Genomic DNA, 55,052 nt, shown 5'->3' on the forward strand with positions numbered 1-55,052 from the left:
TGCCGCGACCATCGCGAAATGCCGCACTGCTCATGACTCCTGGTGACGTCGGAGCGCCTCGAGGCGCCGACGGGGCGCACACTAGGAACATCTGCCACACTCCGTCCATGGGGCCCCTGTTCGCCTACAGCCTGGTGCCGGTCCTGTCGGTGTCGCTCCTCTTGTGTTTCACGGCCGCGCTGCGAGGCCGCGACGCCGCGGGGCTGACGCTGTACTGCCTGGCCACCGCGTTCTGGAGCGGCTCGCTGCTGCTGCTGTGCGTGCCCCAGGCCGCGTGGCTCGGTGAGCGCTTCGCCGCCAGTGGCGCCTTCACCGCCGCCGCCTTCTTCCACACCGCGCAGGACGTCTCGCGCCAGCGCTCCCCCCGGCTGGTGGTGCTCGCGTACGTCGTGGCCACCGTCGTCACGCTGGTGGGGGCGCTCTTCCCGGACGCGCTGTACGGCCCCCTGGCGATGAGGCGGGGGCCGCTGTTCTGGCCCACCATGGCGCTGTCGGTCTCCGCGGCGGGCGTGCCCCTGGTGCTCCTGGCGCGCTCGTACCGCAAGGAGACGCCCGAGCGTCGACCGCTCCTGCGCAGCCTGGGCATTGTCGGCGCGCTCGCGTACTCGGGCGGGCTGGCCACGGCGCTGCTCCTGTCCGCCGGCTACGCGCTGCCCTTCGGCATGTACCTGGTGCTGGCCTCGCTGCTGGTGCTCGTGCACGTCATCAACGCGCACCAGCCGCCCTCCGAGCGCAGGCTCCTGGAGCGCAGCCTCGTCTACTCGGCGATGGCGGCGGTGCTGTCCGCGGGCTTCCTCTTCGGCGTGCTGACGCTGATGGCGGGCAGCGGCCAGCCCTTCCTCGCCGAGTACCGCGCGGGCGCCTTCTTCCTGCTCGCCCTGGCGGCGCTCGCCTTCGAGCCCCTGCGCCAGGGGCTCCAGGAGTGGCTGGGACGCAGGCTGCTGCGAGGGCGCGCCACGGGCACGGAGCTGGTGGCGGCGCTGGCGGAGCAGGAGACCCGCGCGGACCAGGCCGCGCGCCTGGCGGAGCTGGGGCAGTTCTCCTCGGCCGTGGCCCACGAGGTGCGAAACCCGCTGGGCGTGCTCGCCGCGCAGCTGAAGCTGCTGGAGCGCCAGGGCGCGGACGCGGACACCCTGGCCGGCATGCGCGAGCAGATTTCCCGCGCGGGGCACTTCGTCGACGAGCTGTTGCGTTATGGCCGGCCCCGCCCGCTGGAGCTGCGCCGGGTGGATGTCCATGCCACGGTGGCGCTGGCGTACTCCACCGCGCGACAGGGATTGGGCACCCTGGCGCCGGATGTCTCCTTTGACCTGGAGGAAGGCGAGCCCCTGGCCGTCGAGGCGGACCAATCCCAGCTCTCCCAGGTGTTTGTCATTGTCCTGGAGAATGCCTTGCTCGCGCTGGGGGAGGTCGCGCGGCCCAGGCTCCAGGTCCGCCTGTCTCAATCCGACACGATGCTCCAGGTCCACGTGGAGGACAGCGGTCCGGGCATCCCACCGGAGCTGTTGCCCCGGCTGTTCCAGCCCTTCGTCACGGGGCGGCGGCGCGAGGGTCCTCGTCCGGGGACAGGGCTGGGATTGGCCATCGCTCGAGGCATCCTGGAGCGCCACGGAGGCACCGTGCGGGCCAGCCGCTCCGAGTCGCTGGGGGGCGCATGTTTCACCCTCACGTTGCCGCTGAAGCAGCCCGCACCGCTCTCCGCCGCTGCGTCATGACACCCCGCGGGGCCGTGTCGTGTTGTCATCACAACACCCCACCTTGGACGTTCCCTCCTCATCCCAGGGGTGGCGTGTTTGTAAGAATAAGGGGGTGTCGGCAATAAAGCAGACCTGACGCGTTCTCTGGTCAAGGAGGAGGGGCAATGCGCTCGAGGCCGCGATTGAGGGTGGTGGAGCCTCCGTCAGGGGAGCCAGGCTCGGACTTCGAGGCCTTCGCCCGTCAGTATCAGCCGCTGTTGTTTGCCATTCTTCGCAAGTACTGTGTCGGGATTGAACACGAAGTGGAGGACTTGGTGCACGATGTATTGCTTCGTGCGCTCCTCCGGTGGGAGCACCTACAGCGATGGGACTCCTTCAAGCAGCGCTCTTGGCTGGGGCGGGTGGCGGAGAACTGTTTCCTGGACCGGTGTCGGCGTCGCCGCAGTGAGTCGGACCGGCTGCGGGGGCTGCTCGAGCTGGCGGTGGACGCGGAGGAGCACGACGCGCTGGAGCAGGACGAGCTCTGGGGCTACGTCGGCGTGGAGGACTTGCGGTGGGCGCTGAGCTTCCTGAGCCCCACCTTGCGTCGGACCTTCGAGCTGTATCTCCAAGGGTGGTCCTACTCGCGAATCGCCCGGGAGACGGGCGTGGCGCCGGGCACGGTGGGGGCGCGGCTGCACCACGCGCGGTTGGAGCTGCGCGAGGTCTTGAGGGAGACGGCTGAGCGGCGTCGGCGGGAGCGGAGGCAATGACGGTTGATTGCAAGGACTTGCAACGCTTCCTCGATGGACAGATGCAGGCTCGGGAGCAGGGGAGGTTCCGACATCATCTGGGGGGCTGCGGCGCGTGCGAGGCGCGCTTCCGGGAGTCGATGCAGCTCGAGCTGCTCGCGCACCTCGCGCAGGCGCAGGAGGTGGCCTCGTCGGACGCGCCCGCGCCATCGGCGCCCGCGGAGCGGCGGGCTCGGCGGACGTGGCTCCGGGGGCTGCGCGGGCTCGAGGTGTTGGTGGCGGGCGTCGCGGTGTGGATGATTCTGCCCTTCTCCCTCCCGTGGGGCGGGGCGCAGAGCGCCTGGCTGTCCGCGGAAGGCCCTCGCGTGCTGGAGGGGCGGGTGACGTATCGGGCGGTGGATGCCCACCATCGACCGTATGTGCCGGACCGGGGGGCTGACGCGGCGCAATCGCCGGTGCCCTCGCTGCCGCTGCAGGACTTGTGGCGGATGGAGGCGCGCGGAGATCTCCACGGCGTTGCCACGGCCTATCTGCTCCATGGCGCGCCCCGACAGGCACAGGCCTTCTTGAAGCGCATGCCCGCCTCGGCGGACCGGGATTGCGACCTGGCGCTGCTGGCCCTGGAGCAGGCGCGACAGGAGGGCTCGCTTGACACCCGACCGGCGCGGCTGGAGGAAGCGCTGGAGCTGCTCTCGGGGGTCCTGCGCGAGTGGCCTCGACACCCCCAGGCCCTGTGGAACCGGGCCCTGGCGTTGAGCGAGCTGGGGCTGCCGCTCCTGGCGGCCGACGCGTTCGGTGAGGTCGCCCGGTTGGGGGAGCCCGGGTGGAGCGAGGAGGCGGCGCAGCGCGAGCGCATGCTTCGCGAGTCCACCTCGCTGCGCGCCCGGGCCTGGAAGGACGCCTACGAGTCGGTGCGGGAGCTGGTGACGGATTCGTCCGCGCCCCTGCCGCTCGCCGCGGCGCGTGAGCATCCCGGCATCCTCCGGCTCGGCTTCTACGATGCGGTGAGGGCGGCGCCCTCGCGTGAGGCGGTGCTGCGCCTGGAGCCGCTGGCGCGCGTGCTCGACGACCGCTACGGCGGGAGCGTCCTTCGCACGTGGCTCGCGCGAGTCGCGGAGCGGGACTTCACGCACCGGGGGCCGCTCGCGCGGTTGTATGGGCGGCTCGTGATGGGCTCGCTCGCTCCGGCGGGTGAGGTGCTGGAGACGCTCCGGCGCTCGGGCGAGGAGGACTTGTATCTGGGCGCGCTGGTCCTCGCGGACTCACAGCGGCAGCCCGTCGACTCGCAGGCGGTGATTCGTCTGGCGCGCGCCTCCGGGGACCCGTGGATGCGGGTCCTCGCGGACCAGGAGCAGGCGAAGCTCTGGCAGCGCGAGGGCCAGTGGTGGAAGGCCGAGCAACGCTTGTTGGATGCGCTGGATACCTGCCAGAAGCAGGGGTTGGTGTACCGCTGCCTGGGCCTGCAGCGGAGGCTCGCCGACCTCTACCTGGACCAGCACCGCCCCGCGGAGGCCTTCCAGCACGCGTGGAAGGGGTGGGCGCGCGCGCTGGAGGCCCGGGAGTGGCGCTTCGAGCAGGAGTTCCTCCAGGAGCTGGCGGACGTGGCGCGCTACCAGCACGCGTTCACCACCGCGCGCGCGTATCTGGAGGAGTCCCTGGGCCGCATGCCGGAGGACTGCGCCCAGCGCACGCATGTGCATCGGACCGTGGCGTTGCTGGAGTGGCAGCGCTTCCGACCGGAGGCCGCGCGCGCGGCGCTGGAGCGCGCGATGGAGTGCGAGCGGCCGCTGGGGCTGACGGGCGCCTGGGTGTTGTCGGAGATGGCGCGCTCGGTGCCCCGGCCGCAGGACGGCGCGCTGCTGCGTCGGGCCCTGGCTGACTTGCGACGGGGGCCTGTCTCTCCCGGGCTGGAGTCGCTGCTGCTCGTCATCGAGGGGCAGTTCCTGCTCGCGCAACCGGGCAGCTCCGGCCGTGAGCTGGTGCATCGGGCACTGTCGATGGCGGACCTCGAGCCGGACAGCGTCGATGCGCGCAAGGCCCGCGCCTTCGGCTACTCCGCGCTGCTCTCCGATGCGGGGCGCACGGGGGCGTGGGATGAAGCCCTGACGCTGATGGCACACGAGCTGCGTGTGGAGCCCGTGGCGCAGCGCTGCCTGCTCGCGGTGTCCGTGCAACACGAGCGGACCCTCGTCCTCGTGCGTGGGCCCTTGGGAGAGCTGAAGGGGGCGTACTCCACGGGGCGCCAGTTGCCGCTGCGCGACGAGGCCACGGGCCTGGTGCCCGCCGAGCTGGTGAAGGAGCTGTCGGGCTGCGACCACGTCGACGTGCTCACCCGTCCTCCGGTCCATGGGCTCGCGGGGTTGTTGCCGGACTCGCTCGCGTGGAGCTACCGCGTGGGGCGGGGGGCGCGGGGAGTGCCTGCTCGCACCGGGCCCTCGACCCACCTGGTCGTCACCGAGGTGGCGAGCCCGCCTTCCCTGCGGCTGTCGAGGCTGGCCCCGTTGACGCCGCCTCGCGTGCCGGACCCGTGGCGCGTGGAGCTGCGCGGCGCGGAGGCGACACCCACGCGCGTGCTCTCCGAGATGGCCCAGGCGTCGGAGGTGGAGCTCCACACGCATGGGCTGTTCAGCGCGTCCCAGTCGGATGCGTCCATGGTGGTGCTCGCGCCGGAGGCCGACGGCAGCTACGTGCTGACGGTCGACAAGGTCCGCCAGGCGCGGTTGAGCCACGCGCCGCTGGTGTTGCTGGCCACCTGTGGGGCCGCGAGGACGGCGCCCTTTCCCCACGAGTCCTTCAGCCTCCCCATGGCCTTCATCGAGGCGGGCGCGAGCGCGGTGCTGGCGGCGTCCGTGGAGATTCCCGACTCCGCGGGCGCCTTCTTCGAGCGGGTGCGCGAGCGCATCCGCGCGGGAGAGCGCCCCTCGGTGGCGTTGAGGGACTTGCGCGCCTCATGGTTGCTCGAGCGCCCCGACGACGCCCGCTGGCTGTCGCGCGTGCTGCTGTTCGAGTGAGCCCTCCTCGCGGCACGCGCGCTCCCTGCCCGCTGGGATGTGGGAGGTTCAACGCAACAAGAAGGACCTGGGGCGTCTTGTTCCATGAGGACCGCGCGCTCCCGCATCCGGCGGGAGAGGGACGAGGTCCCAGGAGCCGCGTGCCATGACGGGCAGGATGAACGAGGCGCAGTCTTCGGAGCAGCTCACCGCGACGGTGATGCTCCCGGAGGTCCACCCCCCCACTCCGGGACAGTCCTCTGACGTGGAGCCGGGTGGCGCCGGGGAGGTGGCCGTGCCGCCGCCTTCCTCCAAACCGGACGTGAGGGACCCGCCTCCGGGTGGGCCGCCGGGCTGAGCGCGTGCGCGGCCGACGGCGCGCGTTGCTCGTAGGGCATCCGAGCGGGCGTCCGAGGTGCTCGGTGTCAGTCCCACCACGTCCCGGGGCCACCCGGCCCCAGGGCCCGGAGCGATGTCCTGGAGCCACCGGAACCCTGCGTGACTGCGTCGGTTTCCAGACGACGACCCAAGGATTCCGGGTGGCTGCGTTTCGAGTGGGCGTGGAAGGAGGGCGAGGGGTCGATGAAGGACCATCGCATTGCCTCGGTGAAGCGATTCGCCGTGGCCTACAGTGCCAGCGTGGCACACGAAGGCTTCGAGGAGTTTGCTCAGCGCGTCAGGCCCATGCTCGTGGCCCTGGCGAAGCGTCTGTGCGGTCAGGGGGGCATCGACCCGGAGGACCTGGCGCAGGAGGCGCTGGTGCGCGCGCTCGTGCACCACGCGGCGTTGTCCGCGCAGCCGGAGCCCGTGTATCGCGCGTGGCTGTGCCGGGCGTTGACCAATCATTTCCTGGACCAGTGCCGCAAGCGCCGCACGGAGCTGCTGGAGCAGGAGCGCCGGGACATCCGGCTCGTGCGCGAGGACGTGGGCTCTCCCGACGCGGTGACGGGGGAGATGTGGGAGCGGATCTCCGACGCGGACCTGCTCAAGGCCATCGCCCGGCTGCCCAACGCCCGCGTGCGTGAGGCCTTCGAGCTGCACGCCAAGGGCCTGCGCTACCGGGCCATCGCCCAGCGCATGGGCGTGCCCGAGGGCACCGTGGGCAGCTGGCTGTTCCAGGCGCGCAAGGAGCTGCGCGAGCTGCTGATGCCGCTGACGGATGGCGGAGGGGACGCATGAGCCCCCCGTGTCACAAGCTGTACCTGTTCCTGGATGGTGAGCTGCCCCCGGTCGACGAAGAGAACTTCCGCCACCACCTGGCGCGCTGTCCCATGTGCGCCACGGGCCTGCACGAGGCGATGCAACTGGAGCTGCTCGGCTTCCAGGCGCTCCACGAGGAGGGGCTGCCGTCCGATGACGCGCTGACCGCCGCGCCGGAGGTGGTGTTGCCCGCGTGGCCCACGCCGCCCTGGCCCCGGCCGTCGTGGCGACAGCGGCTGCGCTCGCTGAGCCCCACGCGGCCGCGCGCCGTGCATGTCTGGGCCGTGGGAGGCGTGGCGCTGGCCGCGGTGCTGCTGGCGCTGGTGCTGGCCGTGCCGATGTCGCGCGAGGCGCCGCCCGAGGTGTGGGGCGCCCATGTCGAGCAGCGAGGGCTGGAGGGGCGCGTGGCGTATGCGCGGGCGGATGGGTATCGGCGCTACGTGCCGATGCGCGCCGGGCCCGGGGCGCCGGAGTCGACGACGCCCCTGCCGCTGAGCGAGCTCGCCGAGCTGGAGGAGCAAGGAGACCTGCACGGCATCGCCGCCGCGTACCTGGTGCGGCAGGACTGGCGTCAGGCGTCGGATTTCCTGCGACGCACGCGGCCTTCCGTCGACCGCGACAGCGACCTGGCCCTCATCGCGCTGGAGCAGGGGCGGCGCGAGGAGGCGCTGGAGCTGCTGGAGGCCGTGCTGCGCGCGGCGCCGGACCATCCCCAGGCCCTGTGGAACCGGGCGCTGGTGCTGCGCGAGCTGGGGCTGTCGCTCCAGGCGGCCGAGGCCTTCGACGCGGTGGTGAGGCTGGCAGAGCCGGGCTGGAGCGAGGAGGCGCGCCTTCGCGCCACGGCGCTGCGCAGCGAGACGAACCTGCGCTCGCGCGACTTCCACGATGCCCGCGCGGCGGCGCAGAACCTCGCTTCGTTGGATGGCTCGCGCCTTCCGCTCGAGGAGGCCCGCCGCTTCCCGGGCGTGGTGCGCCTGGTCTTCTATGACGCGGTGAGGGCCGCGCCCACGCGCGAGGCGGTGCTGCGACTGCTGCCGCTCGCGCGGGTGCTGGACGAGGTCCAGGGGGGCTCCACGCTGGCCGACACCGTGAACCGCGTCTCGCTCGCGGACTTCGAGCGCCGAGGGCCCCTGGCGCGCGACTACGCCCGGCTGCTTCGCCAGGAGCACGCCGACCCGGACGCGTTCCTGGAGACGCTGCGACGCTCCGGAGAGGACGACCTGTACCTGGGCGCGCTCGTCACGCTGGACGCGGCGGAGCGACACCTGGACGACTTCGAGCGCATCGCGCGGGCCAGTCAGGACGCGTGGCTGGTGCTGCTGGCCGAGCGCGAGCTGTCCGTGCGCGAGGAGCGCGAGGGGCAGTGGTGGAAGGCGGAGCAGCGGCTGCGCGCGGCCCTGGCGTCCTGCACGGGGCGGGGGCTGGCGTACCGGTGCGCGACGCTGCGGCGCAGGCTCGCGGACCTCTTCGTGCGCCTGCACCGCCCGGCCGACGCGCTGGAGGAGGCTCGCGAGGGCCTGCGTCTGACGCGTGAGTTGGGCGAGTGGAACCTGGAGCAGCAGTTCCTCCAGGAGATGGCGCAGATCGCCCGCTACCGCCACAGCGCCGCCAGCGCGCGCGCGTTCCTTCGCGAGTCGCTGTCGCGCATCCCCGATGACTGCGAGCAGCGCACGTACGTGCACCGCAACCTGGCCTCCGTGGCGTGGGCGGACTTCCGTCCGGACGAGGCGCGCGACGAGCTGGAGCAGGCCACGCGCTGCGGACGTCCCCTGGGCATGCCCGGCGCCTGGGTGTTGTCCCATCTGGCCCGCCATGGCGCGCCGGTGCGCGACGAGGACCTGATGCGGCGCACGCTGGGCGAGCTGCGACGCGGCCCGCGCACGCCGGGGGAGCTGGCGCTGCTGTCCTTCCTGGAGGGCCAGTTCATGCTGGAGCGCGAGCGCGCGTCCGGGCGTGAGCTGCTGCTCGGCGCCATCGACGCGGCCCAGGCGCTCCCGCTCGACGTGGACGCGCGCAAGGCCCGCACCTTCGCCTATGGCGTGCTGGTGAGCGACGCGGGCCGCGCCGGCGCGCAGGAGCAGGTGCTGGAGCTGATGGGTCAGGCCCTGCGCGTGCCCGTGCCGGAGCGCTGCGTGCTCGCCGTGGCGGTGGACCACGAGCGCACGGTGGCCGCCGTGAAGGACTCCCAGGGGGCGCTCGTGGGCACGTACGACGACCACCGCACCGCGCCCCTGCATGCTTCCGCCGACGGGCTCGTCCCGGCGAGGCTGGTGGCGGCCCTGCGCGGCTGCGCGCACGTGGATGTGCTGGCCCTTCCTCCCGTGCATGGCCTGCCGGGCCTCCTGCCGGCGGACCTGGCGTGGAGCTACCGCGTGGGTCGCTCGGGCGTCGCCCCGGAGACGCGCGGACAGGCGGGCCATCACCTGGTGGTGACGGGCGTGGAGGCGCCCCGCTCGCTGGGCCTCGAGAAGCTCCAGCCCCTGGAGGCGCCGCGCGTCCCGGACCCGCTGCGGGTGGAGCTGCGAGGCGCGGCGGCCACCCCCTCGCGCGTGCTGCGCGAGATGGCCCAGGCGCGGGAGATAGAGCTCCACACCCATGGCCTCTTCAGCCCGGAGCTGTCGGACGCCTCGCTGCTGGTGCTGGCGCCCGAGGAGGATGGCCGCTACGCGCTCTCGGCGACGCAGGTGCGCGAGCAGCCGCTGCACGGCGCGCCCCTGGTGCTGCTCGCCGCGTGTGGCGCCGCCCGCGCCGCGCCCTTCCTCCACGAGTCGGTGAGCCTGCCGGTGGCCTTCATCGAGGCGGGCGCGCGCACCGTGCTCGCCTCCACCGGCGACATCCCCGACACCGCGGGGCGCTTCTTCGAGTCCGTGCGCGAGCGCATCCGCGCCGGAGCCCCGGCCTCCCAGGCCCTGCGCGACGAGCGCCTGGCGTGGCTGTCGCGCGAGCCCTCCGCGACCTGGCCCGCCCTCGTCCTGCTGTTCGAGTGAAGTGTCCGCTCCTCAAGGATTCCGACCCGCCACGTTCTGGTGTTGACGCTCCGCCACACGTCGCGGCGCGTCGACCTTGAACCGTCGAACCCAGGGGGAGCCTCACATGAGGAATTCGAACTCGAGGATGCCGGGCCTCATCGCCCACGAGATTCCAGATCCACCGCCGGAGCGGGACCGGGGCCTGCGCGCCCCCACGGAGGAGGCCCCCGAGGCCCTCTCCGCCAGGCCCTCCGTCCCGCAGCCTCCCGCCAGCCCCGCTGTCAATCCGGAGCGGTGAAACACGTCTCAGGGGTGACATGACTCTCCCGATTTTCCGGTGAGTTGCATGTTTTGCGGGCGTTTCTCGTGAGGAGGAGCGCCCGTTTTATTTCACCGCGAAACACTCAAGAAAAAGGGCTCGCCGCGTATTTCAGATGGAAGACGGCGGCGGCGGGGAGTGGAGCTGCATCGACTGCATCGCGACAGGGGGGAGTGATGTTCCGATGTGACGCGAGGGGCCAAGGGGAGTCTCACGGGATGTGGGCGCCGGAGGAGCGGGGCGCGGGCGGCGGGAGCTGGGGGGCGTTGGCGGAGGGTGGGGGACGGGAGCTGGGCGGGGGGCGGTGCCGGGGGGGCGCTTCTTCTGAAGAGGATGAGCCGCAGCGGGAGGCGCGTGACGCGGAGCTCCTGCTGGACGACGACCTGGATTTCCAGATCGCCAGCTACTGAGATTTTGGCGCGAGGGTTTGGGAGCGCTTCACACGGGCAGGCGGCGTCGGGGGACGACCGTCGCCTCTGACGGATGGCGTCGTGAAGGTGGGGGAGACGACGCGAATGACTCCAGGTCGTGGGGGGGCGTCATCCGGGAGGGCCTGCGTGGTGCGTGGTGGAGGAAGGGGCAGTCCGCGCCCCAGGTCCTCCGCCTCCGGAGTCTCCAAGGGCTCCGGAGGTGGGGGACTTCGGTGAGTGCCGTCTGGGCGATAGGGTGTGGCTCCTGCTCGACTCGGAGTCCCCAATGACCCTGCTGAAGTGGGCGGCCCTGCCGCTCCTGTTGTTGTCCGCGTGTTCGACGTCCCGGTGTGTCCAGGCCCGGGACGAGAAGCCCCGGCTGTTGCCCATGTCCCAGCAGATTGCGCTGCGGGAGGGCTGGCTGCGGAAGCGCCACGACATGTTGCTGGAGATGATGCGCCGCCATGGCGTGGGCATGTGGATTGTCGTCAACGAGGAGTTCCATGACGACCCGCTGACGCAGTACGTGGCGCCGCCGCGCCCGTACGCCGGCAACCGTGACGTCTTCGTCTTCGTGGACGCGGGGGCCGAGGGGCTGCGGCGCGTGGCGCTGACGGGCTACGCGGAGGAGGCGGTGCTCCAGTTCTTCGAGACGCCCGAGGAGGGCAAGTCCGGGCCGGAGTTCCTGGCGGAGCTGGACGCGCGCCACCAGCCGAAGGCGATTGCGCTGGGCATCGACGGCAAGCGGGGCGTGACGCGCAGCCTGACGCGGGACGGGTATGCGTGGATTCTGGAGGCGCTCGGGCCGAAGGCGGAGGCGCGCTTCGTGAGCGCGGCGCCGCTCATCGAGGAGTACCTGGACACGCGGCTGCCCGAGGAGTGGGAGCACTACCAGGGGCTGGTGGAGCTGACGGACGAGGTGGTGAAGGAGGCCTTCTCGTCGAAGGTGGTGGTGCCGGGGAAGACGACGGTGGGGGACATCCGCCGGTGGCTCTACGACAGGCTGTGGGCGCTGGGCGTGAGCACGTGGTTCCAGCCGGACATGCGCGTGCAGAGGAAGGGCGGGGTGAACTCCAAGTCGCGCGGCTTCCTCGCGGTGACGAAGGAGGAGGTCGTCATCGAGCGTGGGGACCTCATCCACGTGGACTTCGGCATCAGCTACCTGGGGCTGCACACCGACTGGCAGAAGATGGCCTATGTGCTGCGCGAGGGGGAGACGGACGCGCCCCAGGGCTTGAAGCAGGCGCTGGCGAACACGAACACGCTCCAGGATGTGTTGATGCTGGAGGCGTCCCGGCCGGGGCGCTCGTCGGCGGATGTGTATGACGCGACGATGGCGAGGATGGATGCGCTTGGAATCACGGCGCAGGTCTACAGCCATCCGCTGGGCAACCAGGGCCACGCGCTGGGCGCGTCCATCGACTTCCGCTCGGCGACGCGCAAGGAGGCGCCGAAGCTGCTGCGCGAGGGCTCGTACATCGCCATCGAGCTCAACACGTCCACGCCGGTGCCGGAGTGGGACGGGCAGAAGGTCGCGGTGATGGAGGAGGACCCGGCCTATCTCACGCAGGAGGGCTGGAAGTTCTTCGTGCCCCGGCAGGAGGCCTTCTACCTCATCAAGTAGCGGGCCCTGTCAGAAGCCGACGCCGAGCCCCAGGCCCAGCGCCCACATCCGTGACGCGCTGGGCGCGGGGTGGGCCCGGGGGGCGCCCAGGTCGATGCGCACGCCCGCGCGGGCGAAGGCGGGCCCCAGGCGGACCCGGACGAAGGGCTCCAGCGAGACACGGGCGTCCTCTTTGTCCCAGGTCGCCTCGGTGAGGTGGGGCGTGACGACCTGCACCCGTGCGCCGGGCTCCAGCATGCCGAGCCCGAGCGCGGCCTCCAGGCTGGCCTGCGCGACGAAGTGCGTGTCCCTCGCCGTGCGGGAGACGGGGATGAGCATTCCCAGTGCCACGTCCGCGCGGAGCTGGAAGCCGGGCAGGTCCAGGCCCACGGCCATGGGCAGCACGACGGAGGTGGTGTCGAGCGCCCACAGCCACGGGTCCGCGAGCCCGCGCACCGCGGCGGCGGTGGTGTAGTTGGCGTCTTGTGTCTCCGGCCTGCGCGCGTCGAGCTCGTCGGCGTCCTGATGGCGGGCCAGGGGCGCGGCGACGCCCACGCCCATGCGCACGAAGACGGTGTCATCGACGAAGGCGCGGACGTTGTGCAGGCCGACGAGCAGGTTGGAGGAGCCCAGGTGGCTCCTGCGTCCCTCGATGGCGCCGGCGGGGTCCACCGAGGTGTAGGGCAGTCCCCAGTCGAGCCGGAGCTGCGAGTGCTCGGAGAGCCGGAAGCCGGCGGCGAGCATGGGCGAGGCATGCCGGGTGGAGACCTGCCGCAGCCGAGGCGCGGAGGAGAGGGTGACGGACGTGGCGAGGAAGTGGTCCGGCTCCCGCACCTGCGCTTCCGCGCTCCGCCCCAGCAGGAGGAGGACGATGGCGATGAGCCACGTGCCTGTCCGGCGACAGGAGTCGAGGTGGAGCTGCGGCGTGGACATGGCGGTGCTTTCGCGTCGAAGGTCCGTCCGGCTCACGGCCCCCCATTGCCTTCAACACCGATGAAGACGCGCTCCGTCACCGTCCTTTGCGTGGCCCGTGCTTTTTCCGGCGGGTCGACTCCAACGGTCGTGGAAACCCCCGAGGGCCACCCGCCGCGTCGAGTCAGCTCACATCGGCCCAGGTCAGGCCGAAGCGCGCCAGGTACTTCTTCAGTCGGTCCGCGTCGTTGACGCTCGACTTGCGAGCACGGGACTGAGCGAACAGCACGCGCCCGGCCTCCGAGAGCGAGCGGCTTCCCTGGCACACGCCCAACACGTCCGCGAGCTGCACGCGGTCGAACCGGTCCAGCTCCGCGGCGAGCTCTTCACCGAGCACCTCCGCGACCCGGTCCTCGCCGCTCATGGATGACACAGGGCCCGGGCGGGTACTGCCTGTCCGCCACTGCGCGCGCAGGCGCTCCAGTTCCTCGTCCACGACCTCGCGAGTGATGCGCCCCCCGGGCGCGAGCGTGGCCATGCGCAGCACCGCGGCGTTGAGGTCCCGGAAGTTGCCCGACCAGCGCGCATCAGGAGAGGTGGCGAAGCGCAGGAAGCGCTCCTGGGCCTCCTTGTTCAGCGTGATGCGCGCGCCCATCGCCTCCGATGCCCGGTCCAGCTCGTAGAGCAGGTTCGGCGGGATGTCCTCGGGGCGCTCACGCAGCGCGGGCAGTCGGAAGGTCCACAGGTTGATGCGCGCGAGCAGGTCCTCGCGGAAGCGCCCGCGCTCCACCTCGGTCTGCAAGTCCCGGTTGGTGCCGGCGATGAGCTGGAAGTCGCTCTCCACCTCCTTGTCCGAGCCCACCGGCAGGAACCGCTTGTCCTCCAGCGCGCGCAGCAGCATGGCCTGCTCGTCCGCGCCCAGCTCTCCAATCTCATCGAGGAACAGCACGCCGCCGTTCGCCTGCCGCAAGAGTCCAGGCCGGTCCTGCAGCGCGCCGGTGAACGAGCCCTTCACATGTCCGAAGAGCGCGGACATCGCGCCGTCACCGCGCAGCGTGGCGCAGTTGAGGTCCACGAACGGTCCGCTCACCGTGCCGCGAGACTTCTTCAGCGTGTAGACGCGGCGCGCGAGCTGCGACTTGCCCGCGCCCGTGGGACCGGTGATGAGCAGCGGCGCGCGCGAGTGGCTCGCCACCTGTTCGATGCGCTCGATGATGTGGTTGAACGCCGCGTTGCGCGTGTCGATACCCGCCTTGAGGTACGACAAACCCTCGCGCTGCTCACGCTGGAAGCGCGCCGCCAGCGTGTCGTAGCGCGACAGGTCCAGGTCGATGAGCGTGTTCGTCCCCGCGCCCGCCTTGTCCCGAGGGTCCGGCGACAGCTGCACCAGCCGCCCCGGAATCAGCCGGCTCTCCACCAACAGGAACATCGAGATTTGCGCGATGTGCGTGCCCGTGGTGATGTGGACGAGGTAGTCCTCCTCCTCGGGGTTGAAGCTGTACCCGCGCACGTAGTCGAGCAGCGCGCCGTACGTCTCCTCCAGGTCCCACGGGTTGCGGATGTCCAGCAGCGTGGTGCGCACCGTGGTCTCCGGCGACACCTGTCGGATGTCCGCCACCACCGTCGCCGCAATCTGTGTGGCCGCCGGCGGGTGCAACAGCTCCAGCCGGTGCACCACCAGGTCCTCCTGTTGGCACAGCGCCACCGTGGGCCGCCACTTCATCCACCGGTTCGGGCCCTGCCCCGTGTCGAGCGTCGTCCCGAGCATGCCCAGGACCACCGTCTGTCGTGCGCGCTTCTTCGCCATCAGGATAGGACTTTATCCGAACAGATACGCCACGCCAGCGTCCACCGGGCGCTCCCCTCTGGAGCGGGCCTGGCACGCCGGCTGCTCTAGGTCCCTGCGTGCCCGGGAAACAGAGCCCAGGGCGAACGACCGAAAGGTGAAGGCCATGGAGCGCAACAAGGTGAACTACGAGGTGCTGTCGGACGAGGCGGGTCGCCCCATCAAGTCGTGGACCGTGGGCGTGCCGTTCGAGGACGAGGCCAAGAAGCAGCTCCGTAACCTCCGTGGCCTGCCCTTCATCCACAAGTGGATCGCCGCGATGCCGGACGTGCACCGCGGTTACGGCGCGACGGTCGGCAGCGTGGTCCCGACGGTGGGCGCGGTGGTGCCGGCTGCGGTGGGGGTGGACATCGGGTGCGGAATGATCGCGGTGCGCACGACGATGCGCGCGGATCAGCTCCCCGACTCGCTGCGTGGGGTGCGCTCGGCCATCGAGCGGGCGGTGCCGCATGGCCGCTCGGACAACGGCGGCCGTAACGACGTCGGCGCGTGGCGCGTGGCTCCGGCCTCCCACCAGAAGGAGTGGGCGCGTCTGATGGAGGGGTATGACCGCATCGTCGCCAAGCACCCTCGCATCGGCCGTGGGCCGGACCTGGGACACCTGGGTACGCTCGGCACGGGGAACCACTTCATCGAGCTGTGCCTGGACGAGTCGGATGGCGTGTGGCTGATGTTGCACTCCGGTTCGCGCGGCGTGGGTAACCGCATCGGAAGCCACTTCATCGAGCTGGCGAAGGAGGACATGCGCCGCTGGTACATCCACCTGCCCGACGCGGACCTGGCGTACCTGCCCGAGGGCTCCGAGCACTTCGATGACTACGTCTTCGCGGTGAGCTGGGCGCAGGACTACGCGGCGACCAACCGCGAGCTGATGCTGCGTGGCGCAATCGAGGCCCTGCGGCTGTGCGGTGAGCTGCCTCCGTTCGAGCTGTCCGACGCGGCGGTGAACTGCCACCACAACTACGTGGCGCGTGAGCACCACTTCGGGAAGAACTGCTTCGTGACGCGCAAGGGCGCGGTGCGGGCGCGAGAGGGTGACCTCGGCATCATCCCCGGCAGCATGGGGGCGCGCTCGTTCATCGTCCGCGGGAAGGGGAACGCGGACAGCTTCCACTCCTGCAGCCACGGCGCGGGCCGGGTGATGTCGCGTGAGGCAGCGAAGAAGCGCTTCACGCTGGAGGACCACGCGAAGGCGACCGCGGGCGTCGAGTGCCGCAAGGATGCCGAGGTGATTGACGAGACGCCGGCGGCGTACAAGCCCATCGACGCGGTGATGGCGGCGCAGTCGGACCTGGTCGACGTGGTCCACACGCTCAAGCAGGTCGTCTGCGTGAAGGGATAGGCGAAACCACCCCGACTCCTGCACGCGAGGTGACCATGCCGGGATGACGACATCGAGGCGCCCGCTCCCCCCAAGAGGCCGCAAGGCCGCCAGAGTGGGGGAGCGGGCGCCGCTATTTCAGGGCAGGGCGCTTCAGCGCGAGCGGCCCTGACACCAGCCGGAGGAGCTGCACGTGCGCATGCCGTCGCACTGACAGGCGCTCCAGCAGCGGTTGGAGCCGCCCGGGTTCCAGGCCTCGTTCCAGTAGTAGCTGGGGCTGGTGCAGCTCACGGCGGGGCGCGCGGTGCCCTGGCACCAGCCGGAGGCGCTGCAGGTGCGCATGCCGTCACATTGGCAGCTGTTGGTGCACCGGTTGGGGCCGCCGGGGTTGCGGCCCTCGTCCCAGTAGTAGTTGTAGAACTGGCACTGCGACTGCTCCTGGGACGTCACCTCGAGCGCCGAGTCCTCGGGCGGAGCGGACTGCGTCTCCTGGGCGGGAGCCTCCAGGGTGTCCGGGCCGCACGCGGACGTGAGGACCATGAGCAGCGCCGCGAGGGGGACCATCAGATTGCGAGCAATGAGACTGCGAGAGACCACGACTGCCTCCAATGCAAGACACGCTTCCGGAGTGAGCGCCTCGGAAGCGCAGCTCGTGTAAGGCCTGGCGGAGGCGCGCGGCGGCTTTTCTGGAGGAGCGCTGGGTTGTGGATGCTTCGGGTGTTGACTGACACCGCGCGTGGCCGATAGCGGGCCAGGGTGCGGGGCGTGCTCGCGCATGTCAGATTGCGCGGGTGGGGCCGTGAGGCGTGGGAAGACGGGAGAGACGAGACATGCTGCGCATCGATGGTTCCAAGGGAGAGGGCGGCGGCCAGGTGCTGCGCACGTCGCTGGCGTTGTCGCTGGTGACGGGGACGCCGTTCACGATGACGAACATCCGCGCGGGCCGCGCGAAGCCGGGCCTGTTGCGACAGCACCTGACGGCGGTGAAGGCGGCCGAGGCGGTGGGCGCGGCGGAGGTGTCCGGCGCGGAGCTGGGCTCGCGAGAGCTCACGTTCCATCCGCGCGCCCTGGCCGCGGGCAACTACCACTTCGCGGTGGGCACGGCGGGCAGCGCGACGCTGGTGTTGCAGACGGTGTTGCCCGCGCTGCTGGCCGCGAAGGCGCCGTCCACGCTGATGCTCGAGGGCGGGACGCACAACCCGGCGGCGCCGCCGTTCGACTTCCTGGCGCGGGCCTACCTGCCGCTGTTGCGGCGCATGGGCGCCGACGTGACGGCGACGCTGGACCGGCCCGGCTTCTTCCCGGCGGGCGGCGGGAAATTCCGCGTGGACGTGCGGCCCCAGGCCTTGAAGCCGCTCTCGCTGATGTCGCGTGGGCGGGTGCTGCGCCGCGAGGCGAAGGCGGTGGTGTCGATGATTCCCTTCGACGTGGCGAAGCGCGAGCTGGAGACGGTGGGCTCGCTCCTGGAGCTGCGTCCCGACCAGCTCCGTCCGGAGGAGTTGAAGCGCGGACAGGGGCCCGGCAACGCGCTCGTGGTGGAGGTGGAGAGCGAGCACGTGACGGAGGTCTTCACGGGCTTCGGGGAGCGAGGCAAGCGCGCGGAGACGGTGGCGGAGGAGGTGGCCGCCGAGGTGAAGCGCTACCTGAACGCGGAGGTGCCCGTGGGCGAGCACCTGTGTGACCAGCTGCTGCTCTTGTGCGCGCTCGCGCGTGGCGGGGAGTTCCGCACGCTGCCCCTGGATGGACACGCGCTGACGCAGCTCGAGACGATGGCGCACTTCCTGGATGTGAAGGTGGACGTGGGCGAGGTGGACCGCGACGTTCGCGACGTGGTGGTCCGCGGCTGATTCGCGCGCCGGTGGGGCTCCAGGCCTTCGTGGCACCTGGAGCCCTCGGCGTTCACCGCGCCGTCGTCACTGGCCGGTGTGCAGGAACTGGATGGCGCGCAGCAGCTCCGGGTCGGTCCCGTGGGCGATGTCCTGGAGGGTGGGCGCGACCTCGATGTGAGGGACGATGCCCACGCCGTGGAAGCGGGACTGGTCGGGGAAGAGAATCCCCATGCCGGTGAAGCTGACGGCCATCTGCCCGGGCAGCAGCAGTCGGGTGACGTTGCCGTTCGTCCCCGCGCTGCGCCGGCCAATCACCGTCACGCGCCGGGCGCCGGTCATCATGAACGACATGTCTTGGAAGACCTCCGAGACCCGGCCGGAATGGCTCATCAGGTCGCGCGAGTAACGCAGCCCCACGCGTCGCGATATCTCCCGCCAGGGGCGGCGCTTCACGCGACAACTATTTCCGAATCATCTCGTCGGCCGACGACCTGAACCCGGGAGGTGTTCCGTACTGGATTCCGAAGGCCTCGGGCCCGCGGTTCGATAGCGCGTTCCCGGCGCGTTCGTTCATCCGAAGGTCACCGGCAGGGTGCGCTCGAAAACGGGAGCGACTTCCTCGAGGAGCCTTCGATTCCGTGTCGTGGGCGGCGGGCGGCGAGCACTCGCGCCGACCCTGCTTCGTCTGGCGGGGACCCGGGCGAGCGGGCTCCGCCCATCGTCATGTGACTGGCGCAGCGCCTTCCTCGCACGACAGTAAGGAGGACGGAGGTCGTGAGACGGGATGGCCGAGGTCCCCGAAGTCGAAATCATCACACGAGACCTGCGGCAAGCGGTTCTCGGCCGGCGGATCGCCGACGTCGAGGTGCTCGCGCCCGCGGCGGTCCGCTTCCCCTCTCCGGAGGACTTCGTCACGGCGCTCCGGGGCCGGCGAATCGTCGACGCGCGGCGACGGGCCAAGTTCATCCTGTTGGGGCTCGATGACGGACAGACGCTCGCCCTCCACTTCATGCTCTGGGGCGAGCTGTCATTGCGGCCAGGCGGCGCCGAGCGCCCCTCCGAGACGCTCGTCGTCCTGACGTTGGAGGACGGCGAGGCGCTCCACCTCACGGACACGCTGGGCTACGCGCGCGTGGCGGTGGGGCCCCCGGCGGAGCTGTCCGCGAGGCTGAAGCTCGAGGAGCTGGGGCCGGAGGTGCTCGACACGGCCTTCACGCCCGAGTTGCTCGCGCGCCGTCTCGGTCGGCGCAGGAGCCCGCTCAAGACGGTGCTGCTCAACCAGCGCATCATCGCCGGGCTGGGCAACCGCGACGCGGACGAGAGCCTGTGGCGCGCGGGACTCGACCCACGGCGTCTGGTGACCTCGCTGTCTCGCGACGAGGTGTCACGGCTGTACCAGTCGATGCGGACCGTGCTCGAGGAGGGGCTCGCGCTGCGAGGCACGCAGCGGGATTTGTTCGGCGTGAAGGGCCAGGCGAAGCATCGGCGCAACGTCTTCGAGCGCACCGGCGCCCCCTGTCCGAGCTGTGCCACCCCCATCACCCACGAGCGCGTCGGCGGGAGGAACACGCACTGGTGTCCCCACTGTCAGCCCGAGGAGGGCACCGCCACGGGGCCGACCCAGGGCGTACTCTGGTAGGGCGCCCATCGCCCGGGCTTCTCGCGCATGGCAGCAAGGCTTGTCCCCGGCACGCCCCCGCTGCGCTTCCCGCCGCCACGCTGTTATGAAGTGGCTGTGTCCGACGTCCCCGCGCCCGCACCGTCCGAGCTCGACTCCGCGCTGGCCCGCGCCAGTGAGGAGCTGGGCTTTCCCAGCTACTACCAATCCTGTGTGCGCCCGCTGCTGCGCAACCCGGAGGGCCGCTGGCCCCGCTGCTGTGGCGGCGGCTGCGAGCCCTGCGCCCAGACGCTCATCCAGGTGGCCCTGAGGACCCTGGAGCTCCTGGGCACCCCGCGCCAGGCGCCGCTGCCGGACTGAGCGCTCATCATGGCCCCCGCCCAGCCGCTGCTGCTCGTCGACGACGACGCCGCCTTCCGCAAGGTCTACGGCCGCCTGCTGCGTGACGCGGGCTACGAAGTGGTGGAGGCCGGCGACCGTCCCTCCGCCCGCGCCGCCTTCGACGCGCGCGACTTCCCCCTGGTCCTGCTGGACTTGATGCTGCCGCCGGATGGCAGCGTCTCCGCGGGCCTGGAGGGACTGGCCGCGCTGCTCGATGCGCGGCCCGGCGCCAAGGTCATCGTCGTCTCCGGCGCGGGCGACACCCGCCACTCGCTCGAGGCCATCCGCCTGGGCGCGCATGACTTCCTCACCAAGCCGGTGGACCCGGACGTGCTGCTCGTCGTCGTGCAGCGCGCGCTCGCCCGCGTGACGCTGGAGCGGCGCGTGGAGACGCTGCGCACGTCCCTGGAGCGCGCCTCGGCGGACGCGGCGATGGTGGGGCAGAGCGCCGCGTTCCTCGCCGCCGTGTCGCTGGCCGAGCGCGTGGCCGCCAGTGATTTGCCCGTCCTCGTCACGGGCGAGAACGGCACGGGCAAGGAGCTGCTCGCGCGCACCGTGCATCTCAAGAGCCGCCGCCACGCGGGGCCCTTCATCCCGGTCAACTGCGGCGCGCTGCCGGAGACGCTGCTGGAGAGCGCGCTCTTCGGCCACGTGAAGGGCAGCTTCACCGGCGCCACGAAAGACCACCGCGGACTCTTCGCGGAGGCGGACGGCGGCACGCTGTTCCTCGATGAGCTCGGGGACATGACGCCCTCGCTCCAGGTCAAGGTGCTGCGCGCGCTGGAGACCGGAGACCTCCTCCCGGTGGGCGCGGACCGCCCCGTCCACGTGGACGTGCGCCTCGTCACGGCCACGCACCGTGACCTGGGCCGCATGCTCCAGGAGGGCACCTTCCGCGAGGACCTCTACTGGCGCGTCAAGGGCGTGGAGGTCCGCCTGCCGCCGCTGCGCGAGCGCGCCTCCGACCTGCCGCTGCTCGCCAAGCACTTCCTCAACCAGTGCGCGCACCTGTGTCCGGATGGCCGGGCGCGGCTGCTCTCGGACGCCGCCGCGGAGGCGCTCGCCGCGCACGCGTGGCCCGGCAACCTGCGCGAGCTGCGCCACGAGATGCAGCGCGCGTCCGTGCTGGCCGGAGAGCGCCGCGAGCTCCAGCCCGAGGACCTGTCCTTCACCGGCAGCGAGCGGCCACGCGCGAGCACGTCGGGCGGCACCACCCTGGCCGCGAAGGTGGAGGCGCTGGAGCGCCGTGAAATCGAGAGCGCGCTGGAGCGCTGTCACAACAACCGCACGCACACCGCGGAGGCGCTCGGCCTGTCGCGGCAGGGGCTGCTCAAGAAGCTGGAGCGCTACGGCCTGACGTGAGTCAGAACAGGCGCGCCCCCAGGCCCGCCTTCACGCCCCAGCCCAGCCGCGTGTCGGAGAGGCCCACGCGCTCGCGGAACGTCTCCAGGCCCAGCTGCCCCGCGAGCAGGATGGACACGTCGTTGCCCAGGTACACCTCCACGCCTCCGCCGCCGAGCACCTGCGCGCGCCGCGACTCGGACTTGGAGAGGCCCACGTCCACGGGCACGTCGACCAGGCCCAGGAGGGTCACCGTCTCCGCCACCCGCCAGCCCACCACCAGCCCGGGCGACAGGCGCAAGAGCACACCCGAGAAGTTCTGGTCGTCCATGTACGTGGAGCCGGAGTTGAGCACCACGCCCAGCCCCAGCGTGGGCGCCATGGACACCGTGCCGTTGTCCATCACCTTCACCCGGCCCACCAGCTCCAGCGCCGCGGACAGCTGGAACCAGTTGAAGCGCGCCCGCGCCTCCAGCTCCAGCAACGACAGGCCCTGGCGGAAGCCCACGCCCAGCTCCGGCGCGCCCGCGTAGCCGTACACCGCCGTCACCCCGGCTGGCAGCGTCACCGGCGCAATCACCGCGCCCAGCCGGTCCTCCGCGGACTCCATCGCCGTCTGCTCCACGCTGACCGAACCCGCCTCCCCCGGTTGCCCGGGGGCGCCCTGCTGGGCAAAGGCGGCGGAGGCCAGGAGCAGTGTGGACACCAGGACGGAGCGAGGGCTCGAGCGCGTCATGTCGCGCACCCTACCGCGCCAGGGAGGTGACGGAAACCCAACGATTCCGAGGACTTGTGTCCAGGTTGCGAAGTTGTCGAACTTCGCTGGAATAATTCGTTATCCATGGCTGCCGCGCTTCCTCATCTCCCCCTGTCGAGCCCTTCCGAGGACGCGGTGCCCTTGGAGGTCGGCTCGCGCCGTCGCGGAGGGCGGAGCCGGGCGCGGGTGCTGCTGGTGGACTCGGACGCGCCCGCGCAGTCGGCGCTGGCGGCGGCCCTGGTGGAGGCGGGCTTCGAGGCGCTGCTGGTGGGCGACGTGCGCGGCGCGCTGGAGGCGCTGGCCTCGGAGGAGCCGTTGCCGCGGCTGGTCATCGCCGAGGTGGAGCTGCCGGACGGTGACGGCTTCAGCCTGTGCGGACAGCTCCGCGCGGACGCGCGCACCTCTCGCGTGCCGGTGTTGCTGCTGGCCCGGCGCGAGGAGGAGTTCCACCGGGACCTGGCCGCTGGCGTGGGCGCGGACGACTACCTGGCGCGGCCGGTGGACGTGGAGGACGTGGTGGCGCTGGCGAGGCTCAAGTCGGAGCGGGCCACGGGCGAGTCCACCTTCGAGTCCCACACCGCGCGGCTGCCGCTGACGAAGGTGACGCGGGCGCTGCTGTCGGGCGTGCGCTCCGGGCGGGTGGTGCTGGCGGAGGGCGAGGGCTGGTTCTCGTTCCGGCACGGGCTGGTGGTGGACGCCATGTTCCACGGCGTGCGCGGCAGCCTCGCGTTCCGGAGGATGCTGGGCTTCGCCCACGGCGACTACGCGGTGGCGCTGGGGCCGGAGCTGCACAAGGGCTCGTTCACCATGGACCGGGCCTATCTGTGCGAGACGGTATTGCCGGCGCTGGAGCGCTTCGAGGCGCTCAGGGCGCGCGGCCTGCCGCTGGCGTCGCGGCTCACGGTGGACTTCGCGCGGCTCGCGCGGGAGCTCTCCACGCTGCCCGAGGACGTGGGCGTGCTGGTGCGGCTGTTCGATGGACGACGCACGGTGCGCGCCGTGCTGCTCGAGTGCGACTTCCCGGAGGTGGTGACGTACGAGGCTGCCACGCGGCTGTTCGCGCTGGGCGTGCTCGTCCCCGCCTGCCTCATGGAGGAGCGCGAGCGCGGGGCGGGCTCGGGCGACGTGCCCGGCTTCTTCGAGCCCCTGCCCTCGGTGGAGCCCGGGGCCAGCGTGACGGAACCGGACGCGGACCGACGAGGGGTTTGACTCCGCGCCCCGGGCTGGGAGACAAGGCCGCCACGAGGCGACACCTTCCATGTCCGGTCACAATCGGTGGTCGAAGATCAAGCGCCAGAAGGCCGCGATGGGCGCGACCAAGGGCAAGCTCTATTCGAAGGTCATCAAGGAGATCACCGTCTCCGCGAGGCTCGGAGGAGGAGACCCCGCTGGCAACGCGCGCCTGCGCGTGGCGCTGGGCCTGGCCCGCGACGCCAACATCCCCAAGGACACCATCGAGCGCGCCATCAAGAAGGGCACCGGTGAGCTGGAAGGGGAGAGCTACGAAGAGGTGATGTACGAGGGCTACGGCCCCGGCGGCGCGGCCGTGCTCGTCGAGTGCGTCACCGACAACCGCAACCGCACCTCCGCGGACGTGCGCTCCGCGTTCGGCCGTCACGGCGGCAACCTGGGCGCCGAGGGCGCGGTGGCCTGGATGTTCCAGAAGAAGGGCGTCGTCACCGTCAAGCCGGGCCCCTCCGAGGACACGGTGCTGGAGAAGGCGCTGGAGGCGGGCGCCGAGGACGTGGTGCCCCAGGGCGCGGAAGGCTTCGAGGTGCGCTGCGCGCCGGCGGACCTGCACACGGTGGCCACGGCCCTGGAATCCGGGGGCCTTCCGCTGGGCGAGCAGAAGTGGGTGTATCTGCCGCAGAATACGCTCCAGCTCGACGGCGACAACGCCAGGAAGATGCTCAAGCTGATGGACGCGCTCGACGAGAACGACGACGTGCAGAACGTGCACGCGAACTTCGAGATCGAGGAGTCCCTGATGGAGTCCTTGTCGCAGTAGCGGCGGGTGGAACGGAGTCAACGGTGCGCGTCCTCGGTGTGGACCCCGGCAGCCGCTTCATGGGCTACGGCGTGGTGGAAGAGAAGCGGGGCCGCCTGGTGCACGTGGGCCACGGCGTCATCAAGGTCGACGAGAGCGCGCCCCTGTCCTTCCGCCTGAAGGAGCTGCACGCGGCGCTCAGCGCCCAGCTGGCGCACTTCCGTCCGGCGGCGGTGGCCGTGGAGGGGGTGTTCACCTTCCGCAACGCGCGCAGCGCGCTGGTGCTGGGACACGCGCGCGGCGTGGCGCTGCTGGCGGCGGCCCAGGTGGCGCTGCCCGTCTTCGAGTACCCGCCCGCGAAGGTGAAGAAGTCGGTGGGCGCCGGCGGCGCGGACGGCAAGGACGCCGTGTCGCGCATGGTGAAGACGTTGCTGGGGCTGCAGGCGGTGGACCTGGGGCGCGCGGACGCGAGCGACGCCCTGGCCGTGGCCCTGTGCCACCTCAATCACGGCCGGTCCGCCATTCCCACGGCGGGCCCGACCACGAAGAAGCGCAAGGGCGCCGCGGCGCTGCTCGCGGACAGGCTGGCGCCGTCCTATCGGCGTCCGGAGGCGGGATGATTGCTCGGTTGCGGGGAGTGGTGCTGGAGAAGGACGCCGAGGACGCCGTCATCGACGTGCAGGGCGTGGGCTACCGGGTGAACCTCTCCACCCTGTCGCTGGGCAAGCTGCCCCCGGAAGGCCAGCCGGTGGAGGTGCGCATCCGCACGGTGGTGCGCGAGGACGCCTTCGAGCTGTTCGGCTTCCTCTCCAAGGCCGAGGAGGACGTCTTCCTGCTGCTCAACGGCGTCTCCCGCGTGGGCCCCCGCATGGCGCTGGGCGTGCTGTCCGGCATGGAGGTGCCGGAGCTGGTGGCGGCCCTGTCCCGCGGCGAGGTGGCCCGGCTGGCGAAGATCCACGGCGTCGGGAAGAAGACCGCCGAGCGGCTGGTGCTGGAGCTCAAGGACAAGATGAAGAACGTCCACCTGGAGGCGGTCTCCCGGGGCACCGCCCCCGCACCCGCCAGCGCCACCCAGTCCGACCTGGTCTCCGCCCTGCTCAACCTGGGCTACAAGCCCCCGCAGGCGGAGAAGGCCGCGGAGCTCGCCACCAGCCGGCTGGGCGCCGACGCTTCCTTCCAGGACCTGTTCCGCGAAGCCCTCAAGTCCCTCCGGGCAGGGGGCTGATGCCTTCCGGACAGCCTCGTCCCCGGGTGTAGCCGGGAGGCCAATTCAAGACCTCCCTGGACAGCCCGCACAACCGTTTCTCCTCTAAGAAATCGAAACGGTCCGAGGTCCGACGGGCCCGGTGTCCTCCGCGTGGCACCTGTTGGCCTACGTCGCAGCATGGCGGACACCCTGAGCCTCCCGGTTCCCTCGGTGAGTAGCGAGTTCCGCCACTGGTGACACTTTCCAGCCACAGCGGTGGGGGCGCGGCCTCACCCAGGACAAGGAGTTGCTCACATGAAGGCATGGCGTGGCATCCCGGTGCTCGTGTCCGTTCTCTGGGGAGGGCTCCTCGCGGTGGGGTGTGGTCCCGCAGTCGACGGCCTCGACGCGGAGGGCGAGGCGGCGGTGGAGTCCGCGCGGGCCGAGGTGGCGACGGCGGGCCGGGCCTGCACGTCGGAGCGGGTGATGCCCTCGGGCACGAAGCCGGAGTGGCTGGTGCGCGGCGTGGACCGGCTGTTCTTCAGCGCGGACTCGCAGGAGCAGGGCCGCGAGCTGTGGAGCAGCCCGGGCCGCGGCGGCTGCGCGGGCCTGGTGAAGGACATCCGGGCGGGAGCGCAGGGCTCGGTGCCGCGCTACCTGACGGCGCTGGGGCGCTGGGTGCTCTTCGCGGCGGATGACGGGCTGCAGGGGCCGGAGCTGTGGCGCACGGACGGCACGGAGGCGGGCACGGTGCGGGTGCTGGACGTGTGGCCGGGCGAGCGGGGCTCGGCGCCGCGCGCGCTCACCCGCGTGGGCACTCACGTCTACTTCCTCGCGGAGGCGCCGGGAAATGGCCAGGAGCTGTGGCGCACGGACGGCACCGCGTCCGGCACTCGGCGGGTGCACGCGTTCATCCCCGGCAGTGACGTGTTGCAGCTGACGGCCTGGGGTGAGCGGCTCGCGCTGGTCTCCTACGACGCCGAGGCCGCGGTGCTCTGGGTGGTCGAGCCGAGCGGCGAGACGCGCGAGGTGTTCCGCTCGGCCGTGGGCGTGTTCGACTCGCTGACGGCGGTGGAGCGTCGGCTCTTCTTCGTGCGCGACACGGGAGAGGGCCTCGTGGAGCTGTGGGTGGTGGCGGGGCGTCAGGCCGTCGCGACGAAGGTGCGCGACTTCAGCGGCGGGGCGCCCTCGGAGCTGACCGCGCTGGGGGACCAGGTGTTCTTCCATGCGGGCTCGGACGGCAACTATGGCGAGCTGGGCGACACGCGGCACGGCGGCGAGCTGTGGCGCAGCGACGGCACGACGCAGGGAACCCGCATGGTGCGGGATATCTGGCCGGGGCCGAAGGGCTCGCTGCCCTCGGACCTGGTCGCCATGGACGGCGTGCTGTACTTCGCGGCGGAGGACGGCTGGCGCGGGCGCGAGCTGTGGCGCAGCGACGGCACGGCCCTGGGCACGTGGATGGTCTGGGACCTCCAGTGGGGACCGGAGGGCAGCGAGCCGCGGCAGCTGGTGGCGCAGGACGGCTGGCTGTTCTTCTCGGCGACCACCGCCGCGCATGGCCGCGAGGCGTGGAAGAGCGATGGCTGGCTGTGGAACACGCGCCGGATGACGGACATCGCCCCCGGTGCGTCGTCGTCGAACCCCCGCTCGTTCGTGCGCTCGGGCCGCGACGTGTTCTTCCTCGCCAACGAGGCCGCCGTGGGCGAGGCGCTCTGGGTGTTGCCGCTCCACGGCGCGTGGCCGTGCGCGGGCCCCCGGGGTGGGAAGGGCTGCTGAAGTCCCCTCAGGCGGCGCGGCGGCTCGCGGGCGTGGGCCGCACGTCGCCGAAGTTGGGCGCGGGCAGGACGATGGTGGGCGACAGCCCCGGCGCCAGCAGGTGGGACGTCAGCAGCGAGGACGGATGGAAGTTCACGAAGGCGCCCTCCACCGCGGAGGGCCCGGCGAAGAGCTTCTCCACCACCATGGAGGAGTATTGCAGCAGGGAGTCCTCGCGGCTGTTGCCGTTGAGCACCACCTCCCAGCCCATGTGCTCGGCGAAGCGGCGCACCCCGGGGATGGCGGAGAGCAGCGGCGTGTAGCTCTCCGTGGCCACGCCGTTCTCGCTGGTGACGAACACCTCGCGCGAGGTGGCCACCGCCAGGGACATGTTGCCGCGCGTGTGGCCCGGCGTGCTCAGGATGGCCGCGCCCGTGCCCAGCCACGTGTGCCCGTCCAGCAGCACCACGCGCTCCTCGGGGATGTCCGCGCCGCCGGGGACGAACCACACCGACTGCATGGGGTGCAGGTCCTTCACCATCTCCCACTCCGCGCGCTGCACCAGCAGCTTCGCGCGCGGGAAGTACGCGGACAGGCCGTCACCGCCCAGCCACCCGCGCAAGTCCTGGATGTGCAGGTGGTCGAAGGCGAGGAAGTCCACGTCCCCGGGCGTCAGCCCCAGCGAGGCCAGGTGGCTCTGCACCGTGCCGTGCTGGGTGGACATGACCTTGTCGGAGACGAACGCGCCGTAGCGCTCCCGCAGCGAGCGGTAGAAGGGCGCCGCCTGTCCCCGCTCGTAGTCGGAGGGGTTGAACAGGAGCGTGCGCCGCTCGCCGTTCGCGTCCACGAACTGCACCACCTGCATGCGGTGGGTCATCATCACGTAGGGCGCCGGCGAACTGGCCGCGCCGCTGAAGGCGAACAGCGACGGGTAGGGGAAGGTGACGAGCTCGCACGTGGCCACCGCCGCCACCGGGCCCTCCTGGACGAAGCGCTCGCGGGCCTGGAGCGCCGCGCGGCGCAGCTTCTGGAGGCGCGGGCCGGGCAGCGTCTCGGCGTGGGCCTCGGCGAGGAAGGGCAGGGGACGGAACGCGGGGCTCTGGCTCATGGGCTCACCGTGACTGCGAGAGGTCGATGACCTTGGCGACCGGAAAGGTGATTCGCGAGGGCATGTTCTCGCGCCCCCGGGCCGTCCCGCCAAGTCGCCTGGGACGTGTTTCTCACGAGCGTCCGCCAGTCCACAGGCGCGCCTGCCGGGCGGCCTCACCGCGAGCAGAGGGCGCCCGTGCGTCGACGGGCGTCCGGGGCGGGCTCCCGCTCGCCGGTCGGCTGGTCTCCGGGGCGTCCCGGGGGGCTTGCTCCGAGGATGTGGGCGACACGCGCGGCCTTCCTGTATAGGGTCACATGGTCATGGCGAGGAAGTCCGACACTCTCTCCGAAGAGGTCCTCCCGGAGGACGTCCGGCTCGAGGCCTCCCTGCGTCCGCGCTCGTTCGACGAGTACGTGGGGCAGGGCTCCGTCGTCGAGAAGCTCAAGGTCTACGTGCAGGCGGCCAGGAGCCGGGGCGACGCGCTGGACCACTGCCTGTTCTCCGGGCCCCCGGGCCTGGGCAAGACGTCGCTGGCGCACATCATCGCCAACGAGCTGGGCGTGGGCATCCACGTCACCAGCGGCCCGGCGCTGGAGCGCAAGGGGGATCTGGCCGGTCTGCTCACCAATCTGAACGCGCGCGACGTCCTCTTCATCGATGAAATCCACCGCCTCAACGCCGCCGTGGAGGAGTACCTCTACCCGGCGATGGAGGACTTCCGGCTGGACATCACCATCGACACGGGGCCGGCCGCCCGGGCGATGAAGATCGACTTGCCGCCCTTCACGCTCATCGGCGCCACCACGCGCACGGGCCTGCTCACGTCGCCGCTTCGCGACAGGTTCCAGATTCAGGAGCGCCTGGAGTACTACGACGCCCAGGCGCTGGAGCTCATCCTCCACCGCTCCGCGCGCATCCTCGGCATCCCCCTGGACAAGGACGCCGCGCGTGAGGTGGCCACGCGCTCGCGCGGCACGCCCCGCATCGTCAACCGGCTCCTGCGCCGGCTGCGCGACTTCGCGGAGGTGGAGGGCAACGGCCGCATCTCCCTCGAACTGGCGAAGAAGTCCCTGGACCGGCTGGGTGTGGACGCCAGTGGTTTGGACTCCATGGACCGGAAGATTCTCCTCACCATCCTGGACAAGTTCGGTGGGGGCCCGGTGGGCGTGGAGACCATCGCCGCCAGCGTGGGCGAACAACGCGATACGATTGAGGACGTGTACGAGCCCTTCCTCATGCAGGAGGGCTTCCTCCAACGCACGCCCCGGGGCCGGATGGCCACGCACCGCACCTACCAGTATTTCAAGAAGCAGCCACCGCCCACGCCCCAGGGCAGCCTCTTCTGACCTCCCGCGAGCCATGAGCCAGGCCACCTCTCCCGCGTCTCCCGCCTCCGGACCCACCACCCTCCGCGTCGCGCGTGACTTCTACGCGGACCTGATGCGGGCCTCGCAGACGTCGCGCGCGGGCTTCCTCGCCGAGCGCGAGCGCTGGCTGCGCGGCGTGCCGGTGGATGGCCGCGAGGAGCTGCTCTTCGAGTTCGAGATGCTGCTGCGCGCGGTGGAGCGCTACCTCAACCTCACCGCCGTGGTGGACGCCAAGGACCGGCCGCTCGTCACCCGCGACTTCCACGAGGAGCTGGTGGACGTGCGCGACGCCATGGACCGCGCCATCCGCGTCGCCCGCCACCTGCAGGACCCCGACAGCGACCAGAAGATGGTCTTCCGCAAGTACGTGGAGACCCAGCTGGCCGACGACCGGGTGCGCCGCGCCCTCATCGAGGAGGAGCTGGACCAGCAGACCGCCCCGGAGAGCCTCTTCGTGCTGCGCGAGGACCTGGACGCGCTCCGCAACCTCCTGGACCACCTGCTCCAGCTGCCCACCGCGCGGCTCAACCTGTTCCAGGACCTGGGCAAGCTCGCGCTGAAGGAGATCGTCCTCAACCGCTACTTCCGGCCCTTCCGCCCGCTGGAGTTCCGCGTCGAGTACGACCGGCTGCGCTCCGTGCGCATCCTGGACACCCTGTCACAGATGTCAGAGGAGCCGCGGACGGCCTTCGCCACCGCCTTCCTGGGCCTGTTCCGGCTGTTGCACTACCTGTCCTACGTGGACGCGGAGGCCACGCCGCCCGTGCCGCGCCGCGTCCGGGTGCTGCTGGCCCTGGTGCGCAGCGAGACGCACGCCCTGGCCACGTGGATGCACGCGGAGCTGTCCCCCAGGGCGGGCTCCAAGGCGCTCCAGGCCGCCGCGCTGAGGGCCGCGCGGGACCTGGCCAAGGAGGCCGAGCGCATCGGCCGGGAGGTGCTCGCCCACGTGGACCGCGAGCCGGACGCGCCCCAGCGCGCCGCCGCCGCCTTCACCACGCTCCTGCGAACGCAGGTCGTCGCGCTGGTGGAGTCGCTCGCGCCCAACGGCGGGCTGACGGACGGCGTCTTCGACCACCTGGTGAGCCCCCAGGACGCCGCGCTGCGGCTGCGCAAGGACCTGTGGGTCTACGCCCAGCTGTGCCGCGCCGCCGAGGGCCACCTGCGCGCCGACGACGTCCCCGCCGCCGAGCGCGCCCTGGACGCGCTCAAGAGCTTCCTGGGCTACTTCCACGACGGCGGCTACCAGCTGCTGCGCTACGCGGACTACGACGCCTTCGACCGCTTCACCGCGCTGCTGGTGGAGCTGCCCTGGCCGCCCGAGGGCCCCGGCATCCGCTCCCGCCTCGCCGAGGACCTGCGCCGCTTCAGCCAGACGCTCGAGTCCACCTTCCACGCTGTCAGCCGCCGCACCCTCCTGCAGGGCAGGGGCTTCGACCGCCAGGAGGCCGAGGCCCTGAGGGACCGCTTCGTGGCCCCCGCGCCCCGCTGAGCCGCTCAGGACGGGGTTGCGAGGACCCACGCCCACGCGCACCGTATGACGCAAGCCCCCACGACGGGTGCTCATACGGGGCGTGTTTGCTTCCAGCCAGTTCCTTGCGCTATGGACGCCCCCGTGTTGCATGGAAGACACGCTTCGTTACGAAGCGCGTCACGGTGATGGGCGGCGGCGGAGGCGGTGATGGAATCCCGGACACCAATGTCACGGTTTCGGGCGATTTCACCGGGCCTCCAACGGGGGGCGGGTGTCTGGCCACGATGGACACCCACCGCGATGTCAGAAAAAGACCAGCCATTCCAACGGGTTCGAACCACTCAAGGACCCCACGGAGGCCCCCGGGATGTCACGCGGTCGTGGCATGCCACTTGCTGAATCTGCGCGTCGCGTCAGACCACTGTTGAACGATTCCGGCGCCATCTGGCCAGATGACCGTTCGGAAGTCCCGCAGCACGAGCAGCCACGAGGCGACACCGACATGCCCCCGTCTTCCTACAACCAGCGCACCCTCTCGAAGACCGCCAGCCTCCAGGGCATCGGGCTCCACTCGGGCGCGAAGGTGACGCTCACGCTGCGTCCGGCCCCCGCGGGGCACGGCATCGTCTTCGTGCGTACGGACCTGCCCCGGCCGGTGAGCATCCCCGCCCTGGCGGAGTACGTGGTGGACACGGTGCTGGCAACGACGCTGGGCCGCGACGGCGCCAAGGTGGCCACGGTGGAGCACCTCATGTCGGCCATGGCGGGCATGGGCATCGACAACGCCCGGGTGGAGCTGGACGGCCCGGAGGTCCCCATCATGGACGGCAGCGCCGCCCCGTTCGCGGCCCTCATCCAGGAGGCCGGCGTGCGCGAGCTGGACGCGCCCAAGGAGCTGCTCGTCATCAAGAAGCCGGTGTCCGTGGTGGACGGCGACAAGCAGGCCTCGCTCACCCCGTCGCGCCACTTCCGCATCAGCTGCACCATCGACTTCGAGCACCCCGTCATCCAGGGCCAGGCGTTCGACCTGGACTTCAGCGACCGGGACTTCTCGCGCGAGATTTCCCGCGCGCGCACGTTCTGCTTCCTGCGCGACGTGGAGAAGCTCAAGAGCCTGGGCCTGGCGCGCGGCGGCTCGCTGGACAACGCCATCGTCGTGGACGAGGTCTCCATCCTCAACCCCGAGGGCCTGCGCTTCACCGACGAGTTCGTGCGTCACAAGATCCTGGACGCCATCGGTGATGTGTCTCTGTTCGGCAGGCCTGTCATTGGCCACCTGACGGCCTACAAGACGGGGCACGCGCTCAATCACAAGCTGGTGCGCAAGGTCCTGTCGGACCCGAGCTGCTATGAGATTGTCCCGGCGCGTCGCCGCGACGTGGAGGGCCTGGAGATGGGCCTGCCCGGGCTTGCTGGCGCGCTGGAGCTGGAGCCGCTCGTCGCCTGAAAGGGCGTCTTGCATTTCCTTGCAGGTCGGGGCTGCCTCGACTAAGTCGCGGGCTTATGCCCATGCGTCCAACCCCCGTCATCCTCGCCGCGCTGCTGGCGGCTTCGTTCACCGCCGGTTGCAACAAGGAGAAGGCGCCGGCCACCGCGCAGGCTCCCGCCGCCGCCGCGGCCACTCCGGGTGAGCCCACCCCGGACACCGTGGTCGCCACGTTCGGCGACGGACAGAAGATCACCTACAAGGAGCTCAACGAGCGCGTCTCGGAGCCCCTGGCCAACCTCGAGAAGCAGAAGTTCCAGCTGCGCAAGCGCGGCCTCGAGGGCATGGTGACCGAGAAGCTGGTCGACGCGGAGGCCAAGAAGCGCGGCATCTCCCAGGACCAGTTCCTCAAGGCGGAGATCGACGACAAGGTCCAGGCGCCCACCGAGGAGAAGATCAAGGAGGTCTTCGACGGCGCCAAGGGCCAGCTGCCCCCCGGCTCGACGTTCGAGCAGATGAAGCCGCAGATCGTCGACTTCCTCACCCAGCAGCCCAAGCAGGAGCGCGCCCAGGCCCTGTTCGCGGAGCTGCGCAAGAACGCCAACGTGCAGATCACCCTGCCCGAGCCGCCGCGCCCGCCGGCCGAGCGCAAGCAGGTGGCCGCCACCGGCCCGTCGAAGGGTCCGGACAACGCGCCCGTCACCATCGTCGAGTTCAGCGACTTCCAGTGCCCGTTCTGCAGCCGCGCCAACGCCGCCGTGGACCAGGTCTTCAAGGAGTACGACGGCAAGGTGAAGCTGGTGTTCCGCCAGTTCCCGCTCGACTTCCACAAGGAGGCGCAGAAGGCCGCCGAGGCGTCGCTGTGCGCGGCGGACCAGAACAAGTTCTGGGAGATGCACGACAAGCTGTTCGCCAGCCAGAGCGCCCTGCAGGTGGAGAACCTCAAGAAGTACGCGGGCGAGCTGCAGCTGGACCAGGCCAAGTTCGACAAGTGCCTGGACTCCGGTGAGAAGGCCACCATCGTGAAGACGGACATGGCGGACGCGCAGAAGGTCGGCGTCAGCGGCACGCCGGCGTTCTTCATCAACGGCGTCATGCTCTCCGGCGCGCAGCCGTTCGAGGAGTTCAAGAGCATCATCGACGCCGAGCTGAAGCCGACGGCGCAGAAGTAATCCCGACGCACGGAGGACACGGGCGGTGGCCCAGAAACCCAAGGCCACGCCCCGGCTCGGCGGCGAGGCGGCTTCCCTCGACCTGGAGAAGTCGCTCTCCCAGGGCCTGTCCTCCTCCCGTCCCCTCTCGGCCTGGTTCCACGGGCCGGAGGGGATGGTGCTCCTCCATGAGCCCTCGGGCTTCGCCGGCTTCCTGGCCGGGACGCTCGGGACGTTGTCCGTGGAGGAGGTCTTCGCCCACGTCCTGACGGGCATCCGCAGCGGCCTGTTGGCCGTGCAGCACGGCGCCGTTCGCAGGACGGTGTCCTTCCGGGACGGGCAGGTGGTGTTCGCCACGTCCACGGAGCGCTGGGAGCGGCTGGGCGCGGTGCTGGTGCGGCTGGGGCTGGTGACGCAGGCGCAGCTCACGCAGGCGCTCTCGCGCGTGACGCCGTCGCGGCGCATCGGCCAGGTGCTCACGTCCGAGGGCATGGTCTCCGAGGCGAACCTCTACAGCGCCATGACGTACGTGGTGCGCGAGGTGGTGCTGAGCCTCTTCGAGCTGACGGAGGGCAGCTTCCTGTTCGTCGAGGGGCCCGCGCCCATGGCGGACGTGGTGAAGCTGCCGGAGCGCACGCGGGATTTGGTGCTCACCGGAATCAAGCGCTCGGAGGAGCTGTCGCGGCTCAGGCGCCGCTATCCGGACGACACGCGCGTGGAGGTGGGCCCTGCCGGCGCGCGCGCGGGTGAGGAGCGCTTCTTCCAGCGGATGGGCTCGGGCACGACGGTGGGCGAGCTGCGGTTGGTGCGCGAGAGCGGCGCGCACACGTTCTTCACGTGGCTGGAGGAGTGCGTGCGTGGGGGCCACCTCCAGGTGAAGCCCGCGGCGCCTGCCGTGCCCCCGGCGCCCGCGGTGGAGGGCATGGCCTGGGAGCTGTTGTCCGCGGAGGAGCGCTACAACCTGCTGTTGTCGCTCATCCACCGCGCGCTGCGCGACGCGGGGCAGGACGTGGACTTGATGCGCGGCTTCCTCGACGCGCCGCCCTCGGGGCTGGAGGACGCGTTCGCCGGCGTGGTGCTGGGGCCGGACGGGCGGGTGGACGTGACGCGGCTGCGGGCGAACCTTGCGTCCGGTGGTGAGGCCGTGGCGCGGGCGCTGACGCTGGAGGCGCTGGACGCCATCGTGTCCTATGCGCTGTTCACCGCGCGCAACGTGTTGCCCCCGGACGTGGCCGAGCGGCTGTCCAACACCTACCGCACCCTCCAGGGAGGGCTGGCCTAGCAGGCGCCACATGGCCACGTTCGCGACCACGGCGTTGGTGGTCGGGGGATGCGTGTCATGGGTGTTCTGCGGAAGCTGGCGTGGGGTTTCCTGGTGTTGGGCACGGCGTGCAGTGGCTCGCGCCAGGCCGTGAAGGCCGACGCGGCGGCGACGGAGCCGGGCACGGGCGGCTCCGGCCCCCCGGTGGCGGCGCAGACGGCGTCGGTGTCCGGGCCCTACGTCGACGAGGAGCTGGGGTTCGAAATCATCCGCCCCAGCGACGAGTGGCACCTGGTGGTGACGAACGAGCGCACGCCGGAGGGACTGGCGATTCCCGTCGTCCTGCGCCACCCGCCCTCCAACGCGCAGGTGGTGCTGCAGGTGGCGCCGGAGGTGGTGTCACCCACCCAGTTCGCCGAGCGGCTCGCGGAGGGCCTGCGTCAGCAGCCGGGCTTCACCACCACGGACCCGGTGCCGCTCGCGCTGTCGGACAAGGCGGTGGGCTTCGACTTCCAGGTGGGGGAGGGCGTGCACGGCCGCGTCGCCGTGCGCGAGGGACAGGAGGGCCGCGTGCTGATGATGCTGGCCACCTGGCCGGCGCTGGCGCCCGCCGGTGACATCCAGAACGTGGATGCCCTCATCCAGGGCATCCGGCCGCTGCCGGAGCGCAAGAAGCCGCTGCCGGGCACGGTGCCTCAGGCCGCGCGTCCCTGAGCTTCCTCCGTCCGCTAGAGGTCGCCTGGCGCGTCCGCGCCGCACGCAGCGCCGCGCGCAAGAAGCCGCTGCCGGGCACGGTGCCTCAGGCCGCGCGTCCCTGAGCTTCCTCCGTCGCTGGAGGTCGCCTGGCGCGCCCGATCCTCACGCAGCGCCACGCGCCTGCGCGGTACGCGCAAGCGCCGCCGCGAGCTCCACACCTGCGTGGGGCTCGCGAGGACCGTGGATAGGAGTGCGTCAGCCGCGCGTGGACTTCTTCGCGCCGCGCGCCTGGCGAGCGGGCTTCGCGGGCGCCTCGGCCACCTCATCGCCCTGCGTCCGCGCGCGCAGCCGCACCCACTCGACCAGGGTGCGCACGCCCACGCCGGTGCCGCCCTTGGAGAGGTAGCCGCGCTCCTTGGGGCTGTTGGAGGGCCCCGCGATGTCCAGGTGCACCCACGGCGTGTCTCCGACGAACTCCTTGAGGAACAGCGCGGCGTTGATGGAGCCGCCCCAGCGCTCGCCGGAGTTCTTCATGTCGGCGACCTCGGAGCGCAGCGCGTCCTTCTGCAGCTCGCTCACCGGCAGGCGCCACATCTCCTCGCCCGCGGTGCGCGCGGACTGGAGCACCTGGTTGACGGTGTCGTCGTCGTCGCCGAAGGCGCCGACGATGTAGTTGCCCAGCGCGACGATGCACGCGCCCGTGAGCGTGGCCAGGTCGATGACGGCGGACGGCTTGTGCTCGCACGCCCACGTCAGCATGTCGCCCAGCACCAGCCGGCCCTCGGCGTCCGTGTTGGTGATCTCCACCGTCTTGCCCAGCCGCGACGTGAGGATGTCACCGGGCTTGTACGCGTTGCCGGCCGGCATGTTCTCGCACGCGCCGATGAAGGCATGCACGGGGAAGGGCGGCTTGAGCTGCGCGATGACCTGCATGGCGCCCAGCACCGCGGCCGAGCCCGCCATGTCCGTCTTCATGTCCACCATGCCCTCGGTGGGCTTGAGCGACAGGCCGCCCGAGTCGAAGGTGATCGCCTTGCCCACCAGCGCCAGCGGAGGCCGCTTCGCGTCGCGCGCGTTCTTCGGCGTGTACTCCACGTGGATGAGCCGAGGCTCCTCGGTGCTCCCGGCCGTGACGCCCAGGAACATGCCCATCCGCAGCTTCTCGATTTCGCGCTGACCGCCGATGGTGATCTTCAGCCCGTGCTCCTTGGCGGACTTGCGCGCGGCCTCCGCCAGCACCGTGGGCGTCACCGCGTTGGGCGGCTCGTTCACCAGGTCGCGCGCCCAGTTGGCCGCCTCGGCCACGCGCTTGCCCAGCGCGAGCGCGTCCTCGAGGTCACGCGACTTCTCCACGCCCTCGGGCAGCACCAGGGACACCTTGACGGGCTTCTTCGCGCCCTTCTCCTCGCGCGCGGAGGACTTGTACTTGTCGAACTTGTACGCGCCCAGCTCCAGCCCCTCCACCACCGCGCGCACCGCGTCCGCCTGCGCGTCCGTGACGGGGAGCGCCACCACGAGCGAGGCCACCTTCAGCCGCTGGGCCGTCTTCGCCGCGCGTCCGGCGGCCAGCCGCAGCACCTCCGGGTGGAAGCGCGCGCGGCTGCCCAGGCCCAACAGCAGCACGCGGCCCGCCGGGGTGCGGCCGAGCGTGTGCATCACCAGGGACTGGTCCGCCTTCGCCTTGAAGCCCTCCTGGGTGGCGGCGCCGCGCAGGCGGCCCTCCAGCGCGCTGTCCGCCGCGACGAGACCCGCCGGGGCACTCTCACCCAGCTCACCCTCGAAGAGCGGGATGACGAGCAGCTCGCCATTCGCAAGGGAGGCGTCGCCGGAGACGAAGGAGAAATTCATGGGCCGATGGACTCCTGAACGGATGAGGGAAGACGAAAGGCCGCGGACTGTAACGCCCGCCCTGTTGCACGCAAAGCGTTGGATTTCATTCGAGCGTTGCATTGCCGCGGGGGGCTGGGTAGCAGTCAGGCAATGCCCACCTTGCTGATGCATCTGACCGCCATCGAACGGTTGGCCGCCAACCCCGGAGAGCTGCCTCCGGAGTGGGTGCGTGCGCTCTCGGAGGACCTGCCCTACGCGCGCTTCGGCGCCGCGCTGCCGGACCTGCCCCTGTGCGAGGGCGTCCGAGGCGGGCTCGCCGCCTTCCTGCCCGAGCGCGAGATGCCGCTGTTCTCGCGGCTGTACCACGAGCGCGCGCCGGTGGGCTTCGGCCTGAAGATGGCGGAGCTCGTCGCCACGGGCGCGCTGGTGGGCACCGAGCCGGGACTGGCCCTGCTGTCCGGCTACTTCACGCACCTGTGCATGGACCGCCGGCTGCACCCCATCGTCGACCAGCTCGTGGTGAAGCACCGCCGACGGGGCGAGCGGGCGCTGGCGGCGCACCGCGACATCGAGTGGGCGCAGACGCTCTTCTACCTGCGCGAGCTGCACGGCGTGGACCTGCTCGGCACGCCCCGGCTGCGCGAGAAGTGTCAGGTGGTGAAGAGCCCGGGCTTCCCGTGGCGCGGCATCGGCCGGGGCATCTACGAACTGGTGCGCCTGTCCTCGCAGGAGCGCGTGGGGCAGGCGCCCTCCAAGGCGGACGTGGATGGCTGGGTGCGCGGGCTGTACGTCTCCGGACTCTTCCTCTCCAGCCCCGTGGGCCGCACGCGCGCGCTGCCCGCCTTCGCCCGCCTGTCCTTCCAGGAGCTGTATCGCAACGACACCTTCGACTTCGCCCAGGAGGTCGAAGGTGCGCTGGAGTCGGCGCGTGGAGTCCTTCGGAGGTTGCACGGCTACATGGCCAGGGGCACCTTCACGCCTCGGACGCGGGCGCGCTTCCTGGAGGCCTTCCCCGAGGGAACGCTGGGGGTTCGAGCGGCTTGACGCACCCGCCCCACGCCCTGCGGTGCCAGGGCGTTTCGCGCGCAGAGCAACCGTCCTGCCGAGCCTGCCTGCCGTCGGGGAATGCCGCTGTGCGAGGCGGCTCACCGCTCCTATCCTCGTGGAGGAATGACGGTACTTCTCCTCATGGTGGTGGGCGGGCTCGCGGGGGCGTTGGGAGCGATGCTCGGCATCGGGGGCGGCATCGTGCTCGTGCCCGCGCTGGTGCTGGGCTTCGGGCTGCCGCTGGAGGAGGCGGTGCCGGCGAGCCTCATGTGCGTGGTGGCCAACTCGTGCGCGGCCGCCGCCGGCTATGTGGACAACCACCTGAGTGACATCCGGCTGGGGCTGACGCTGGAGCTGGCCACGGTGCTGGGCGCCATCGCGGGGGGCCTCGTCGCGGCGCTCATCGCGCCGGCGATGGTGGCGGTGGTGTTCGGCCTGTTCACGCTCTACGTGGCGCTGCAGATGATTCTGCTGCGCTCGCCCCGACGCGAGCCGGCGACGCTGGATGACTACCAGCCGACGAACTATCCGCTGGGCATCTCCGGCTCGTTCGTGGCCGGTGGCCTGTCCGCGCTGCTGGGGGTCGGCGGAGGGCCGCTGAAGGTGCCGCTGATGAGCTACGGCATGCACGTGCCCTTCAAGGTGGCCAGCGCCACGAGCAACCTGATGATTGGCGTGACGGGCGCGGCGAGCGTGGCCGCGTACGCGCTGCGCGGGCACCTCAAGCTGGCGCTGGTGTCGCCGCTGGTGGTGGGCGTGCTGGCCGGCGCCTATGTGGGCAGCCGGCTGATGCCGAAGGTCCCCACGGCGGTGCTCAAGCGGCTGTTCGCGCTGGTGCTGCTGACGGTGGCGGGGCAGATGTTGTGGAAGGGAGGGGCGGGACTGTGGCCGAGCATCTGGGAGTGAGGGGTGAGGACCCGGACGGAGAAGAACCTCCAACGGTCTCCGCGGTGATGGCGGAGCCTGCGAGGCTGACGCACAACGCGGTGGCGGCGACGTCCGCTCCGGCCGCGGCGGAGACGGCGCCGGAGCTGGAGTCGGAGCCCGTCACCGCGAGCACCCTGGAGGCACCCGCGCCGAGCACCCCGCGCGTGCGCGACAGGGCGCTGGCCGGAGACCGGTGGATTGCCCGCGTGCTGCGCGTGGGCGCGGTGCTCAGCGGCGGCATGTTCGTGCTGTCGCTGGGGCTGGAGGCGCTGCCGGGCTCGGAGAGCACGCACGTGGCCATCGACCAGCTTCGCAAGGCGGCGGCGTCGCTGCTGCTGGTGACGCCGGTGGCGCGGCTGGGCGTGGCGGGCACGCTCCTGGGCCTGCGCGGAGAGTGGCGCTACGCCGTCATCGCCGCGGGAGTGCTGGGCCTGTTGGCCCTGGCGGTGGGGGCCGGCATCCAGGCGTGACGCGCGGCACCCCGGAAGGCGGTGGGGCGCTTCAGGCGCCCCGGGCGGCGAAGTGGGCGAGGATGTTGCGCACCTTGGCGACCTCGTCCATGCGCCCCTGCTCCTCGTAGAGCGGCAGCACGGCCTCCAGCTGCTCCCGGGCCGCGGGCAGGTCCTGCGTGTAGTAGCAGGACAGGCCCAGGTCCCACCGGGCGCGCGCCTCGTGCACGTGGTCGTGCAGCTCCTGGTACAGCTCCACCGCGCGCAAGAGGTGCGAGCGCGCGCCCTCGTGGTTGCCCAGCAGGCCCTCGGACTCGCCGAGCAGCAGGTGGCCCAGCGCGAGCGCCTCGGGGTCGTCGCCCTGCTCCAGCAGGGGAATCGCCTCGAGGAAGCGCTTCCGGGCCGGCTCGTACTCGGCCTTCTCCATGCGGATGTCGCCGATGTCGAGCAGCAGCCGCGCGGTGCGCCCGGTGTTGCGCGTCTGGCGGTAGAGGATGAGCGCCTCCTGGTACTTCTCCTCGGCGGCCTCGGGCTGACCCAGCGCTCGCAGGGACTCGCCGACGCAGGCGCGGCACATCGCCTCGCCCTCGCGGTCCTTGGTCTCGTTGAAGAGCATCGCGGCCTTGGCGATGAGCTCCAGCGCGCCGCGGTGGTCCTCGAAGTTCGCCTTGGCCACGCCCATGCCGAAGTACGCCTGGGCCAGGCCCGGCTTGTAGCCGGCCTCCTGGAACATCCCGAGCGCCTCCTCGTAGCACTGGCGGCTGGCGGCGTGGTCCTCGAGCAGGCCGTGCAGCTCCGCCAGGCTCACCAGGCCCTGGCCCACGGTGGTGGGCGTGCCGGTGATGCGCAGGGTGGCCAGCTGGTTCTTCTGCTTCTGGAGCGCCTCCAGCAGATGGGCGCGTTCGGTGTCTTCGGGCGGGTGCATGCTCACGCGTCGCCACCCTTGCGGCGCCGGGCCGCCTTGTCCAACGAATCGTGCTTCTCGCTCCCGTCAGCGCCATTGACGCCTGGCTGCGCGCCGCCGCCATTTCCAGTGGCGCCGTGGGCGCCCCCGACGTGGCGCTCCTTCTCCACCTTGTCGGCCTGCTCGTAGCCCAGCAGCGGGGAGAAGAAGCAGTCCTTCTTCGTGTACTCGTCGAACGCGAAGGCGAAGCGGTAGCTGGCCGCCGCGCGCTGGTTGCAGTCGGTGCGCTCGCAGAAGCGGCAGGAGATGCCGGAGGGGATGGCATCCTTGCGCAGGTCGTTGGTGGGCAGACCGTACGCCAGGTACTTCGCGTTCTCCGCGTGGGTGCCCAGGCCGATGGAGTAGGCGGTGCCCTTGACGATGGAGCCCTCCGTCGGCTGCAGCTGCACCTTGGCGAAGCAGAAGTACGTGGTGCCGTCCGGCATCATCGAATACTGCCGGGTGAGCTGGGACGGGTTGAGGAACGCCAGGTGCACGGCCCACTTGCCGCAGCTGCCGCCGCCGCTGGCGAAGCGGATGCCGGTGCCGCTGTAGCGCTTGGAGATGTTGCCGGCGATGTCCGAGCGCAGGAAGTGGAACGGGATGCCCGGGCGCTTCGGGTCCGACAGGTTGCACAGCCGGTGGGCCACCGTCTCGTAGGTGGAGCCGAAGATGCTCGACAGCAGCTCCACGTCGTAGCGCGTGCGCTGCACCTCCTTGAAGAAGTCCCCGTACGGCAGCATCAGCGCGCCGGCGAAGTAGTTGGCCAGGTTCACCTTGATGAGCCGCGTCGTCTCGCCGTGCCGGGTGCGCCCCGCGCCGAGGATGCGCTCGACCAGCTTCTCCTTGTCCAGCATGAGCAGGCCGATGGACGCGGCGATTTGAAACTTCAGCGGCTGCTCGGTGAGGTCCGGTGACAGCGTGAGCGTCTGCTCCTCCGGGTCCAGCCGCCGCACCACGGACGAGCCGCTGGGCGAAGCGTCGATGAGCACGCGGTAGCCGAAGCGCTTCTCCAACAGCTGCATCAGCTGCCCGCTGGTGAGCTGGCGCTCCAGGCTCACGTCGCGCCGCAGGGCCTCCGCCTGCTCCTCGATTTCGGGGAAGTAGTTGCGGTGCGTCTCCAGGAAGTCACTCACCTCGTCGAAGGGCGAGTAGTCGAAGCGCACGCCGGGCACCGTGCCGTTGCCGGCGCTGCTGCCTTGGGTCCGCGTGCGCTCCTCCACGTTGAGCTGCGCGAGCACGTTCTCCAGCTGCGTGCGCGTGTTCTTGTAGAGGTTGAAGAGCGCGGCCACGGTGCCGGCGAGCTTCGGCTCGGCCGACAGCGACTGGAGCGACTCCGGGTCGATGTCCAGGCTCTTGAGCAGCGGCTCGTCGAGCAGCTTCGCGAGCGCCTCGTCCACCCGGCCCTCGCCCAGCGTGGACATGAACTGCTCGGGGTCCTGGTCGAAGTAGCGAAGGGCCTTCCAGAGCAGCGGGAAGGGCATCACGCGCTTGCCCTTCTCGATGAGGTTCAGGTAGGCGGGGGAGACCCCCAGGTCCTTCGCCGCGTCCGCCTGCTTGATGTTGCGGGCGAGCCGCAGACCCCGGAGCTTCAGGCCCACGTTGGCGTTCAGTGCGTTGTCGTTCATGGCTGAGTCGGGTCCACCACAGGGCGCGCCTGGCCCTCGCGCCTCACGGACCCTTTCAACCACTTTGCAAATCGATTTACCGATTTGCAATCAGCGTTTTTCGACCGCGCTCCCCCTGTGCGGCCGGCGACGGAACAGCCAACTGCCACCTGTCCGATACCTGTCGAGCATGTGCAACCACATGTAATCGTTGAACTTTGTTCTCGCGCAGATGTGCGTTCCGGGCGGTGTTCGACGCACCTTGTCAAGTGTTTACCGCCGCGATGCGGCATGCGGTTCGCTTGCGTTGGTAAACGAGTTTTCGCGGTTTACAGGGATGATGCGGGACAGGGCTCAGGGGATCAGCCTTCGGAAGATGAGCGACACGTTGGTGCCGCCGAAGCCGAAGGAGTTGCTCATGACGGCGTCGACCTGGGCGGGCCGGGCGGTGTTGGGCACGCAGTCCAGGTCGATGCGTGGATCCAACCGCTCCAGGTTGATGGTGGGCGGCAGCAGGCCCCGGGTGAGGGCGAGGATGCTGATGACGGCCTCCGCGGCGCCCGCCGCGCCGTTCATGTGGCCGGTCATCGACTTGGTGGAGGAGACGGCGACGGAGCGCGCGGCGTCGCCGAAGACGTGGTGGATGCCCTGGACCTCCATGAGGTCGCCCACGTCCGTGGAGGTGCCGTGCGCGTTGATGTAGCCGATGTCGGCGGGGCGCAAGGCGGCGTCCTTCAGGGCCGCGCGCATGCTGCGTTGGGCGCCCTCGTGCTCGGGGGCGGGCGCGGTGACGTGGTACGCGTCGGCGCTGGCGCCGTAGCCGGTGAGCTCCGCGTGGATGCGGGCGCCGCGGGCGCGTGCATGCTCCAGCTCCTCGAGGACGAGCATGCCGGAGCCCTCGGCGAGCACGAAGCCGTCGCGGTCCGCGTCGAAGGGGCGACTGGCGGCATGGGGCGCGTCGTTGCGCAGGGACAAGGCCTGCATGGCGGCGAAGCCTCCGACACCGAGCAGGGAGATGGGGGCCTCGGCGCCTCCGGCCACCGCCACGTCGAAGTCGCCGCGCTGGATGCCGCGCATCGCCTCGCCGATGGCGTGGGCGCTGGTGGAGCACGCGGAGTTGGGCGCCCAGGAGGGGCCCTTGAGGCCATGGCGCAGGCTCACATAGCCGGGGGCCATGTTGATGATCATCTGCAGGACGAAGAAGGGGCTGATGCGGTCCGGCCCCTTCTCCAGCGCGCGGCGGAAGGTCTCCTCCAGGCTTCCGATTCCACCGATGCCCGAGCCGATGATGGTGGCGATGCGCTCGGCGTTCTCGGGGGTGACCTTCAGGCCCGAGTCCTCCAGGGCCATGTCGGAGGCCACCACGGCGAAGTGGGCGAAGCGGTCCATGCGTCGGGCCTCGCGCCGCTCGATGTGGTCCTCGACCTTGAAGTCCTTCACCTCGCCGGCGATGCGGCAGTCGAGCGCGCTCGCGTCGAAGAGGGTGATGGGGCCCACGCCGCTCTGGCCGCGCACCAGCGCCTCCCAGCTCTTCTCCACGCCCGTCCCGCAGGGGCTGATGAGCCCCAGTCCCGTCACCACCACGCGCCGCTTCTGCATCCGCCGCTCCCTTGCATGGCACGCCAGGAGAACACACGGTCCGGCCGTCCGTGGGCCCTCCTTCTTCGCGACGTGCGCTCGATGCCTCTTTGTATTATGGGTATCATTCCATCTGGCAAGCCTCATTGTCGAGGAACGTGTGGATGTCCGGTCCTGGGACGATGAGGGTCATCATTTCATCGAGGGAGAGGTCATGAGCGAGGCGGAGAGCGACGCGCGGACCCGGACGGTGACCTGGCGGGACTACCGGGAGGGGGTGGCGGCGGCGAAGACGATGTCGGGGCTGGAGTACCTGCGCGCCATCGTCCGGGGGGAGGTGCCGGGGGCGCCGATTGCGTCGCTGATGGGCTTCGCGCCGGTGGAGGTGTCGGAGGGGCGGGCGGTGTTCGAGGTGGAGCCGGGGGAGTACCACTACAACCCGATCGGGACGGTGCACGGGGGATTGGCGGCCACGTTGTTGGACTCGGCGCTGGGGTGCGCGGTGCACAGCACGTTGCCGGTGGGGGCGGGCTACACGACGTTGGAGCTGCACGTGAACATGGTGCGGGCCATCTCGCAGGACACGGGGAAGCTGACGTGCACGGGGGAGGTGATTCACGTGGGAGGGCGGGTGGCGACGGCGCAGGCGAAGCTGACGGACGCGAGCGGGAAGCTGTACGCGCACGGGACGACGACGTGCATGGTGTTCAGGCCCGCGGGCCCGGGTGGCCGGGAGTAGGGCGGCGATGCGCTACGCACCCGAGCACAAGCAGGCCACGCGCGAGAGAATCCTGGCGGCGGCGGAGTCGCTCTTCCGGAAGGAGGGGTTCGCGGGCGCGAGCGTGGAGCGCGTCATGCGCGCAGCGGGGCTGACGGTGGGCGGCTTCTATGCGCACTTCGCCTCGAAGGACTCGCTGCTCGCGGAGTCGGTGCGGGCGTTCTTCCAGCATCAGCACTCGCGCTGGTTGGGAGGGCTGGAGGAGCTGCGCGGCGCGGAGTTCCTGAGTCACTTCGTGAGGCGGTACCTGAACCGCCACAACCGTGACGACATGGAGGAGGGCTGCATCCTGCCCTCCGTGTTGTCGGACGTGACGCGGGGCACGCCCGAGGCGCAGGAGGCGCTGGGGCGGGGCGTGGAGACGCTCGCGGCGGAGCTGGGGGCCCGGGTCGCAAGTGGGGAGGGGGTCACCGGGAGGCAGCGCGCGCTGGCGACGGTGGCGCTCCTGTTCGGGGCGATGACGCTCGCGCGGGCGACGAAGGCGACGCCGCTGTCGGATGAAATCCTGGAGGCCGCGCGCGCCTTCCTGCTTGCGGGGGCGGCGGCTCCGGAGAAGAAGCAGGGCGACTGACGTCGAGTGAGCTGTGCCCACCCCTGAGCATCATCGGCGGAGTCGGTGGCTCCGAAGACGCAAGGTGAGGGGATCCCACGGCAGCCCGGTGACCTCTTCCTCATGCAGGAAGGGTTCGAGGACCCGCGTCATCTCCCGATAGGGCAGCGGGATGGCGTGATTTTCGGTGTCGATGGCTTCGGGCCACTCTCCCAAGGTGACCAGAATTCGCTCCTCGTCCACGGCCTGGACAGAGACACCTGGCAAGTCGAGCTGTTGCTCCACAATCTCGCGACCTCCAAGCTGACTGAGCAACGGCTGTCCCAGAAACGTGAGCCAGTAAGCGCCTCGTGCGCGCGTACCGATGTTCCGACTGGTGTCTCCCAGACGTGGGAGATCCAGGCCAAGGTAACGTTGGAGCACCTCTTGGACCTGCTTCCGGAGGGAGAACCAGGCCCCTGATGAGGAGATGAGCGCGGGGCTGGCGTAACCAAAGCTGAACGGAAGCTCACGAGCAATCTCGAGGGCCAGGGTGCGGAAATGCTCCGGGCCATGTGTCATGAGGTACTCGGTGGGGAACAAGAAGCAGAGCCCACTCGTTGCCCTGTCGTCGCGTGAGAAGATGGGGTCATCGAGCTTTCGACCGTCGTATCCGAAGTGGTAGTCGCTGGCCCCGCCGGGCAACTCGGACAGATCAACGAGCCACTCGCCCCCCCAGGCACGTTCGACAATTTGCTGACGGATGTGCGTCCACCCTGCTTCATCCAAGGGGAGCATGTCTCCATCGTCCGCTCCATACCACCCCAGTGCCAGGGGAGGGATGGCACGCCGGTACTTCTCCAGGCAGGACCAGACGCGGTCGGCCACATCCCGGTGTGAGTGACGCATGAAGAAGCAGAGCGCGAGTCCATCACGGGCCACCAGGTCTCCGTGCTTGTTCATCAGTCGGATGACTGGAAGCGAATCGCTCATTGTGTGATTCCCCATCGAGGCGAAATCATGACTGCCTCTCCTTTCAGGGCCTCTCTGTAGACTCGTCCCTGGTTCGAGCCCTGGTAGGCGCTCTTCTCCCCATAGAGAGTCCACCGGGCCTCATTCGAATCGGGGCAGGGGAACTTGAAGTCCAGGATGAGGATTGAGCTCAACAGGTTGGAATCGGAGTGCAGGACCACATCCGGCTTGATGGTGCGCCACAAATCACGCGTGCAGCCCTCTGCGAGAAGTCGAGCCTCTTCGCTTCGGCTGATGGTCTCCAGGAGGTCTGCATGAGGATAGTAACGATAGCGTTGCTCGATGCTGAAAGGCGCCGTCCAGGCTCGCTCCAGCACCTCGCGAGCACATTGGAGCGCCAGCAGGTGCTTGCGCTTCCCAAGGGCCATGGCGCGGGTGACAACGTCACCGCAGCCATCTCTCTCCACTTCCTCACCGCACTCTCTTCGGGTCGGGGAGCGCCCGCCGAAGAACTCATTGTTCACCTGGCGCTCCGCCTGGATGGCGCAATCCACGAGATGCTCTTCAAGCTCATCCACTGCATTGTCATCCTTCAGCACGACAAGCAGAACTGGAGCGAGTTTGATGAGTTGCGAGGCCGTTTCCTGGGTCGCCGCAGCGCCAGTCGCGCTACGCGACACCGCAGCCGCATGGCGAAGCCTCGCAGCGGTTTCTGTGTCGAGACGTAGGTCGCCATGCCCGGATCGACTCGGGTTGCTCGCGCATGCTGTCAGCAGGACCAGGGAAAGGCACCATGGCGTGGGCTTCCGGGGATGATGTGGCATCAGGCGCATGAAGTCGGAATGCACGGCGCGGAATCTACCCGGCACCCTGTGAGTCCGATACGGCGCAGTCATGGGGCGGGGCTCGTGTCCAACGGAGAGGCCCGCGCGGCCTCCAACGCTCCGAGTCCATCGTGCGCCAAGGGGCCTCGGGGGGAGACACGCATCGAGCCATGGGATGTGCCCGCGCAGGCTCTTGAGGGGCTCGGAGTGCGGCCCTCCCTCGGACTGGCGCGTCTCGGCCCGAAGGACCCACTGTCCCAGGTCGCTCGGCACCGATCGCATCCTCGGCGCGCGGAGGGCCCTTCCCACACGCTCGCACGGAAGCGCCGACGGCCGCTCCCGCGCACGCTTCGCTCCAGGCTAGGGTTGTGTCCGTGATGTCCCACGCGCGCATCCGTTCGATGCTCCCGCTGCTCTGCCTCGTGGCGCTGTCCTGCCTCGGCGGTGTCCGCCCGCGCGCGGCGAAGGACCCGGTGGCGCTGCGCTACAACCTCACCTACGTCCGCGAACCCACGCCCGCGCTCGACGTGGAGGTCGTCCTCGTCCGAGGCACGCCGCGCACCTTCCGCTTCACGCGCCCCGGCGGCGTGGACTCCGTCAGCGCATTCCGCGAGGACGGCGAGCGTCTCGACGTCCCGGTCCGCGACGGCCTGGTGCAACTGCCCCGGGACATCCGCTTCCTGCGCTATCGCTTTGCACTCGAACCCCGCCGTCGTGGACACGGCTGGGACTTCTTCTCGGGGAGCGCCGACGACGACACGTGGCATCTCACGGGCCGTACGTACCTCATCCGCCCCAACCTGGCGCCACCCGACCTGCGCGTGGAGCTCGTCGTCGACGGCATCGACGCCCTGTTGCCCTGGCAACCGGATGACACGGGCCTGTACCACCTGCGCGCCGAGGACCTCGTCGACTCGGGGTTCCACGCCTTCGGCGGACGACGGTGTCAGGTGGTCCTTCAAGACGCGGTGCTGGACGTGGCGGTGCTCGGCCACTTCACCCACCTCGACGACGCGCGCGTGTGTCACTGGCTGAAGCGGACCGCCGACGAAGTGCTCACCGTGCGCCGCGCCTTCCCCTATCCCCGCGTCACCGTGCGGGTCATCCCCGTCCCCGGGCGCGAGGGCCCCGGCTTCTTCGGCATGGTGCTGTGGAGCTCTCCACCCAGCATCTCGCTGCTCGTGGGACAGGACGCCACCGAAGCCTCGTTCGAGCGCGACTGGGTCGCGCTCCACGAGATGCTCCACCTCGCGCATCCCGCCATCCTCCCGCGCGTGCCGTGGTTGTCGGAGGGGCTCGCCACCTACCTCACGGAGATGGCGCAGGTCCGCTCGGGAAGACAGAGCGCCCAGCGCGCCTGGGGCGAGCTGGTGGACGGCTTCGCGCGCGGCCGAGACGTGGCGAAAGCCCGCACCATGAAGGAGGTCGTCGCCGACAGCGACTTCTCCCCAGGCACCTATTGGACCGGCGCGCTCTTCGCCCTGCATCTCGATGTGGAAATCCGCCGTGTCACTGGAAACCGACGTCACCTGGAGGATGTGTTGGAGGGGCTCGCGGCGCGGGGGAGCACGTCCACCTTCGGGGCCTTCGGCATGGCGGTGGACGAGGTCGCGGGGCGGCCGCTGTTCGATGCGTTGCTCGCCCGCCACCTCGAGCGGCCAGCTTTTGTGGAGCAGGAAGGTTTGCTACAAGCGCTGGGCGTGACGACCGGCGCTGAGGGCATCCAACTGGTGCCGGCCCGTGACAGCGCGCTGCGCGAGGCACTGGAAAATCCTGGGTGTAACCCACGTGCGGGAAGTTGCGTATCCGATGCATCCGCGATTCATCGACATCCGTAGATGAGGTCCGCCATGTCCAGAACGACGCTGGCGCTCATCGCGCTCCAGATGACTCGTGCGCTCGAGCAGTAACCCCCTCAACGCAGTACCGAAAGGAAGCAACCCCATGAACGCGAAGGCTCTTGCGGCGATTGTCGGCACCCTGTCCCTGGCGTCCCTCGCCACCGGCTGTGCCTCCACCAAGTCCGCCGAGGCCCAGCCGGCCGCCGCGGAGAAGGGCGCCGAGGGCAGCTGTGGCGCGCAGAAGGCCGAAGGCGACAAGGGCGCCGAGGCGGGCTGCGGCGCGCAGAAGACCGAGGGCGCCGCCCCCGCCGCCACGCCGGAGAAGGGCACCGAGCACGCCTGCGGCGCCGGCGGCTGCGGCAAGAAGTAGTCGTCACGGGCCGCATCCAGGCCCCCTCCGGGCGGTGGGAACATCCGCTCCCACCGCCCGGTTTCGCATCAACCCTGTAGGAGGTCCCCCGCCGTGGTGGCGACGTACGCGCGAAGACACGGACTGAAGCCCCTGGGCGCGGGCATCGGCCTGCGACGGAGCTTCTACGAGGAGCTGCCGCGCACGGAGCGCACGCTCGACTGGGTGGAGATCATCCCGGAGAACTTCCTGTCGCTCGGCGGTCGTCCCCAGCGCGCGCTGGACGCGTGCGTGGAGCGCTGGCCCGTGTTGCCGCACGGCGTGGGCCTGGACATCGGCGGGCCGGACGCGCTCGACGTCGACTACGTCACGGCCCTGGCCGCGCTGGTCGAGCGCGTGGACGCGCCGTTCTTCTCCGACCACCTGTGCTACTCGCGCCTGGGCGGCGTGTACCTGCACGACCTGTTGCCACTGCCCTTCAGTGAGGCCGCGGTGGAGCACGTCGTGCCGCGCGTGCGCGAGGTGATGGCCCGCGTGGGCCGCCCCTTCCTGCTGGAGAACCCGAGCTACTACGCGAACATGCCCGGGGGCACGCTGGGCGAAGCGGACTTCCTGCGGCACGTGGTGGAGCAGGCGGACTGCGGCCTCCTCCTGGACGTGAACAACGTCTACGTCAACGCGCTCAACCACGGCTACGACGCGCGCGCCTTCGTGGACGCGCTGCCGCTCGAGCGCGTGGTGCAGGTGCACCTCGCCGGCCACACGCGCTACCCCGACGTCATCATCGACACGCACGGAGACCGCGTCTGTGACGACGTGTGGTCGCTGTATCGCTACGTGCTCGAGCGCACCGGCCCCGTGTCGACGCTCATCGAGTGGGACCAGGACATCCCGTCGATGACGGCCGTGCTGGACGAAGCGGACCAGGCGCGCGCCGTGCTCGGCGACACGGAGCGACGATGAAGCCCGAGCTCAAGCACTTCTTCGACGGCATGGGTGCCTACCTCGCGAAGCCCGGCACGGCCTCGCTCGAGCAGCTCTACGCGAGGTACCCGGGGTGGGATGCGCCCGCCCGGCGCGTGTCCATCTACGGCGACTTCGTGCGAGGCCACGTGCGAGGCGCGGTGGAGAAGCTCTATCCGCTCCTGCGCCGCGCGGTGGGGCCGGAGGCATGGACCTCGCTCGTGGAGGGCTACACGCTGACGCGCCCCGCGCGGCACCACGAGGTGAACCGGCTGGGCGAGGGCTTCCCCGCGTTCATCGCGGACTCGCTCGTGTCCCACGGCCTGCCGCCTTACTCCGCCGAGCTGGCGCGCTTCGAGTGGACGGACTTCGCGGTGTTCTCGTCCCAGGCGCCGTCGCCGGCCCGCGTGGAGACGCTGACGCCGAACCCCACCCTGGCCGTGCTGGAGCACACCTTCCGCCTCTGCGCGCACGTGCGGAGTCGGGGGGAGGGTGGGGCGCCCGAGCGCGGCGAGGAGCTGGCGCTCCTGTGGCGCCACCCCGGGGACCTGGTGACGTACTACCAGGAGGCCACGCCGCCCACGCTGCTCGTGCTGAAGATGGCGGTGGAGGGCCTGTCCGCGTCGGACGTGACGGCGGCCACCGGGATGCCCGAGTCCGATGTCCTCGACGCGGTGGCTCGACTCTCCCGCGACGGGCTCGTGCTCACGCCGGGCGGGTGACTCAGGGCCCTCAGTCGCGGACCGAGCACACGCGACCGTCCAGGGTGTCCTCGCAGCGCGAGGCGCCCGGGCAGTCCAGGTCCTCGACGCACGGCACGGTGCACTGGCGCTCCACGCACAGGCCCGAGGCCATGCCCAGCCCCTGGCAGCGCTCGTCGTCCATGCACTCCGCGCCGAACTGCAGGAGCGCGCTGCAGCTCAGGAAGCGCTGCGTGTCCGGCAGGCAGTTGCCCGCCTGGCAGGTGAAGCCCGCCTCGCAGCGGCTCGCGGCGAGGTCGTCCTCGTCCACCGTCTCCGTGCAGGACTTCACGCACGTCGGCCCGCCACCGACGAGCAGCATGCACGCGGAGCCGTCATCACAGCTGCGGCCATTCACGCACGCGCCGCACTGGGGGCCGTTCGCGTTGCAGCGGAAGCCCTTGCACGACATGCCCGCGCCGCACTGGTCGTCCTCCACGCACTCCACGCAGCGGCCACCCGGGCCGCACACCAGGCCGTCCTCGCAGCCCGTCGCGGCGCACCGGTTCACCAGGTCCGCGCGGGGCTGCAACTGGACGCGCAGCTCCTTCTTCTCTCCCGAGCCGACGCACGCCGAGGAGCGCACCTCCGGAAACCCCATGCCGACGATGGACAGCTCGTAGCACCCGTCCGGCAGGGGGCCCACCTGCACGCGCCCCTTGCCATCCAGTTGCAGCTGGTCCAGGTGCGTGCCCAGCACCGTCACCTCCACGCCCGCCACCCGCTCGCCCTGGGTGGACCGCGCGCGCAGCTCCAGGAAGCCCGCGGCCTTCGGCTCGACGCGCTCGACCTCGAGCGCCTTGCCGGCGGAGACCTTCACCTTCACCCGCGTCGCCTTCTCCCGCGTGGCGACGACGAACAGCTCCACGTCCCCGGAGGGGACCTTCTCCAGCTTGAAGCGTCCCTGGTCATCCACCGTCGAGCGCAGCTGTGGCGCGCCCACCACCGACACCAGGGCGTGCGCCGGGTCGTACTCCGACAGCGCCCCTTCGATGGTGCCCAGCCGCAGGGGCGCGTTCTCCAGGTTGCCGCACGCTCCCGCGCCCAGGGCCAGGAGGACTCCCAACGCGATGTGCAGTTTCGAGCGCATCAAAAGCGGTACCCCACACCGGCCCAGCCGCCGGTGAAACCCACGGCCTGTCCCTTCCCGTCCAACACCACGTACGTCAGCATGAGCTGCGCCTGTCCCACCAACTCCAGGCGCTCTCCCACCCTCAGCACCACGCCTCCCACCACGCCGGGGCTGACCGTGAAGAAACTCTGCCCGGCGGCGTACGTCTCCACATCGAAAGACCGCCCCAGGTACAAGGTGGCCACACGCGGGCCGGCGAAGAGCGTCAGCCGCTCCCAGCGCCACAGGTAGGGGAGCGCCACGCCGGCGGAGAACGTCGTGTAGCGGAAGGGGACCGTGTCCTCCGGCAGGAGCCGCAGCGAGCGGCGGCCCGTGCTGAAGCTGACATCGAACAAGAGCCCGAAGTCGCGCAGCGGACGGTCCTCCAGCCGCAACGACACCGCCACCTCCGGCGCCATGGGCAACAGCTCCCCGCGGCTTCTCGCGTCCGCGAACGTGAACATGCCGCCCAGCAGCGACAGCGAGCGCCGGGGGAAGGCCTCCGACAACAGCTGCTCCAAGGGCAGCCGCTCCCCGTCACCCACCTCCACCTCGCGGCGCACCAGCACCGCGTCACCCTTGGTCAGCTCCACCGTGCGCTTGCCCGGCACCACCGCCGCGCCGCCCGGCAGCTCCGTGCGCGGCTCCCCATCCACCTTGAGCGTGAAGCCATCCAGGCGCGGGTTGTAGGAGAACAGCTCCGGCCGGCCCGTGCGGGAGATGCTGCCCGACAGCACCACCGGGTCCGCGCCCACCTCCAGGATTTCCGCCGACGGCCGCTGCCGTCCTTCCGTGAAGGCGAACGTGCGCCGGCGCGCGTAGTCGTGCGCCTCCGTCGCGGTGACGGCTCCGTCCGCGTTGCGGTCAGCGCCGCCGCCCAGCCCCTCGACGAGGAAGTGCGTGTAGATGTCGTTCTGCAGGCCCTCGTCCTCGCGGGCCGTCTCGCCCCAGTCACAGGCGGCGAACACCATGGACGCCCGCGAGGACTCCTCCAGCGGCCGCGCGTAGAAGCCGGACTTGATGCCCGACAGCTCCTTCTCCAGCTCCTTGGGCAACAGCGACTTGCCGTTGCCGCTGTGACACGAGGCCAGCACCAGCAGCCGCCGCCGGCTGGAGAGCGCGTCGAACTCCGCCTTCAGCGCGTCCATGGACAGCGCCGTCTGCGCGATGGCGCGGTAGGACGCGTCCCGCGTCACCAGGAAGCGGCGCAGCTCCCCGGTGGCGTCGCGCGCCAGCGTGCCGTGCGCGGAGAAGTAGACGACCACCACGTCATCCGGACGGTGCGCCTCCTTCCGGAGCTGCCTGAGCGCGGCGAGGATGGCCGCGCGCGTCGTCTCCTCCGGCCGCGTGAGCACGCGCACCTGGTCGAAGCGGCCCTTCGTCGGGTCCAGCATCGCCGCGGCCAGGTCCTTGGCGTCCTTCGATGGGTAACGCAGCCCCCGCCAATGGGGGTCGTCGAACTCGGAGATGCCCACGAGCAGCGCCATCCGCCGGGGCGTGTAGGCGCTGGAGAGTGCCTCCTCGTCGAGCCGCAGCGGCACGAGTCCACCCTTCTCCGTCCCCAGGGACGAAGGAGTCGCGCACGCCATCAGCGCCGCCAGCAGGATGGAGAGCAGGGGCCTCACGGTGACTCGGTCAGCGCGGATTCTCGCCGCTTCCCACGCGCACGTCGAACCTCGTCACGGCGAGCGTGCCTTGTTCCCATCGCTCACCTCCTCCCACCAGGACCCGCCTCACCTCGTCGGGCGAGGGCTCCAGGCCCGAGGGGGTGGCGGCCAACCACAACGTCACCGGCCCCGATTCCCCCTCCAGGCTGACGCCCGACAGGCCCTGGGGGTCGCGCAGGTCATGGGTCCCCGCCTCCAGCACGAAGGTGCCCAACAGCTCCGGCTCCTGCTCGGCCCGCTGCTGGAAGAGCAGGCCCGTGCCCGCCTCGGTGGCGTGGTAGCGCAGGAGCAGCACGTCGCCCGGGGCCACCTGGGTGTCCGGGTCCAGCCGCCTGAGACTCCCGTCCGCGCCGCGCGCCACCACCGCCAGCTCCAGGGCAATCTTCCCCACCTGGCCCTTCACGCCCGGCGCCAGCGAGTCCGTGCCCACCTCCACCCCGGCGCCCGACTGGCGCACCCGGGGCACCACCACCACCGCGACGAGCGCGGCGGCCACCGCGCCCGCCACCACGCCCCAGCGCCGCGCGTCCCACCGGGGCGGTGCGCGAAGCTGCTTCTTCACCCGCGCCAGGCCCACCTCGTCCAGGGGCGCCTGGGGGCGCGGAGGCGACAGGGCCAGGAGCACCGCGTCCACCCGCCCGTCCAGGACGTCAGGGCCGGAGTGGGTGGCGAGGTAGCCCTCACACGCCTCACACGCGGTGGCCAGGTGCTCGCGGAAGTACGTCACCGCGTCCGGCTCACGACGGGCAAGGGCGCCGAGCGCCTCGTCATCCAGGTGTCTCATGACCTCTCACTCCCACCGACCGGCGAGCACTCGCCGCAGCAGCTCTCTCTTGATACGACCCCGGAAGCGCTCGAGTCTCATCGTCACGGCGCTTTTGCCCACGCCCATCTGCTCCGCAATCTCACGCGCGGACAGCTCCCCTTCGATATAGAAAAGCTGCACTGTCCGCTTCTCCTCGCCCTCGGGCAGCTCGGCGATGAGCTGACGGACCACCTCGATGTCGCGCTCGAGCTGCAGGGACTCCGGCACGGGCGGCACCGCCTCGGGCTCCGGGTCCGCGATGTCGTCCTCCAACCTCCTGAGGTGGGCCTTTCGCTCCAGCCGGGTGCGCGCCCGGTTGCGAGCGATGGACAGCAGCCAGGCCTCGAAGGCCCCCGGCTCCTTCAGCCGGGGCAGCGCCCGGAACGCCCGGACGAAGGACTCCTGGATGACGTCCTCCACCTCGTCCGAGTCCAGCGGGGCGAACCCCGCCACCAACCTCGCCACGAGGGGGCGGGTGCGCCGATACAGCTCACTGAAGGCGGAAGTCTCCCCACTCGCCGCGCGCCGTACCCACTCCGCCAGTCCCTCCGTGGAACCCACCTGACCTCCAGACCCCCGGGACGGCCCGGTGGCCACGCTGCATTTCCCGTCCCCGGGGCCGCTCCTGGGGGAAGCGGACGAGGGCGGGCCGCTTCCTACTGGCTCCCGGGGGGGCGTCGGGAGGAAGAATGGGCCCCGCCGTTCCATTTCGAAGAGGAGCCCTGTCCGCCATGCGCGTCATCAACTTCAACCCCGGTCCCGCCGGCCTGCCCCT

52 protein-coding genes (2 of these 52 running past the window's edge) are annotated in these 55,052 nt (G+C 70.8%); 35 read left to right on the top strand and 17 right to left on the bottom strand.

Features of this window, described 5'->3' with window-relative positions; all coding sequences use genetic code 11:
* Positions 1-27: the 5' end (the start) of a DMT family transporter gene (locus VZQ01_RS33460; protein WP_426745663.1), read on the bottom strand. It extends 843 nt beyond the left edge of the window; only the first 27 of its 870 coding nucleotides appear in the window; the start codon lies at positions 25-27; the stop codon falls past the left edge of the window.
* A gap of 80 nt (positions 28-107) precedes the next feature.
* Between VZQ01_RS33460 and VZQ01_RS33465 the strand changes: the two genes are divergently transcribed.
* From VZQ01_RS33465 to VZQ01_RS33505, 9 genes are all read left to right on the top strand, one after another.
* Positions 108-1,715 (top strand): sensor histidine kinase, encoded by a 1,608-nt coding sequence (locus tag VZQ01_RS33465; protein WP_223745619.1) that lies wholly within the window; start codon positions 108-110, stop codon positions 1,713-1,715.
* 146 nt (positions 1,716-1,861) lie between these two features.
* Positions 1,862-2,449: an RNA polymerase sigma factor gene (locus tag VZQ01_RS33470; RefSeq protein WP_248544525.1), complete on the top strand. Its 588-nt coding sequence runs from the start codon at positions 1,862-1,864 to the stop codon at positions 2,447-2,449.
* Positions 2,446-5,439, top strand: coding sequence for a CHAT domain-containing protein (locus VZQ01_RS33475; protein WP_426745664.1), 2,994 nt, complete (start codon positions 2,446-2,448; stop codon positions 5,437-5,439). The genes VZQ01_RS33470 and VZQ01_RS33475 overlap by 4 nt, the downstream gene beginning before the upstream one ends.
* A 145-nt stretch (positions 5,440-5,584) precedes the next feature.
* Positions 5,585-5,776 carry a hypothetical protein gene (locus VZQ01_RS33480; RefSeq protein WP_223784056.1) on the top strand — a complete coding sequence of 64 codons (192 nt, stop codon included), beginning with the start codon at positions 5,585-5,587 and terminating at the stop codon, positions 5,774-5,776.
* 224 nt (positions 5,777-6,000) lie between these two features.
* Positions 6,001-6,597 (top strand): RNA polymerase sigma factor, encoded by a 597-nt coding sequence (locus VZQ01_RS33485; protein WP_223745623.1) that lies wholly within the window; start codon positions 6,001-6,003, stop codon positions 6,595-6,597.
* Positions 6,594-9,605: a CHAT domain-containing protein gene (locus VZQ01_RS33490; protein ID WP_426745665.1), complete on the top strand. Its 3,012-nt coding sequence runs from the start codon at positions 6,594-6,596 to the stop codon at positions 9,603-9,605. The genes VZQ01_RS33485 and VZQ01_RS33490 overlap by 4 nt, the downstream gene beginning before the upstream one ends.
* A 106-nt stretch (positions 9,606-9,711) precedes the next feature.
* Positions 9,712-9,885 carry a hypothetical protein gene (locus VZQ01_RS33495; RefSeq protein WP_153882679.1) on the top strand — a complete coding sequence of 58 codons (174 nt, stop codon included), beginning with the start codon at positions 9,712-9,714 and terminating at the stop codon, positions 9,883-9,885.
* A gap of 239 nt (positions 9,886-10,124) precedes the next feature.
* Positions 10,125-10,316 carry a hypothetical protein gene (locus VZQ01_RS33500; protein WP_223784059.1) on the top strand — a complete coding sequence of 64 codons (192 nt, stop codon included), beginning with the start codon at positions 10,125-10,127 and terminating at the stop codon, positions 10,314-10,316.
* A 286-nt stretch (positions 10,317-10,602) separates the two neighbouring features.
* Positions 10,603-11,940: a M24 family metallopeptidase gene (locus tag VZQ01_RS33505; protein WP_426745666.1), complete on the top strand. Its 1,338-nt coding sequence runs from the start codon at positions 10,603-10,605 to the stop codon at positions 11,938-11,940.
* 9 nt (positions 11,941-11,949) lie between these two features.
* Here VZQ01_RS33505 and VZQ01_RS33510 read toward each other — a convergent pair whose 3' ends face one another.
* Both VZQ01_RS33510 and rtcR read right to left on the bottom strand, forming a co-directional pair.
* Positions 11,950-12,852: a hypothetical protein gene (locus VZQ01_RS33510; protein WP_426745667.1), complete on the bottom strand. Its 903-nt coding sequence runs from the start codon at positions 12,850-12,852 to the stop codon at positions 11,950-11,952.
* Between the two features lie 163 nt (positions 12,853-13,015).
* Positions 13,016-14,638: an RNA repair transcriptional activator RtcR gene (gene rtcR / locus VZQ01_RS33515; protein ID WP_223745628.1), complete on the bottom strand. Its 1,623-nt coding sequence runs from the start codon at positions 14,636-14,638 to the stop codon at positions 13,016-13,018.
* A gap of 145 nt (positions 14,639-14,783) precedes the next feature.
* Here rtcR and VZQ01_RS33520 point away from each other — a divergent pair, with 145 nt between their 5' ends.
* Complete coding sequence (locus VZQ01_RS33520; protein WP_426745668.1) at positions 14,784-16,019, top strand: RtcB family protein; 1,236 nt, start codon at positions 14,784-14,786, stop codon at positions 16,017-16,019.
* Between the two features lie 132 nt (positions 16,020-16,151).
* Here the strand turns inward: VZQ01_RS33520 and VZQ01_RS33525 are convergent, their stop codons facing one another.
* Entirely contained in the window at positions 16,152-16,595 is a 444-nt protein-coding gene (locus VZQ01_RS33525; protein ID WP_248544514.1) for a hypothetical protein, read from the bottom strand.
* A 233-nt stretch (positions 16,596-16,828) separates the two neighbouring features.
* Here VZQ01_RS33525 and rtcA point away from each other — a divergent pair, with 233 nt between their 5' ends.
* Complete coding sequence (rtcA, locus tag VZQ01_RS33530; protein ID WP_223784062.1) at positions 16,829-17,845, top strand: RNA 3'-terminal phosphate cyclase; 1,017 nt, start codon at positions 16,829-16,831, stop codon at positions 17,843-17,845.
* Between the two features lie 66 nt (positions 17,846-17,911).
* On the opposite strand, the gene VZQ01_RS33535 is transcribed toward rtcA, so the two are convergent.
* Positions 17,912-18,178: a S41 family peptidase gene (locus VZQ01_RS33535; RefSeq protein ID WP_223784063.1), complete on the bottom strand. Its 267-nt coding sequence runs from the start codon at positions 18,176-18,178 to the stop codon at positions 17,912-17,914.
* Positions 18,179-18,611: 433 nt separating this feature from the next.
* Here VZQ01_RS33535 and mutM point away from each other — a divergent pair, with 433 nt between their 5' ends.
* The 3 genes from mutM to VZQ01_RS33550 all read left to right on the top strand — a co-directional run bounded on the left by mutM (position 18,612) and on the right by VZQ01_RS33550 (position 21,188).
* Positions 18,612-19,466: a bifunctional DNA-formamidopyrimidine glycosylase/DNA-(apurinic or apyrimidinic site) lyase gene (gene mutM / locus VZQ01_RS33540; protein ID WP_426745669.1), complete on the top strand. Its 855-nt coding sequence runs from the start codon at positions 18,612-18,614 to the stop codon at positions 19,464-19,466.
* Positions 19,467-19,562: 96 nt separating this feature from the next.
* The gene (locus VZQ01_RS33545) at positions 19,563-19,805 is read left to right on the top strand and encodes a hypothetical protein (RefSeq protein ID WP_046715044.1); all 243 of its coding nucleotides are present in this window, start codon (positions 19,563-19,565) and stop codon (positions 19,803-19,805) included.
* 9 nt (positions 19,806-19,814) lie between these two features.
* On the top strand, positions 19,815-21,188 hold the full coding sequence (locus VZQ01_RS33550; RefSeq protein WP_141325876.1) for a sigma-54-dependent transcriptional regulator: 1,374 nt from the start codon (positions 19,815-19,817) through the stop codon (positions 21,186-21,188).
* A gap of 1 nt (position 21,189) precedes the next feature.
* Here the strand turns inward: VZQ01_RS33550 and VZQ01_RS33555 are convergent, their stop codons facing one another.
* Entirely contained in the window at positions 21,190-21,903 is a 714-nt protein-coding gene (locus tag VZQ01_RS33555) for a hypothetical protein (RefSeq protein WP_223745636.1), read from the bottom strand.
* A 105-nt stretch (positions 21,904-22,008) separates the two neighbouring features.
* Here VZQ01_RS33555 and VZQ01_RS33560 point away from each other — a divergent pair, with 105 nt between their 5' ends.
* From VZQ01_RS33560 to VZQ01_RS33580, 5 genes are all read left to right on the top strand, one after another.
* Positions 22,009-23,133 carry a response regulator gene (locus VZQ01_RS33560; protein ID WP_426745670.1) on the top strand — a complete coding sequence of 375 codons (1,125 nt, stop codon included), beginning with the start codon at positions 22,009-22,011 and terminating at the stop codon, positions 23,131-23,133.
* Positions 23,134-23,182: 49 nt separating this feature from the next.
* The gene (locus VZQ01_RS33565; protein ID WP_223745638.1) at positions 23,183-23,932 is read left to right on the top strand and encodes a YebC/PmpR family DNA-binding transcriptional regulator; all 750 of its coding nucleotides are present in this window, start codon (positions 23,183-23,185) and stop codon (positions 23,930-23,932) included.
* A gap of 23 nt (positions 23,933-23,955) precedes the next feature.
* Positions 23,956-24,531 (top strand): crossover junction endodeoxyribonuclease RuvC, encoded by a 576-nt coding sequence (gene ruvC / locus VZQ01_RS33570; RefSeq protein ID WP_408889782.1) that lies wholly within the window; start codon positions 23,956-23,958, stop codon positions 24,529-24,531.
* The gene (ruvA, locus tag VZQ01_RS33575) at positions 24,528-25,136 is read left to right on the top strand and encodes a Holliday junction branch migration protein RuvA (RefSeq protein WP_141325881.1); all 609 of its coding nucleotides are present in this window, start codon (positions 24,528-24,530) and stop codon (positions 25,134-25,136) included. The genes ruvC and ruvA overlap by 4 nt, the downstream gene beginning before the upstream one ends.
* A 276-nt stretch (positions 25,137-25,412) precedes the next feature.
* On the top strand, positions 25,413-26,876 hold the full coding sequence (locus tag VZQ01_RS33580) for an ELWxxDGT repeat protein (RefSeq protein WP_426745671.1): 1,464 nt from the start codon (positions 25,413-25,415) through the stop codon (positions 26,874-26,876).
* Positions 26,877-26,883: 7 nt separating this feature from the next.
* On the opposite strand, the gene VZQ01_RS33585 is transcribed toward VZQ01_RS33580, so the two are convergent.
* Positions 26,884-27,963 carry an MBL fold metallo-hydrolase gene (locus tag VZQ01_RS33585; RefSeq protein WP_223745641.1) on the bottom strand — a complete coding sequence of 360 codons (1,080 nt, stop codon included), beginning with the start codon at positions 27,961-27,963 and terminating at the stop codon, positions 26,884-26,886.
* Positions 27,964-28,259: 296 nt separating this feature from the next.
* On the opposite strand from VZQ01_RS33585, the gene ruvB reads away from it, so the two are divergent.
* The 6 genes from ruvB (at position 28,260) to VZQ01_RS33615 (ending at position 35,335) form a co-directional block, all read left to right on the top strand.
* On the top strand, positions 28,260-29,291 hold the full coding sequence (gene ruvB, locus VZQ01_RS33590; protein ID WP_426730397.1) for a Holliday junction branch migration DNA helicase RuvB: 1,032 nt from the start codon (positions 28,260-28,262) through the stop codon (positions 29,289-29,291).
* Positions 29,292-29,304: 13 nt separating this feature from the next.
* Positions 29,305-30,801 (top strand): hypothetical protein, encoded by a 1,497-nt coding sequence (locus tag VZQ01_RS33595; RefSeq protein ID WP_426745672.1) that lies wholly within the window; start codon positions 29,305-29,307, stop codon positions 30,799-30,801.
* 484 nt (positions 30,802-31,285) lie between these two features.
* Positions 31,286-32,230, top strand: a complete 945-nt coding sequence (lpxC, locus tag VZQ01_RS33600) for a UDP-3-O-acyl-N-acetylglucosamine deacetylase (RefSeq protein ID WP_426745673.1) — start codon at positions 31,286-31,288, stop codon at positions 32,228-32,230.
* Positions 32,231-32,292: 62 nt separating this feature from the next.
* Positions 32,293-33,381 (top strand): thioredoxin domain-containing protein, encoded by a 1,089-nt coding sequence (locus VZQ01_RS33605; RefSeq protein WP_420715361.1) that lies wholly within the window; start codon positions 32,293-32,295, stop codon positions 33,379-33,381.
* Between the two features lie 25 nt (positions 33,382-33,406).
* On the top strand, positions 33,407-34,642 hold the full coding sequence (locus tag VZQ01_RS33610; RefSeq protein WP_426745674.1) for a DUF4388 domain-containing protein: 1,236 nt from the start codon (positions 33,407-33,409) through the stop codon (positions 34,640-34,642).
* Positions 34,643-34,699: 57 nt separating this feature from the next.
* Positions 34,700-35,335 carry a hypothetical protein gene (locus VZQ01_RS33615; protein WP_223745647.1) on the top strand — a complete coding sequence of 212 codons (636 nt, stop codon included), beginning with the start codon at positions 34,700-34,702 and terminating at the stop codon, positions 35,333-35,335.
* Between the two features lie 237 nt (positions 35,336-35,572).
* Here VZQ01_RS33615 and VZQ01_RS33620 read toward each other — a convergent pair whose 3' ends face one another.
* Positions 35,573-37,165, bottom strand: a complete 1,593-nt coding sequence (locus tag VZQ01_RS33620; RefSeq protein ID WP_426745675.1) for a leucyl aminopeptidase — start codon at positions 37,163-37,165, stop codon at positions 35,573-35,575.
* A gap of 132 nt (positions 37,166-37,297) precedes the next feature.
* Between VZQ01_RS33620 and VZQ01_RS33625 the strand changes: the two genes are divergently transcribed.
* The 3 genes from VZQ01_RS33625 to VZQ01_RS33635 all read left to right on the top strand — a co-directional run bounded on the left by VZQ01_RS33625 (position 37,298) and on the right by VZQ01_RS33635 (position 39,591).
* Positions 37,298-38,191 (top strand): zinc dependent phospholipase C family protein, encoded by an 894-nt coding sequence (locus tag VZQ01_RS33625; protein WP_141325890.1) that lies wholly within the window; start codon positions 37,298-37,300, stop codon positions 38,189-38,191.
* A gap of 126 nt (positions 38,192-38,317) precedes the next feature.
* A complete protein-coding gene (locus VZQ01_RS33630; RefSeq protein ID WP_046715030.1) occupies positions 38,318-39,100 on the top strand; it encodes a sulfite exporter TauE/SafE family protein in 783 nt (260 codons plus the stop codon).
* A gap of 44 nt (positions 39,101-39,144) precedes the next feature.
* Entirely contained in the window at positions 39,145-39,591 is a 447-nt protein-coding gene (locus tag VZQ01_RS33635; protein ID WP_370640311.1) for a hypothetical protein, read from the top strand.
* 31 nt (positions 39,592-39,622) lie between these two features.
* On the opposite strand, the gene VZQ01_RS33640 is transcribed toward VZQ01_RS33635, so the two are convergent.
* The 3 genes from VZQ01_RS33640 to fabF all read right to left on the bottom strand — a co-directional run bounded on the left by VZQ01_RS33640 (position 39,623) and on the right by fabF (position 43,719).
* On the bottom strand, positions 39,623-40,495 hold the full coding sequence (locus tag VZQ01_RS33640; RefSeq protein ID WP_141325893.1) for a tetratricopeptide repeat protein: 873 nt from the start codon (positions 40,493-40,495) through the stop codon (positions 39,623-39,625).
* 2 nt (positions 40,496-40,497) lie between these two features.
* Entirely contained in the window at positions 40,498-42,141 is a 1,644-nt protein-coding gene (locus VZQ01_RS33645) for a helix-turn-helix domain-containing protein (RefSeq protein WP_141325894.1), read from the bottom strand.
* Between the two features lie 333 nt (positions 42,142-42,474).
* A complete protein-coding gene (gene fabF / locus VZQ01_RS33650; protein ID WP_267700225.1) occupies positions 42,475-43,719 on the bottom strand; it encodes a beta-ketoacyl-ACP synthase II in 1,245 nt (414 codons plus the stop codon).
* A gap of 193 nt (positions 43,720-43,912) precedes the next feature.
* On the opposite strand from fabF, the gene VZQ01_RS33655 reads away from it, so the two are divergent.
* Positions 43,913-44,437: a PaaI family thioesterase gene (locus VZQ01_RS33655; protein WP_255665944.1), complete on the top strand. Its 525-nt coding sequence runs from the start codon at positions 43,913-43,915 to the stop codon at positions 44,435-44,437.
* A 7-nt stretch (positions 44,438-44,444) separates the two neighbouring features.
* On the top strand, positions 44,445-45,047 hold the full coding sequence (locus VZQ01_RS33660; RefSeq protein ID WP_426745676.1) for a TetR/AcrR family transcriptional regulator: 603 nt from the start codon (positions 44,445-44,447) through the stop codon (positions 45,045-45,047).
* A gap of 30 nt (positions 45,048-45,077) precedes the next feature.
* Here VZQ01_RS33660 and VZQ01_RS33665 read toward each other — a convergent pair whose 3' ends face one another.
* Positions 45,078-45,998: a type VI immunity family protein gene (locus VZQ01_RS33665; RefSeq protein WP_426745677.1), complete on the bottom strand. Its 921-nt coding sequence runs from the start codon at positions 45,996-45,998 to the stop codon at positions 45,078-45,080.
* Entirely contained in the window at positions 45,995-46,825 is an 831-nt protein-coding gene (locus VZQ01_RS33670) for a hypothetical protein (protein ID WP_426745678.1), read from the bottom strand. The genes VZQ01_RS33665 and VZQ01_RS33670 overlap by 4 nt, the downstream gene beginning before the upstream one ends.
* 353 nt (positions 46,826-47,178) lie before the next feature.
* Here VZQ01_RS33670 and VZQ01_RS33675 point away from each other — a divergent pair, with 353 nt between their 5' ends.
* From VZQ01_RS33675 to VZQ01_RS33690, 4 genes are all read left to right on the top strand, one after another.
* Positions 47,179-48,639: a M61 metallopeptidase family protein gene (locus VZQ01_RS33675; protein ID WP_426745679.1), complete on the top strand. Its 1,461-nt coding sequence runs from the start codon at positions 47,179-47,181 to the stop codon at positions 48,637-48,639.
* A gap of 106 nt (positions 48,640-48,745) precedes the next feature.
* Positions 48,746-49,012, top strand: a complete 267-nt coding sequence (locus VZQ01_RS33680; RefSeq protein WP_141330247.1) for a hypothetical protein — start codon at positions 48,746-48,748, stop codon at positions 49,010-49,012.
* A gap of 96 nt (positions 49,013-49,108) precedes the next feature.
* A complete protein-coding gene (bufB, locus tag VZQ01_RS33685) occupies positions 49,109-49,954 on the top strand; it encodes an MNIO family bufferin maturase (protein WP_426736537.1) in 846 nt (281 codons plus the stop codon).
* A complete protein-coding gene (locus VZQ01_RS33690) occupies positions 49,951-50,676 on the top strand; it encodes an HvfC/BufC N-terminal domain-containing protein (protein WP_426745680.1) in 726 nt (241 codons plus the stop codon). The genes bufB and VZQ01_RS33690 overlap by 4 nt, the downstream gene beginning before the upstream one ends.
* A 10-nt stretch (positions 50,677-50,686) precedes the next feature.
* Here the strand turns inward: VZQ01_RS33690 and VZQ01_RS33695 are convergent, their stop codons facing one another.
* The 4 genes from VZQ01_RS33695 to VZQ01_RS33710 are packed head-to-tail and all read right to left on the bottom strand — an operon-like array spanning position 50,687 to position 54,838.
* Positions 50,687-51,784, bottom strand: a complete 1,098-nt coding sequence (locus VZQ01_RS33695) for a carboxypeptidase-like regulatory domain-containing protein (RefSeq protein WP_426745681.1) — start codon at positions 51,782-51,784, stop codon at positions 50,687-50,689.
* Positions 51,784-53,430: a caspase family protein gene (locus tag VZQ01_RS33700; RefSeq protein WP_223745660.1), complete on the bottom strand. Its 1,647-nt coding sequence runs from the start codon at positions 53,428-53,430 to the stop codon at positions 51,784-51,786. The genes VZQ01_RS33695 and VZQ01_RS33700 overlap by 1 nt, the downstream gene beginning before the upstream one ends.
* A 10-nt stretch (positions 53,431-53,440) precedes the next feature.
* The gene (locus VZQ01_RS33705) at positions 53,441-54,256 is read right to left on the bottom strand and encodes a hypothetical protein (protein ID WP_426745682.1); all 816 of its coding nucleotides are present in this window, start codon (positions 54,254-54,256) and stop codon (positions 53,441-53,443) included.
* Between the two features lie 6 nt (positions 54,257-54,262).
* Positions 54,263-54,838, bottom strand: coding sequence for an RNA polymerase sigma factor (locus VZQ01_RS33710; RefSeq protein ID WP_174816707.1), 576 nt, complete (start codon positions 54,836-54,838; stop codon positions 54,263-54,265).
* A 170-nt stretch (positions 54,839-55,008) separates the two neighbouring features.
* Here VZQ01_RS33710 and serC point away from each other — a divergent pair, with 170 nt between their 5' ends.
* Positions 55,009-55,052, top strand: the 5' end (the start) of a protein-coding gene (serC, locus tag VZQ01_RS33715; RefSeq protein ID WP_267700234.1) for a 3-phosphoserine/phosphohydroxythreonine transaminase. The gene runs 1,045 nt beyond the window's last position; 44 of the gene's 1,089 nt are visible here — the first part of the coding sequence; it begins with the start codon at positions 55,009-55,011; the stop codon falls past the right edge of the window.

Source organism: Myxococcus faecalis (assembly GCF_050039385.1).
Lineage (GTDB): Bacteria > Myxococcota > Myxococcia > Myxococcales > Myxococcaceae > Myxococcus > Myxococcus fulvus.

Coding starts and splice junctions, on each gene's coding strand:
- VZQ01_RS33465 (WP_223745619.1), top strand. CDS start 108: ATGGGGCCCCTGTTCGCCTACAGCCTGGTGCCGGTCCTGTCGGTGTCG.
- VZQ01_RS33470 (WP_248544525.1), top strand. CDS start 1,862: ATGCGCTCGAGGCCGCGATTGAGGGTGGTGGAGCCTCCGTCAGGGGAG.
- VZQ01_RS33475 (WP_426745664.1), top strand. CDS start 2,446: ATGACGGTTGATTGCAAGGACTTGCAACGCTTCCTCGATGGACAGATG.
- VZQ01_RS33480 (WP_223784056.1), top strand. CDS start 5,585: ATGACGGGCAGGATGAACGAGGCGCAGTCTTCGGAGCAGCTCACCGCG.
- VZQ01_RS33485 (WP_223745623.1), top strand. CDS start 6,001: ATGAAGGACCATCGCATTGCCTCGGTGAAGCGATTCGCCGTGGCCTAC.
- VZQ01_RS33490 (WP_426745665.1), top strand. CDS start 6,594: ATGAGCCCCCCGTGTCACAAGCTGTACCTGTTCCTGGATGGTGAGCTG.
- VZQ01_RS33495 (WP_153882679.1), top strand. CDS start 9,712: ATGAGGAATTCGAACTCGAGGATGCCGGGCCTCATCGCCCACGAGATT.
- VZQ01_RS33500 (WP_223784059.1), top strand. CDS start 10,125: ATGTGGGCGCCGGAGGAGCGGGGCGCGGGCGGCGGGAGCTGGGGGGCG.
- VZQ01_RS33505 (WP_426745666.1), top strand. CDS start 10,603: ATGACCCTGCTGAAGTGGGCGGCCCTGCCGCTCCTGTTGTTGTCCGCG.
- VZQ01_RS33510 (WP_426745667.1), bottom strand. CDS start 12,852: ATGTCCACGCCGCAGCTCCACCTCGACTCCTGTCGCCGGACAGGCACG.
- rtcR (WP_223745628.1), bottom strand. CDS start 14,638: ATGGCGAAGAAGCGCGCACGACAGACGGTGGTCCTGGGCATGCTCGGG.
- VZQ01_RS33520 (WP_426745668.1), top strand. CDS start 14,784: ATGGAGCGCAACAAGGTGAACTACGAGGTGCTGTCGGACGAGGCGGGT.
- rtcA (WP_223784062.1), top strand. CDS start 16,829: ATGCTGCGCATCGATGGTTCCAAGGGAGAGGGCGGCGGCCAGGTGCTG.
- VZQ01_RS33535 (WP_223784063.1), bottom strand. CDS start 18,178: ATGTCGTTCATGATGACCGGCGCCCGGCGCGTGACGGTGATTGGCCGG.
- mutM (WP_426745669.1), top strand. CDS start 18,612: ATGGCCGAGGTCCCCGAAGTCGAAATCATCACACGAGACCTGCGGCAA.
- VZQ01_RS33550 (WP_141325876.1), top strand. CDS start 19,815: ATGGCCCCCGCCCAGCCGCTGCTGCTCGTCGACGACGACGCCGCCTTC.
- VZQ01_RS33555 (WP_223745636.1), bottom strand. CDS start 21,903: ATGACGCGCTCGAGCCCTCGCTCCGTCCTGGTGTCCACACTGCTCCTG.
- VZQ01_RS33560 (WP_426745670.1), top strand. CDS start 22,009: ATGGCTGCCGCGCTTCCTCATCTCCCCCTGTCGAGCCCTTCCGAGGAC.
- VZQ01_RS33565 (WP_223745638.1), top strand. CDS start 23,183: ATGTCCGGTCACAATCGGTGGTCGAAGATCAAGCGCCAGAAGGCCGCG.
- ruvA (WP_141325881.1), top strand. CDS start 24,528: ATGATTGCTCGGTTGCGGGGAGTGGTGCTGGAGAAGGACGCCGAGGAC.
- VZQ01_RS33580 (WP_426745671.1), top strand. CDS start 25,413: ATGAAGGCATGGCGTGGCATCCCGGTGCTCGTGTCCGTTCTCTGGGGA.
- VZQ01_RS33585 (WP_223745641.1), bottom strand. CDS start 27,963: ATGAGCCAGAGCCCCGCGTTCCGTCCCCTGCCCTTCCTCGCCGAGGCC.
- ruvB (WP_426730397.1), top strand. CDS start 28,260: ATGGTCATGGCGAGGAAGTCCGACACTCTCTCCGAAGAGGTCCTCCCG.
- VZQ01_RS33595 (WP_426745672.1), top strand. CDS start 29,305: ATGAGCCAGGCCACCTCTCCCGCGTCTCCCGCCTCCGGACCCACCACC.
- lpxC (WP_426745673.1), top strand. CDS start 31,286: ATGCCCCCGTCTTCCTACAACCAGCGCACCCTCTCGAAGACCGCCAGC.
- VZQ01_RS33605 (WP_420715361.1), top strand. CDS start 32,293: ATGCGTCCAACCCCCGTCATCCTCGCCGCGCTGCTGGCGGCTTCGTTC.
- VZQ01_RS33615 (WP_223745647.1), top strand. CDS start 34,700: ATGGGTGTTCTGCGGAAGCTGGCGTGGGGTTTCCTGGTGTTGGGCACG.
- VZQ01_RS33620 (WP_426745675.1), bottom strand. CDS start 37,165: ATGAATTTCTCCTTCGTCTCCGGCGACGCCTCCCTTGCGAATGGCGAG.
- VZQ01_RS33625 (WP_141325890.1), top strand. CDS start 37,298: ATGCCCACCTTGCTGATGCATCTGACCGCCATCGAACGGTTGGCCGCC.
- VZQ01_RS33630 (WP_046715030.1), top strand. CDS start 38,318: ATGACGGTACTTCTCCTCATGGTGGTGGGCGGGCTCGCGGGGGCGTTG.
- VZQ01_RS33640 (WP_141325893.1), bottom strand. CDS start 40,495: ATGCACCCGCCCGAAGACACCGAACGCGCCCATCTGCTGGAGGCGCTC.
- VZQ01_RS33645 (WP_141325894.1), bottom strand. CDS start 42,141: ATGAACGACAACGCACTGAACGCCAACGTGGGCCTGAAGCTCCGGGGT.
- fabF (WP_267700225.1), bottom strand. CDS start 43,719: ATGCAGAAGCGGCGCGTGGTGGTGACGGGACTGGGGCTCATCAGCCCC.
- VZQ01_RS33655 (WP_255665944.1), top strand. CDS start 43,913: ATGAGCGAGGCGGAGAGCGACGCGCGGACCCGGACGGTGACCTGGCGG.
- VZQ01_RS33660 (WP_426745676.1), top strand. CDS start 44,445: ATGCGCTACGCACCCGAGCACAAGCAGGCCACGCGCGAGAGAATCCTG.
- VZQ01_RS33665 (WP_426745677.1), bottom strand. CDS start 45,998: ATGAGCGATTCGCTTCCAGTCATCCGACTGATGAACAAGCACGGAGAC.
- VZQ01_RS33675 (WP_426745679.1), top strand. CDS start 47,179: ATGTCCCACGCGCGCATCCGTTCGATGCTCCCGCTGCTCTGCCTCGTG.
- VZQ01_RS33680 (WP_141330247.1), top strand. CDS start 48,746: ATGAACGCGAAGGCTCTTGCGGCGATTGTCGGCACCCTGTCCCTGGCG.
- VZQ01_RS33690 (WP_426745680.1), top strand. CDS start 49,951: ATGAAGCCCGAGCTCAAGCACTTCTTCGACGGCATGGGTGCCTACCTC.
- VZQ01_RS33695 (WP_426745681.1), bottom strand. CDS start 51,784: ATGCGCTCGAAACTGCACATCGCGTTGGGAGTCCTCCTGGCCCTGGGC.
- VZQ01_RS33705 (WP_426745682.1), bottom strand. CDS start 54,256: ATGAGACACCTGGATGACGAGGCGCTCGGCGCCCTTGCCCGTCGTGAG.